Below are 57,671 nucleotides of genomic sequence, written 5' to 3'. Positions count from 1 at the left end.
CGGAACCCGCGTGGTGTAGCCCAGAGCACGCTGGGTGGCGAAGTCGTCGATCTTCACCACGATGCCGTCGATCTCGTGGAGCAGGCTGTGCCGTTTGTCCCCGTATTTTGCGATGAAGTCCAGCACCTCGGCAGGGCTGCCGAGCACCTCGAAGTACGGGCTGACCGGCAGTCCCCACTCCGCCAACAGCCGGTAGGTTTCCGACTGGCTGGCGGCCTCCAGGCCCTCGCGGGCGCCGATCCCGTGGACGAACATCTGCAGGGGGCGCTTGGCGGTTTCGGCCGGGTCCTTCTGGCGCAGCGAGCCGGCCGCGGCATTCCGCGGGTTGGCCAGCGGCGCCTTGCCCGACTCAATCAGCGCCTCGTTGAATTCGGCGAACGCCTTGGACGGAATGAACACCTCGCCGCGGATTTCCACTTCGGCGGGGAAGCCGCTGCCGCTGAGCTGCTGCGGGATCTCCTTGATGGTGAGCACATTGTGCGTGATGTCCTCGCCGGTGGTGCCGTCGCCGCGGGTGGCTGCCCGGACCAGCTTGCCGTCCCGGTACAGCAGGTTCACGGCGAGGCCATCGATTTTCAGCTCAGTCAGCCATGCAGCCTGCGGATTCCCTGACTTGGCGACCCCGGCCTCCGCCTTCGCGATCCAGGCCTGGAGTTCCTCGAGGGAGAACACGTCTTCCAGGCTGTACATCCGCTGGAGGTGTTCGACGGCGGCAAACGCCGCCGACACTTCCCCGCCAACCTCCTGGGTGGGCGAATCATTGGAAACGAGTTCCGGATGCAGCGCCTCGAGTTCCTCCAGCCGGCGAAAGAGAGCATCGAACTCGGCATCGGAAACGAGCGGCTCGTCCTCCTGGTAGTACGCGAACCGGTACTTCCGGACGAGGTCCGCCAGGTTCTCGTACTCATCCCGTACCGGGTCAGAGGGAATGGCTTCCGGCTCAAGCTGGTCAGTTGCGGTGGCTGCGCTGTCTGTGCTGGATATCTGCTCTGTGCTGGATACCTGCTTTGTGGGGCCTGATGGTGTGCTCACAGACCTATCTTGCCTTACAGCCCGGACATTTTGCCGAGGCTGCAGGCCGCCCGTGCCGGGGATGCCTTGGATTCCGGGTGCCCGGTCAGAACCGCCGCCGGCGAAAGCCTTTACCAGTGACCGGGACGGTTCCGGCTCCGCAGGGCGAAGACCAGTCCGCCCAGACCCACCAGGAGGACTCCGCCCATGACGGCGAACAGGCCGAAAATGCCCAGGCCGGACCCCTTGTCCGCGACCACGACGGCGGCGGCCTGGCTGGCGGCGGGGGTGGCGATCGGTTTGGTCCAGCTGGACTCGGCAGAAAACGCGGACGACGACGGGTCCGGACTGGCGGAGGCGGTGGTCACCGGCCGAGTTGCCGCGGGGACCGCGACCACAATCCCGGCGTTCGCTGCCGGGACGACGGCGGGAGCGGGGGCCGGTGCGACGGGTGCGGGAGCCATGCGCGTCGCGGGCGCCACGGGCCGAACCGGCGCCGCTGGGGCCGCCGGTTGCACCGGCTGTGCGGGCGCCTGAGCCGGCGAAGGTGCCGGCGAAGGAGCCGGCGCTTTCGGGGCCGGTGCCGGCGCGGGGGCAGAAGGCGCGACGGGAGCCGCCGTCGTCGTCGGGGCCGGAGCCGGGGAACCGGACGACGGCGGAGCGACAGGCGCAGGCGACTCCGGGCACGGTCCCTCCGGCACACAGGCTGCCTGGGCAGCTCCGGCGGCGCCCGTCACAACCGTGAAGGCCAGCATGGCAGCGGCAATTCCGGGCACTAGCGCCCCGCGCAGAAGAGGAAGACGGATCATGGAGTACCTTTGCAGCCGCGGGACCCTCCCGCGCCGAGTGTTGTCCCGGGTATCTTCCTACAGTCCCGCGCGGCGCACCAAATTAACTAATACTCAACTACTGCCGGTTTTCCGGCGGGAGCGCGATCTGGAGCTTGCGCACCTTGCCCCTCCCGACGATGTAGCCGCGGCCCGGGATGAAGCCGGCGCCGACCCGTCCGAGTGACGTATTGAGAAGGCTGTCGCCGTCGATGTCGCCCGGGTTGATCAGCAGTCCCCTCCTGCCCGACTTGAACGGCTGCGCGAGCGACCAGGCCGATGACCAGGTGGACGTTTCGGATTCCCCCACCACCCACTGGTCGGCCTTGATGGACGCCGCCACGAGCCTTCCTATGCCGGACTCGGCGAGGGTGTCGGTGAACTCCGTGAGTCCCTCGATGAAGATGGCCACCTTGCCCGGATTGGCCGAGGCGTGGTCCGTGAGCGCTTCCACCGCCTCCCCGACGTCGTCGGCCCCCACCAGCGAGCGGTCCCAGACCGGCAGGGACGCCACAGCGGACTTCCTGGCGGCAAGGTAAACCAGCTCGGTGCCGGGGTTGGACCGGCGCAGCGCGTAGGCCATGGTCACCAGGGCCACGGTCCGGCCGGCGCCCGGGGGGCCGGCGAGCAGCAGCGGGCCCTTGGCCATAAGTGTGGCGGGCTGCAGCGTTTCGTCGTCCACGCCGACCACCGGAAGGTCCGGCAGCCCGGCAGGCAGGATGTCCAGGTCGATCTGCTCGGGCAGCCGCTCGATCCCCGGAGCCCGTTCCACACCCTGGCGGAGCATGGCCTCGCTGAGCTTGTGGACTTCGCGCGCCTGCAGCGCCAGGTTCGAGTTGCCGCCCAGGACGGCGAGCTGAACCTCGTGGCCGCCCAGCAGCCCCCGTCCCGGAGGCGAAACCTGGCCCAGAACGTCCTTTGGCACGTCCATGGACAGGTAGTCGTCCTCGGCGTTCAGCCGGAGTACCAGCCTGCGCTGGATGGAGGCAAGCAACGACGCCGGGACGGAGTTGGGGCGGTCACCGGTAACAACGAGGTGGATACCCAGGGGACGGCCGTCGGTCGCCAGCTGCAGGAAGAGGTCCCAGAGGCCGGAGAGCTTGCTGTACTCATAGGCCTCGCGGAAGGCCGACATGCCGTCGACCAGCACGAAGATGCGCTTTTCATCCGGCACGCCGGCGAGCTTGCGGTATTCCCCGATGGTGGAGGCGCGGACCTCCGCGAAACGGGCTGCCCGGTCCTCGGCGAGGTCGCTGAGCCAGCGCAGCAGCCTGCCCACGCGTTCCACGTCGTCGCCGTTGATGATCCCTCCCACGTGCGGCAATTCTTCGAGCATTTTGAGCCCGGCGGAGCCGCAATCGATTCCGTAGACGTGGACGGGGCCGCCGCGGGGGGTGACGGCAGCCGCGATGGCGATGCCCCGCAGGGCCGCGGACTTGCCTGAGCCGCCCGTGCCGTAGATGGCCATGTTGCCGTCTTTGTCCGGTTCGTAGAAGACGGTGGGCTGGTCCTGGCGGGCGGGGTCGTCCGCAACGCCCAGCAGGAGCCGTGCGTCGGTGCGTGGGTTCGGCAGCAGCGAGAAGTCGTAAGTAGTGGCCAGTTCGTTGAGCCAGGGCTTCCGCGGCGGTTCGATGGCCAGCAGGTCCGCCGCGGCGATGACGTTGGCTGTCATCCTTGCGATGTCGTTGGGCCCGGCCGGTTCGTCCTGCACTGCAGTGTCGGGGGCCGGTGCTTCCCAGGCAGGACCGGACCCGAAGGCCATTTCCACGATGTCGATCTGCGGACGCTGCGGGCGTTCGGTGGTCCAGCCGCCGGCGTAACCGGTCTGGAAACCCTGGATGCGGCCAGGACCTGTCTTCGCTGCGCCGCGGCCCGGGATGGAGGGGTCGAAGTACGCCGCGTCCGGCACGCCCAGGATGTCTGTGGCGTCGTCCTCGTCGGCCATCCGCAGCGCCACCCGAAGGTTCGTGTTGGCGCGGAGGCTTTCCTTGATGACGCCGGCGGGGCGCTGGGTGGCGAGGATCAGGTGCAGCCCGAGGGACCGGCCGCGGGCGGCGACGTCGACGACGCCGTCCACGAACTCGGGCACCTCGGTGGCCAGGGCAGCGAATTCGTCCACCACGATCACGAGGTAGGGCGGGGCCTCGGGATCCGCCTCGCGCTGGAGCGAGAGCAGGTCCTTGGCCTTTTTCCTGTTGAGCAGGTGTTCCCGGTAGTGGAGCTCAGCCCGCAGCGAGGTCAGGGCGCGGCGCACGAGGTGCGGCGAGAGGTCGGTGACCAGGCCCACGGTGTGCGGCAGGTGGACGCAGTCAGCAAAAGCGGCGCCGCCCTTGTAGTCCACAAACAGGAAGCTGACCCGGTCCGGGCTGTACGCGGTAGCCATGCCCATCACCCACGACTGCAGGAACTCGGACTTGCCGGCGCCGGTGGTGCCGCCCACCAGCGCGTGTGGCCCCTCGTTCTTGAGGTCCAGGTGGAGTGGCTCCACACCCTTGGAACCCACCAGGGCACGCAGCGAACCGTTGTCCTTGCGGTTGGCGACGGCGGTGGAGCGGACGGAGTTGTTCTCCTGCCAGCGTTCCGCCACGGCCTGCGGATTTTCCAGGAAGTCCTTGCCGATTAGCGTCGCGTAAGAGACGGCGCGGGGCAGGTTCGAGTCGTCCTCCAAGGGTTTACCGGCGTCGACCACTGGCGAGAGCATGCGGGCCAGCTGGCCCGCCAGTTCGGCGTCGAGGCTTTCACAGCTCACGGGGTAGGTGTGGCGTCCCAGCCGGACCTGGCCGATGGTGTTGCCGTGCTCGCCGTCCACTACCAGGAAGTCACGGCAGGCGGCCGGAAGGGATTCGACGCCGGCAGCCACCCACAGGACGTGGACACCGGTATCGGGTCCGCGCTCCACGAGCCGGGTCAGCCGGCCGCGGTCCACCGGCGCGTCGTCCTCGACGATTACCAGCACCGACGGAAGCACCGGCGCCGCAACATCCGCGGATTCCTCGGGGATGCCCGGCCGGTGCGCGGGACCCTGCGCTGGGCCGTGCGAACGCATCGCAGTTTCGCGGAGTTCCACGAGGTCCTCGAGCCGGGACAGCAGGCTGGTGCCGCCTGCCGAGCCGGCAGCAAGGTGGTCGCCGCTGACCGGGCTGTGGCTCGAGCCGACGTGCGGCAGCCACTGCAGCCAGTTCCAGCGTTCCCGGGACCGGGCCGAGGTGATGGCGGCAACGGCTACTTCCGCCGGGGAATGCAGGCCCACGAGCTGGAGCACCACTCCCCGCGCCACGTCATCGACGAGTCCGCGCGGCCCGGCGAGGCCGAACGAGCCGGCGGTCCGCAGCTGTGAAACCACTGGCACGCCCTCGATCTGCCGGAACTGGTCCAGGCAGCCCTCAATCTCGCGCCGGAACTCTGTCCCGGTTTCCGAGGAATTCGGCTCCTCGAACGGAATCCTGGACGGCACTGTGCCGAGCCCGAACCGGAGCGCCAGGAACCCGGAGTGCTCCGGCCTGTGGGTCCAGAGCAGCGGACCCAGTTTGTAAATGGAGTCGACGGTGTCACTGACGGACGGCGCCTCCTGGAGCCGAACGGCCCGCTCCACGCGCTGCAGCTCGGTGGTGTCCTGCCGGAAGGCGGCCATGGCCGCCCGGAACTGCTTCACCTGTTCCTTGCGCTCGCGCTGGCTTTGCAGCTTCTGGTCCACGAAGTGGCCCACAATGAACAGCGGCATCATCAGCATGAACAGTACTGACATCATGTTCTGGGTCACCGCGAACAGCACCGCGCCCATCATCAGCGGGGCGATCAGCATGATGTAGGGGAACGGGTGGTGCTCCTGCCGCTTGGGTCCGGCCGGGGGCACACGCTTGGCCGGGGCGAACCGGGGGATCACCCGCGGGGAGCGGTTGAAGTCGACCAGGGGCGACGTCGGAGCTGCCGCGCCGCTGCGCGCCAGCGGCACCACGGTGAGCTCGGTGTCTCCCAGCGTGACCGTGTCCGAGGAGTTCAACGTGGCACGGGTGACCGGCAGACCGTCCATCTGGAGGCCGTTGGCGGAGTTCGTGTCGACGATCTCGATGCTCTCCCCCACGGTGATGCGTGCGTGCCGCTTCGACGTCAGGGGGTCGGTGAGCCGGACGTCCACGTCCCGGTCCCGTCCGACGTAGCTGGTGCCGGAGGGCAGGGAAAACTCCCGTCCGACGTCGGGCCCGGAGACTATGCGCAGCGTCGCCGCGACGGGGCCGCGGTCTGCGGCCTGGCCGGCGTCGTTCGGGTTCCCGAACTGGTCGCTGACCTGGGTGAGCGAAACGACCGACCCGGGCCGCAGTCCCGACTCGAGGAGGTTGTCCGCCCGGTCCAGGACGATGCCGCGCATGCCGCCGGCCACGAATGCCTCGTCGATGCGGAGCGAAAGGTTCCGCGGAGCGGGCTGCTGCCGCCGGGCTGGGTCGGCCGTCCACAGCTCGGTGGCGATGTCCGCGACGGTGGCTCGGCCGTCAACAGTGACTGCCAGGTCCTTGGCCTCGGCGGGGTCCCGGCGCAGGGTCAGTCGGATCCTCATGCTTTGCTGTCCCCGCGCATCTTTTCAAGGAGGTCAAGGTCGCCCGCGGTGACCAGGTGAGAGGTGACAGCGTGCTCGACGAGGCGTGCCCGCCGGTTGGTGGCCAGCTTCCCGCCGCCTCCCCGGAGGCCCGCTACCCCGGCACGGTCCAGTTTGTCGCACACATTGTCCAGCTTCCGGTTGAACCGTGTGAGGGCCCAGCCCAAGGTCCGGGCCGCCTCCGCCGAGGAGGGAATGGCGCTGAACCCGGTGCCTTCGCGCCGTAACATCGGTTCGGCCAGGGCCACGATAAGGGCCTTCTGGGAATCCGTGAAGACCACGGGGCCGATGGTGGTGTCGCCGCCGCTGGTTTCGCTGCTGGTCTCCTGCCGGAACGACGGCGTCTTCAGGTGAACGGCGAATTCATAGGTGGTGGGACCTGCGGTGAAAATGATGCTGGTGTGGCTGAAGACGAGCGGCAGCCGGGCGCCGGGCGAGAGCCACGCCTGCATGCCGCCGGATCCGTCGGCCACCGTGGCGGACAGCCGGCTGCCCACATTGGTGAGCCACCAGATGCCGTCATACCTGGCGATCTGCAGGAAGCGCCGGTGCAGGTACGGGTTGTCGTCCACTTCCAGGTCGCCCTCACGCCCGATGCTGAAGATGTCCTCGCCGGTGGGCTCGTACCATTCACCACAGAAATCTATTGCTAGATCCCCCATGTTCTGTGCCTCCTCAGTGGGCAGTGTCCTTGTTTCATGAGCCGGCTACTCCTCCAGGCAGGCGATGGAATCCGGGCCGCCCGGCGAGGCGCTCCCGTCGGCCCTGACTGTGATCACTTGGAGGCAAATGGGCGGCTCATTCAGACCGGAAACGGCAGTGGTGCGGGCCCGTGTAGTTTCATAGGGACCGTCCTCCTTGGCCGACTTGGTGCGGTACTTGTAGGTGTCATCCTCCCTGGGCTGCGAATTCGTCCAGGAGAAGATGATGATGTTGCGGTCCTCGGGTTTCCGCTCTGCGTGAAGGCCTTCAACGTCCGGCACCGTCCCGTTATCCAGCGCATCCGCGGGCGGCTTGCTCACCTCCTGGGTTTCGACTGCGCTCGGCTTCTGGGGGGCGGCGTTGGCCACCACCAGTCCCACGACGGCGGCCAGTGCCAGCAGGGTGCCACCGGAGATGCCGAGCCAGAGGTTTCGCTTGGAGTGGTCCTGCGCGGGGACGCCCGCAGGTTCGCCCGCTGCCTCCGGCGGCCGGGCCGCGCGCTGGACGGTCGCGTCGGCGGCACCGGTGTAGCCGGCGTCGGCCGCGTAGAAGGAGGGTCCTGAGTGGCCGGCGCTGCTGCGCGCAGGACGGCGCAGAACCGTCGCCTGCCCCCGTTCCTGCGGCCCGCCGTCGTTCGTTGCCCCTGCATCGGCGCCAGCAGGGGTGCCAACGCCGGCAGGGGTCAGCGGCTTGGTGCGGGCCGGGAAGGTGGGAGCGCTTCCCGTCCTGTCGGGGTCGATGGAGGCGACGTTGCGGACGCGTGTCTCTTCCACGCCGTCGTCCGGGTGCACGTCTTCCTGGCGTTCCTCGAGCACCTCGAACGGCGTGACGGACAGGTTGAGCTCAGCCTGGATCCGCTGCAGCGCCAGGGCGAAGGCGTGGGCCGACGAATAGCGCGAGGCCGGCGACTTGGCCATCGCCGTAGCCAGTGCCAGTTCGAGGGACTCCGGCACGTCGGCGCGGCCCAGCCGCGGGACGGGCATGCTGGTGATGCGCGAAATGAGCTCGCGCTGGGAGTTGTCGGCCCCCGGCAGCACGAAGGGCGACCGTCCGGCGAGCAGGGTGTAAAGCGTAGCGCCGAGTGCCCACACGTCCACCATCACGCCGTCGACGTTGCCATCGCGGAACTGTTCCGGCGGGGACCACGGGATGGACATCCCCGCGTCCTCATCAACGTCGCCGGCCAGCGTGCCGGAGATGCCGAAATCTGTGAGTGCCGGCCGGTTGTAGTCCGTGACCAGGATGTTGGCGGGTTTGATGTCACGGTGGGCAATGCCGGCCCGGTGCGCCGTCTCGACGGCGGACGCCACCTGGATGCCGACGGCCAGGACCTCGTCGACGCTGAAGCGCTGCCGGCGGTACCGGACATCCAGGCTGGGCCGCGAGCAGTACTCCATGGCGAGGTACGAATGCCCGTCCTGGGTCACCTCGGCCTCGAAGATGGTGACGATGAAGGGGTGCGAGGACAGTTGGGCCATCAGGTTGGCCTCGGACTCAAAGCGCCGGCGGGCGCCCTCTGTCTTGAGGTCGGACAGCAGTACCTTCACGGCCACCTTGCGCCGCGGCCGGTCCTGCTCGTACAGGTAGACGTCAGAGAAGCCGCCCGAGCCGAGCAGGCTCACATAGTTGAAACCGGGGATGCGGGGCGGGGGTGCCGCGGGCCGCTTGGAACTCACAGAATCTCCTCAAAGCGCAAGGAAACGTCATCGCCGAGTTCTGCGATGTCGCCATCCAAGACAATAGCCATTTCATTCTGGGCAAGACGCCGCGGCGGCTGGCCCTCGCGGACCAGCACGGTGCCGTTGGTGGCTTTCAGGTCGCACAGCATCACGTGCCAGCCCTCCAGCCGGACCTCCACGTGCGACCTCGAAATGTCGCCACCGGGGCTGGCCACCTGGACCAGCCGGGGCATGGTGCCACCCTGAACCCGCGATACGGACGGCTGCCGCCCGATCACAATCGACTCGTCCAGGTCTATCAGCTCTCCCGTGGACAGCCGCAGCCGGCCCAGCCGGGGGCGCGGCACCTGGACGGCCACGTCCGGCAGCTGTGCCCCGCAGGTAAAGCACTGGCTGCTGGTGGGAGGGTTGGCATGGCCGCCGGGGCACACTCGGGCCAGCACCAGCGGGCCGTTGCCTGCCACAGCGCCCTGGCCGGGTTCTCCGCCGCCCTGACGGCCTTCCGCTTCTTGTCCTGCCTGCCGCGCTCCGGAGGTGGGGAGCTCACTCTTGAGGATGGTCTGACCGTCGTGGTCCCCCTCCGCCGCCCCACGGGAGGGGGGTGTGGAGATGAACGACGGCGGGACCTGGGAGCCGGCGAACGACGCAGGGACGTCGGGCGCTGAGAATGAGGGCGGCACCTGCGGCCCGGCGAACGACGGCGGGACCTCCGGTGCTGAGAACGACGCCGGGACCTCCGGTGCCGGGGTACGATCGCCTCCGGTCGCCCACGGCACCGAGTCGATCAGTCCTGCCTGTGAAGGGGCTCGCGGGGGCGCCGGGGCTGGCGGGGGCGCCGGGGCTGGCGCCTCCTGCTCCCCTGTTTCCTCGTCTGCTGTTTCCTGACCCGCAGTCCCCGCAACTGCCATGTCCGGAACAGCGGTCGCCCCGGCAGGAGTGCCGCCGTCGTCCTCCTCGCCGGTCCGCACGGCGGCGTCCTCGATGCTGCGCACCACGGTCTTGTCCCAAAGATGGTCGTACGAGCTGGTGAATTCGGTGGCTGAAGCGGTGAGTTCGGCGGCGGGCTCGATCGCAGGCACGGCAACCTCCGCTTGCCTTGGTTCCTCCGGTTCTTCTGCCTCGACGGAAGCGTCCTCGGTGAGTCCCACCATGGTCTCAGCCGAGACTTCAGAGTAAGCGGCCTCAGTCTCGGGAGGCGATGCACCCATTGATCCGGCAACACTGACCCGCAGTGACTGAAGGAGGACGGCCCCCTCAACCACAGGCAGCTCTGACTGCCGGGGGGCCGCCCCGGCAGGCGCCGAAACGCTGAACCACTCGGGGGCGCCCAGCCAGCGCTCGGTCCAGGTGGTGACGTTCCTGCCGTCGAGTGTCACAGGACCCGACGGAAGCTGGACAGTCAGATCGATGTCGCCGCGCAGGAATACCCGCAGCGAGTCACTGAACGCGATGATCCCGAACCACGGGCTGGCGGACAGCGGTGCACCGAACCCTCCCGTCACGGCGTGGAGGACCTCGGCTGCGTCCGGGCTTTTCTCCAGCAAATCCCACACCGTACTGACCAGCGCCGCCGGAGTGGCAGGGTCGAGGATCACGGCAGTTCCCGAGCGGATGAGGCCTAGCCATCCGCCGGGGAGATAGCTAGCTGCGGCCATTGACAGCATCCTCGCTTCCGGCACGCGGCAGCGTGTCCTCCTCTTCCGCGTCGGCGGCAGTCCGGGGCGTGGTCGTAGCCACGCCGGCATCATTGAGCACGTTCCTGGCATCGACGACGATCACCGTGATGTTGTCCCGGCCTCCGCGCCGCAATGCTGCCTGGATCAGGGCGTCCACCGCCTCCTGCGGGTCCTCGACAGTGCTGAGGACGTCCAGAATCTGTCCGTCAGTCAGTTCCCCGTTGAGCCCGTCCGAGCACACCATCACCCGGTCGCCTTCCTCTATGGGCAGGAGCCAGTAGTCGGCCTCGGTCTCGTCGCCCGCGCCCAGCGCGCGGGTCACGACGTGCCGGCGGGGATGCACCGCAGCCTCTTCGGCCGTGATCTCGCCGCTCTCGACGAGCTCCTGGACCTCGGAGTGGTCCACGCTGACTTGGCTGAGCCGGCCCTGGCTCAGCCGGTACGTCCGGGAATCCCCGATGTTCATGACCAGCCAGTAGGGAACACCCATCTGTTCCACCACCACCACGCCGCTGAGCGTGGTTCCTGCGCGCGAGCCCGTGGCGGAACGGATCGACTCATCGGCGCTGGCAAGGTACTGCTGCACCACTCCCGCGGTGGCTGTCCGCTCCCCCGTGGCCACCTGTGGCAGCTGTGCCAGTGCCCGCACGCACATGCCGCTGGCCACCTCGCCGGCTTCATGGCCGCCCATGCCGTCCGCGACGGCGAACACAGGATCCGAGGCAATGTAGGAGTCTTCATTGAGCTCGCGGCGAAGGCCACGGTCCGTACCGAAGCCATAGCTCAGCTTAAGGCCGGGCTCGCTGCCGGTCCCTGGGGTTCCGGGCGCCTGCTGTGAATTCATGCCTGTCCTACGTTAAAGGTGCGGTCCCCGAAATGAACTGTGGTTCCGGGGCTGATAAATGCGGGTACGCCCGGCTGCAGCGCCGTGCGCATGCCGTCGGGTGTGGTGACGGCACTGCCGTTGGTCGAGTGGCGGTCCGTTACCCAGACCCCGGTGCCGTCCGTGAGCAAGTGGAGGTGGGTCTTGGAAATGGTCCTGCCGGGGTCCGGAACCGGCAGCAGCTGGGCCTGCGATTCTCCGGCAGCGGGGGCAGGGTTCCGGCCGATCAGGACGCTCCGCTCCAGGCGGAAGTCGCGGCCGTCGTCGAGCCTTATCCTCAGCACCGCCTCGGGGGCCTCCTGGCGCGCCCCGGCACGCACCTGGGTGCGGTCCATGGCGTCATCCGGGTGAACAGTGTCGACCCAATGGTCGGTGGCGCCCGGGGCTGCAGGCGGTGCCGACTCAGCGGTGGTATTGGAAGCAACGGACGTATTGGAAGCAACCGGTGTATTGGAAGCAACCGGGGTGCGGGAGGCAACCGGGGAGGCCACCTGCTGCACCGGGGGCAGGTCAAGGGGTGCGAAACTGTACGGGCGTTCAGTGCCGCCGGTGGCCACGGGGTTGCGGCCACGAACGACGTCGAACACGAGGGTTTTGGCGGCGCGGTCATGCCATCCGCGGAGCCTGCCGTTCCGGTCCCAGGCGCTGGAGAGCACCACCACCACAGCCCAGGCAGTCCCAAGGAGCAGCAACGGGCCCAGGACGATCAGGGCGGCGTCGAACAACCTGAAAACAACCAGCAATACTGCGGCAAGGACGGCCAGCAGCATGCCGGCTCCGGTGACGATGCCCCGCAGGAACACAGCACCGAAGCCAGGCGCGTACCCGTCCTTGTCAGCACTTCGGATGCCCATGAGCTGGTTGCCGATGGTGTTGCCGGAGCGGCCCTCGACACTTGCGACGGCAAACGCATAGGCCAGCACCAGTCCGGCGCCGATGCCCGACAGGATGGCCAGCAGGCTTGTGTCGTAAATGATGAGCCCGGCGCTCCGCGTGCTGGTGACGCCGGCGAACCCGAAGGACATCAGAACGGTGAGGATGGCCACCGGGGCCAGCCAATCGAGGACGGCAGCGCCGAGACGCTTGCCCGGCGCCGCTGGAACCAGCGTGAGCGTGCCTGACATATCCGTTCCTTCCCCCGGCCCTACCGGGATGCTACCGGGAATCGGGGCCGCTTGCCTCCCGCCCAGGCCGGGGGGAAGTCCCGGATTGCGCGTGGCTCCCCGGTCGAGCCCGGGTCCCCGGTTAGGCAGTGGCGTCCCGCACGCGCCACAAAAGCTTGCCCCGGCGCGGAAAGGCTGCCCGCAGCGCGGGCACGGCCCGGTGAGACTGGCAGCAGCCGATCCTCCGGCAGCTGCAGGTCTCCCGCCGGTTGCTGGTGAAGCGTTCACCGGCGGAACCCCCGCGCGGCCAGGGCGGTCCGGGCCTCCGCCAGCAGCGACCGGGGCGAGAACTTCGCACGCTGGCGCCGCCAGAAGCCGACCGTCCCGGTCATCTCCTTGAGCGAGCCATCCACCACGTCCCAGTACTCCCGGACCTCATCCTCACTCGGCTGGCCCGCCCCGAAGATGGAGGCGTCAGCCCGGTGCGCCAGCACGGTGGTGGTGGCGCCGGTGGCGGGGAACGCCTCGGCAACTACCACCGCGGTTTCCCGCCTGGTTGCGCGGCTGTCCACGGCGGCGCCCATGTCCGTCGCCAGGCTGAGGACCTCGTTCCAGCCGCCGCCGACGCGCTGGGCAGGGTCGCCGCCGGTGAAGCGGGCCTTCCGGCGCCGGGACTTCAGCAGGGCGATGAGCAGCAGTGGCAGGGCGAGGATGCCTACGGGAATCATGCCGATGCCGATGGCCGTCAGGACGGGACCCCACAGCAGCCAGGGATTGTTCTTCTTCTCGTCCGCGTCGAGCGCGTCGGGAGAGGAGTCCGGCGGCAGGTCGGCGGGTTCCTGCGGCGGAGGCGGCGGCTGCAGGACCTGGGGCTTCGGCTTCGACTTGCTTTCCGGGTCGGGCGGGATGGGAACGTTGTCCTTGGGCGGTGTGGGGTCGAAGGCCACCCAGCCCACCCGGTCAAAGGCCACCTCCACCCAGGCGTGGACGTCCTTGCCCATGATCGTGATTTCGCCGGCTCCGTTCTCCGGGCTCTTCGGATCGGGGTAGAAGCCCATGACCACGCGCGAGGGAATGCCCAGGTGCCGCAGCATCAGGGACATCGCCACGGCATACTGCTCATCGTCGCCCAGCATCTGCTTGGCGGTCAGCAGGTCACGGATGCGCCCCGCACCGTGCCCGGAGACGCTGGGAAGCTGCCCGTCGGCAATGAGCCCGTTGCTGAAAGCCCCCTTCTTCTGGAAATGGGCCTCGATCTGCCGGACCTGGTCCACAGCGGTCGGGGCGTCCGCTGCCAGATCGTTGGCCTGGGCGCCCACCACCGGCGGCACGTCGCTGGTGTCCGGCAGGCTGATCCTGGCGAAACCGTATTGTGTCAGCTGCCCGTGCTCCAGCTTCACCGGGTCCGAGACCTGGACAGTGTAGGAGTCACCCCTGGACAGGCCCCGGGTGGTCACCGCGGTGTCGGTTCCGGAGTTGAAGTACAGCCCTGAAGCAGCGCCGGACGAGCCCTGGCCGAAGCTGAGTCCGGTGGTCTTCCGCCCGCCAGGAACGAAGTAGCCCTGATAGTCATCAATGCTGATGTCCAGGCTGTAGTCATTCGTCGGGACCGTGTCCGTGGCGTCGGCGAGAGTGTTGATCGATTTCGCGTCACCGACCTTGCTGAAGCTGCCGGAACCGTTCGGATCCATCGCGTAGTTGGTGCCGTTGAAGGAATCGAGCGCCCCGAGCCGGACCCGGGCGTCCTTGGGCAGTCCCTTGACCGTGAACAGGGCGTCATCCTTCTTGTCCTTGACGAAGTTCCGGAAGCTCGCCAGCGGCGTGACGTAGTCCTTGGGATCAAACGGCGGAACGACGACGTTGCGGAGGACGCGCCGCTCGTCACCGGCGGCGAGAAGCGGCGAGACTGCCGCGGTAATTCCCACCGTTGCCGCCAGGACCGCGGCTCCGGCCGCGAGGCGGCGCATGCGTGCCTTCCCGGCGGTGCCGGCGTCGTACTGGGGACGGTTCACCGAAACCTTGCCGGTGTCGCGCCGGCGCAGGGCGTCCCGCCGGAAGGTGGCCCAGGCGATGCACACCACCGTCAGCGCGATGCCCCTTTCCACGGTCAGGAACCCGGCGTTGGTGCTGAAGGCTATGCCGGTGACAAACAGGACGAGGACCGGCAGCAGCGGCCAGTAGGGGCTGCGGATCCGCCAGGTCAGGACACCGGCGGCCACGGCCGTGATGAGGGAGCTCAGGAACGGGACGATCAGCACCCCGCCCGCGGTGCCCACGGGCACTCCGACGGTCAGCATGTCCTTCCACGAGAAGACGACGCCGAGCAACAGCGTCCGCAGGGATTCCAGGCTGGGGAGGAATCCGGCCACCGCGGCATCGGGAACGGCGAGGACTGTCCCCAGCACCAGGTAGGCGCCAAAGGCGGCGGCCGTGGTGAACACCAGCCCCAGCCGGAAATGGGCGTTGCAGGCAGCGATGGCCAGGCCCAGGATGATCCCGCCAAAACCGGCAATCAGGTAATACGGGTCGCCGCCGAAGCTGAGGCTGAACCCGAGGACACCCAGCCCGAGCAGAACGGTGAGGGCACCGCCGTCGAGCACAAAATGCCACAGCGGCCGGCCACCGGCGAAGGCGGACTGGGCGGCCGGCGTGACCAGGCGGCCTGGCCGGGTTGAACGGCGGGGGCGGAGACCTGGGGCCTCACTCATGCTGCAGCCTTTCGCAGGACGGAGGGAAGGTCAGAGAGGTCACCCACGGTGAGGACTGTGAGGTCGCCGATGTTGGCGCGGGCCGGGACGGCGCCCAGGTCGATGAGCACAGCGAGGCTTCGGACGCCGGGCGGCACCGAGGCCGCGGCGGAGCGCAGCTGGGTGGGCGTTACGTGGCTGCCCACCACGAAGAAGACCACTGAGGCGTTGGGCACCGTGTCCGCAAGTGTTCGGGCGAGGTCGACGGCGGTCTTCCGCAGCGGGGTGCCGACCACCCGGGTCATGTCGTCCAGCATGTTGCGGCCGGTCTCGCAGCGCAGCGGACCCGCCTGGGTCAGGACGTCCAACTCGCGCTGCTCGCGGATGGCCTGGCGTCCGATCGACGCGGCTGCCGAGATGGCCAGTTCGAACTCCTCTTCCGAGGCGTATTCGTCGGTGTTGATGGACAGCGAAATGGCCAGGTGGGCACGGCGGGTTTCCTCGAACTGGCGGACCATGAGCTTGTTGGTCCGGGCCGTGGTTTTCCAGTGGATGTGCCGCCGGTCGTCCCCGGGGACGTAGTCGCGCAGCGCGTGGAACGAAACATCCGCGCTGGACAGCTCCGTGGTGGGCATGCCTTCCAGGTCGCGGATGAACCCAGCGGCGGAGCCGGCCAGCGCCACGGTCCGGGGATGCACGTACAGGTCCTGCGGTTCCGTCCAGAGCACCTGCCGGCGGAGCAAGTGCAGCGGATCAGCACGGACGGAACGGACAGGACCCACCATGATGACGGCCCTGCGCGCCGTTGGGATGGTGAACAGATCCTCGTGCACCTGCTGCGGCTTCATCCGCGGGAGGTGGAAGACGGCCGTGGCTCCCCCGACAGGCAGTTCGAGGTCAGCCGGCAGGAGCGGCCGGGCAGACGTGTTGGACACCGCAATGCTTCCCACGGCGCTGTCCCCCACCGCCACCCGGGTCCGCGCGAGGTCAAGCAGGACCCCATAGGAGGACCTGCCCAGGATGAAGCCGCCGGCGATGACAAAGAGCACCAAGGCCGCAATGGCGGCGGCCTTGGCTTCCTGCCAGCCGTAGGCGTTTCCGGCCGCCCACAGGAGAAGTGCAGCGGCCAGCACGAACCAGCCCAAGGCACTGACCACGGACAGGACAGGCTGGACGCGGCGGGCCCACACGCCGTCGGACATCCGCCAGGCGGGCCCGAGCGCGAGCCGCGCCAGGCTGCTGGCCTCGGACCACACCTTGGACGGGCGAATTTGGGGCTGCACCTTGGGCAGCTGCAGCCCGGGCCGCCGCACGCTAGAGCGCCGCATCTGAGGCAGCCGCACCTTAAACCGCTGCACGCTAGACTGCGGCGCGCTGCTGCGGCGCTGCGACATCGGCCAGGACGCGTCCCAGAACGGCTTCAGCCGTTGCGCCGGAGAACTCGGCTTCGGGGTCCATCACGAAACGGTGGGTCCAGACAACGGGGGCGAGGTCCTTGATGTCGTCGGGCAGGACGAAGTTGCGCCCCTGGCCCGCGGCCCAGACCTTGGCCCCCCGGACCATGGCCAGGGCGCCGCGGACGGACACACCCAGGCGGGTCTCGGGAGCATTGCGGGTTTCCTCGCAGAGCCGGGAGATGTACTCCAGCACGGCGGTATCGACGTGCGCGGTGGCGGCGAGGTCCGCCATGTCGGCCACGGCCTGCGTGGTGATGACGGGCTGCAGGTCCCGGGACCGGTCCTTGAGGTTGGACCCGCCCAGGAGCTGGACGGTGGAGGCGTGGTCCGGATAGCCGATGGAGGTCTTGAGCAGGAAGCGGTCCAGCTGGGCCTCGGGGAGCCGGTAGGTGCCCGCCTGCTCGATCGGGTTCTGGGTGGCCAGCACCATGAACGGCCGCCCGGCTTGGTAGGTGGTGCCGTCCACAGTGACGCGGGACTCCTCCATGACTTCCAGCAGAGCCGACTGCGTCTTGGGCGAGGCGCGGTTGATTTCGTCGGCGAGCACGATGTTGCTGAAGATCGGTCCCTTGTGGAATTCGAACTTCTGGGTCTTCTGGTCGTAAATGGTCACGCCAGTGACGTCGGAGGGCAGCAGGTCCGGGGTGAACTGGATGCGGCTGTTGGACCCCCGGACGGTGGCGGCGAGGGCCCGGGCAAGCGAGGTCTTGCCGGTACCGGGTGCATCTTCGAAGAGGACGTGGCCTTCGGCGAGCATCGCGGTGAAGGTCAGGCGGATGACATGCTCCTTGCCCAGAATAGCCTGGCCCACATTGGCGACGAGCTTATCGAACGTCCCTGCAAACCAGTCGGCCTGCTCACTTGTCATCGTCATGGTTGGTTCCTCTTCTGTTTCGTGCAGTCGTAGTTGTGCGTGTAGCGGTTAATGCGCAAGGTCTACCGTTGCGGCATACCTGAGGGCGGGTTTCCGCCGAGCGAGGTAGTGTTCCCACGTGCGAAGTTGCCGGCGGCTGGTCCGGAAGTCAGGTGGTACCAAACGCCGGAGGGGTTCCGGGACGTCTTGCTCCACACCACGTAGTAGTCCGCCCTGGCCGTGATGCCGGTGTCGAACCACCTGCCCGGGCTGATGCATTGGTCAGGGTTGGCATCGCGGTAGCTGTCGGTAAAGCGGCTGGGCTCTGTACAGGTACGGACAGGCGTCGCCTGAATGTTCCAGGACGTCGGCGGTGGCGGAGTCGGATCAGCCCCCGAGGTGGCTACTGCAGAACCCGCCAGTCCGCAGTCCTTGTCCCCGTCAGTGCCGTTGCAAGCACGGACCTGGAGCTTATGACTCTGGTTCCAGCCTCCGGCGTTGCGGCTGTACTGCCGGTCCAGACCCACCGACTTGAAGCCGGTGCCGTCGTAGTCGACCTCGTACCGGTTGATGACTCGGCCGTTGTTGTTGGGCTGGTTCCAGGTCCAGTGAACCTGCAGGTCGCCCGTGCCTGATTTGCCACCGGTAACCACCGGAGTAGCGGGCCGACCGTAGGGCACACCTGAGCCGATTACCTTGCCATCACCTGAAATGTTGTTCTTGGTGGAGTAGGCAATGATGTTTACCGTGACCTTCTCCCCGTTCGGCTGCCCGTAGATGGTACCGCCGGGGGCATTGATGGGACCGGACCCGTACGCCGTGGACCAGCGGTAGCCAATCTCTGATGCCTGGGACCCGTTTCGTTGGGCCTGGGTCAGCGGAGTGAAGGCGACCTTCAGCTGGCCGGTGCTTCCAGTCGGCCAGACGCTCCCGCCATTTACCGTACCGGGCTTTCCCGCAGCCCGGATGGGAGCGGACTGCGCACTGGTTCCGGATGTTCCTGCCTTGTTGGTGGCCGAGACGGTGAACGCGTAGTCGGCCTCGGAGTTGGGCACCGTCACGTTAAGGGATGTCCCTGACGCCACCCGCTGGCTCTTGAGCACTGTTCCGGCGCGCAGGGTGGTGAGTGTGTACGCGGAAACGGCGTCTCCGTTGTTGTTCGGCGCCGTCCAGCTGACCTGCAACTGGCTTTGATCGCCCACCGGTTGGGCACCCGTAACGCTTGGGGCAGCCGGGGTTACGGGAACGCCTGCCGGGACCTCGGCCGCCGAGTACGGGCTCCATTCCGACGGGTCTTTGGCATCGTTGCGGGCCAGGACGCGCACCTTGTAGGCCACGCCGTTGGTGAGGCCCTTCCAGAGGTAATTGGTGGAGGTCAGGGTCTGGATTTGCGGGTTCTGGCCGCTGGGGGCGGGCGAGATTTCAAGGTCGTAGGACGTGATCGGAGAGCCCTTGCTGGCGGGCGCTTTCCAGGCAATCGAGAGTTGCTTGTCGCCAAACTTCAGTGCGGGAGCCAGCGGCATATCCGGCTTGACGTCGGGCCGGACCTCGGCCGACACCGGTGACCGGTCGGATTCGCCGAAGTCATTCGTCGCCGTCACCTGGAAGTGGTACTTCGTGTTGTTCACGAGGTTGCTCAGCGTGCAGGAGTTCGCCGGGCAGTCCTGTTTGTAGCCGCCTTCGCCGTACACCGTGTAGTTGGTGATCGGTGAACCCCGGTCCGCCGGCGCTGTCCAGTTCAGCAGGGCCGAGCGGTCGCCGACGCTTTGCGCCTGGGGCGTCGTGGGCGCGAGCGGCTTGTCCTTCACCGTGAGCCTGATCCGTGCTGTGGCCTGACGGGACGGCTCCCCGGTCTTGTCCACGACCGTATACGCCACAACCATGGTGCCCGAGTATCCCGGTGCGGGAGTGACAACGACGTGCCCGCCTTCGACGGCGACGTCTCCCGTTCCGGTCTCCGCGGTCGCCGCCACAATCTTCAGCGGCGTCTCAGGAAACGGGTTGGCGTCGTTGGACAAAACGTCCATACTGACCGGTTTACCTGCGGCGGCGTTTTCTTCCACGTCGTCATTGGCCACCGGCTTGGCCCGGTTGGTCGCCGTAACGGCGAGCCGGAACGTGGCGGTGGAGTCAAGGCCGCGCGGGTCCTTTGCCTTCACCTGTACGGCTCCCCCGTCGCCGGGCCGCAAGCCGTCCTTCGCCGAAACGTTCAGGGACGCGCCGTCGATGGCCACGTTGAAGCCTTGGGGAACTGCGCCGGCGATCTCGTACTTCATGTTGGCGGCGTCGTCGCCATCCGGATCGGTGGTCAGTTTGGCCAGGTCCGCGGCGGCGGGGTCACCCAACGGAACATCCACCGCGCCGCCGAGCAGTACCGGCGGGTTGTTCCGGTTCGGGTCGGGAAGCACCTTGGTGCGGATGCTCAGCGTGGACTTGAGCCCCGCGGGGTCATCAGGTCCGGTGCCATCGGTCACCTCAAAGGTGATGGACCCGGGGCCCGCGTAGTCCCTGTCCGCCGTGTACCTGACAGCGGTGCCGTTGCCGGCCACGGGGTTGCTGCCGTCCGCACCGATGAGCTTGATCCGGTCGGCCTGGGTCAGCCGGGGCGAGCGGCCGTCCCGCACCTTGACCCACTCGCCGAGGTCTGCGGTTACGGACTGGCCCGCCACGACTTCAAGGACCTCGTCCTTGGCCAGGGTGGGTACCTGCTGGCCGAGGCCAGGCACCCAGATGATAGCGGTGGACTTCTGGCCATCCACGTCCTCAACCGTGTAGGGCACGAGCTGTGCCTGCCCGGTCAGTTCCACGATCACGTTTCCGTCGGTGCCTGGACGCGCGGTCTCGGCGGTACTGCCGATCTTGAGGTTTTCGCCCACCCCGTCCGGGTCCTCGTCGTTCTTGAGGACGGGGACATCGACGGCGGTCTTGCCGAGCGTCTGCGCGGAGGTCACCCGGTCGTCCCGGGCGATCGGTGCCTGGAGCGGAACGTTGCTGTCCACCACCATCCGGATGGCTGCCTGCGCCGAAGCTCCACGTTCGTCGGCCACCGTGTAGCGGACGTTGACGGTGCCTTCGATGGCCGGAGCCTGCAACAGGATGCGGCCGCTTTGCTTGCTGACAGTGGCCTTCAACGCGGCATCGGCTTCGATGCCGCCGCTGACAATTCTTACCAGGTCCCCGTCCGGATCGGTGTCGTTGCCGGCCGCGTCGACGGCGATCTGCCGCCCGGGCCGGACCTTGACCTGATCGTCCACCGGCGTGGGCTTTTGGTTGGTGTCGCTGCGCGGTGCGATGCCGACGGTGACGGTGCCGGTGTTCACGGCGCCCTGCCGGTCGACGGCCTTGTAACGGAACGTATCGGTCCCGGCACCGTTGCCGGCCGCGACGAAGTCGATGAAGCTGCTGCCCGCCGTCGCGGTGCCCATGCCGGGCGTGCTGTCGATGCCCGTCAGTTGGACGGAGTCGCCGTCGGGGTCAATGCCGTCCAGCGGCACCGGGATGCGCACCGTACCGCCAGCCACCACCCGGGCGGTCAGGTTCCTGGGCTGCGGCCGGGAGTTTTCGGCACCCTCCAGCGGCAGGATGTGGATGGTGACGGCGGCGGCGCTCTTCTGGCCCTGCGAATCCACGGCGTTGTAAATGGCGCGCACGGTCCTGGGCTGGCTGCCGGCGATAAAACGGAGTGTGTTCTCGGAGACGAAGCTCTTGCCGTCCTCCGCCGGGACGGCCTGCGGCAGGACGGGGTCAACTGTCAGCTTTTCGCCCTGCGGGTGCGTGTCGTTGTCCAGGACGGGGATGGTCACGACGTCGTTGACGCGGACGTTGACTTCATCGGGCTTGGGCTGCGGCGCCTCCACCACAGCCGGGGCGGGAACAGGCACCACCGAGACGCTTCCCGTGGCTGAGGATTTGCCGTTGGACATCGTGTAGCGGAACAGGAAGGGATCCTTGGTGCCGGCGATGTCGGTGATCCGCAGAACACTGTGGTCGATCACGCTTACCGACGCCGTGGCGTTCTCCGGCACCGCAACGGACTGCAGCACCAGGACGCCCCCGGAGGGGTCCGAGTCGTTGGCCAGCGGGTCCAGCAGGACGCTGCCGCCAACCGGAAGGAGCGCCACGTCGTGGACGGCGACGGGATTTCCTGAGTCCTTGCCGGATTCCACATCAACCCGGATGAGGCCCTGGCTGCTTTGCGGTCCGTTGCTGGCCAGGTATGTCAGGTACACCGGTCCCGGCGTGCGGCTGCGGAAGGTGAAGGTGCCGCCGTCGGTGACCGGGCCCAGTTCTGCGCCTCCGCCGGCTTCCACCTGGGCGAGGCGCAGCGCGCCGCCGTTGGGGTCGACGTCGTTCTTTAGCGGCGCGATGACCAGGTCCTGGCCCACCACCGCGGTGACGTGGTCGGCGTTGACCACGGGAGCGAGTGCGCCCGGCGGCTGGACGTTGACCACCACCTTGCCGGTGGTGGTGGCACGGCCGTCCCAGACGGACACGGTGACGATTTTCTTGCCGGCCGAGGCGCCGGAGTCCTGGAAGGTGAGCAGGCCGTCACGGCGGACCTTGACCTGGTCCTGCTCATTGTCGGCCGTGGCTGACATCAGGACGAGGTCGTCGCCGTCGGGATCGACCCAGTCGGTCAGGATGTTCTGGCTGACGGTCTTGCCCTGCTCCACGAGGAGTGTGGTGGGGTCCCCGCGTTTGAAGGCCGGGGGCCGGTTCTCGTCCGGGCCCACGACGCTCAGGTTGACCTTGCCGCCGGCCGAGAGCCCGCGGCCGTCCGCCGCGGTGTAGTCGAAAGTTTCGGTTCCGGGCGCAGCGTCGGCCGGAACCGTGATCTGGAAGGCGGACCCGCCGTAGATGCTTTCGATGGTGCCGGCGCGCGGCCCTTCTGCGCCGAGCGAGGCGGTCAGGACGTCGCCGTCGGGGTCGGAGTCGTTGTCGAGGACGCTGAGGACAGTGGTGCGGCCGGGCCGGACGCCGACGACGTCGGGTTTCGTTTCGGGGGGACGGTTCGGCTTGGTGCGGTCGGGCAGGACGTTGATGGTGTTGTCGTCTGCCGACTCCGCGTCCGGGTCGTCAGCCTGGTTCTTGGGCGGGACAACGTCGTCCCAGTTGTTGACCAGCTGCATGTTCTGGTTGACCAGCCACACGTTTCCCGAGTTCACGTCGTTAAGGACCACCAGGTCCCGGTTGACCCGGAAAACGTAACTGGGCGAGGCGCTGGCTTTGGGCACGGGCACGTTCTTGTTGTCCGCGTTATTCGCACAGTCCCGGACGTACTTGTTGGCACCGGACCATGCCGCGTGGACGCAGCCGCCCCGCTGCACCGGCGCCGCCGGCACCCCCTGGCCGCCGAACGTCACGGCCTTCGCGGCGGCACCGTTCAGCGGCTGCCTGAGGAGTGCCTTGCCGGTGGCCACGGCCACGGTGTCGGACGCCGGGCCCGGCTGCTGGAGCTTCGCCTCCCGCGCGTCCGCCAGCGGCACCTCGCGTCCGCCGGGCAGGAACAGTTTTCCGGCGGCTGCATCCAGGACCACAGCCTGGTCCCCCACGACCGAGATCTGGAGGTTCCCGGCGCCCTTCAGCCCGTCCCACGTGCTGGACTCGGTGTCTGTGGCTGCCCCCGCGGCGTCCACCGTGGTCACGGTCACCTGCCCCGTCTTCGGATCCGCGGAATAGATCCGGTCATCGGAGCCGACGGCGGACACCAGCCCTTCGGAACCCGCCACAGCGGGCTCACTGGACTCCTCATCGAAGGCGTTGACCGTCGACGGGGACATCGCCCACACCTTCCCGGCGGCAGGGTCGGTGACCGAGATGGTGTCGGCGCCGAAGCTCACCTGCGCCGAGCCGGGAAGCTGTTTATCTCCGCCGAGCCTCATATTGGCAGCGGACACCTGGTTCAGGGTGGAGCCGGATTCGTCGTCGACGAATACCTTCCCGGCGTTCTGCAGGACATCGAACGTGGTGCTGGCCGGGGTCACCGCGCCGTCAAGGACCCGCGAGGGGTAGTTGAGGCGGCCGACGGCGTTCCGGGCCTTGCTGACCACCCAGACGCCGCCGTCGTTAAGGTCAACCTCGGTTGTCTTGAACCCCGGGTAGATCACGGCACCGGCCACCAGCGCTGCAGCAGCAGCGGAAAAGACGGTTCCGGTGACGATCTTGTTGCGGCGGTTCCTCAGCCCCAGCTTGCCGAACAAAGTTGACACAGCGTTATTATTCCCCTGAAAATCACAGCCGCCTGAGCGCGACCTGCTAGCCCCTGATGTTCATCAGCGGCCGGTGAGATTCCGCCACTCCCCCGTAGAGACGCCGGAACAATTCTGAGCCTCGACTATTACATGGGCGCTGGCGGCTTGTCCAAGAACAGCCGCCGAGGCCGTCCGTTACCCGCAAGCCTACCCGCGCCGTCCTGTACCCGCGATGGGGAGGACTGCCCACGCTGCCTCAGTCCAGGACCGGGCCCTTGGCCAGGGATCCTAGTCCAGGACCAGGCCCTTGCCCCGTCCCCGCGCCAGGGTGACCGGCTGGATCTCCCCGAATCCCCGGACGTTCTCCACGTCCTGGGGAATGAGCACGAACCGCTCGTCCTGGTCCAGCGCCGCCGCCGTCATCGAGTCAACCAGCACGGTCCCCGGATCGGCCAGCGTGGTGAGGCGGGCGGCAAGGTTGACCGTGGGCCCGTAAATATCGCCCAGGCGGGAAAGGATCCGCCCCCAGACCATGGCGACCCGCGCCTCGGGCAGGATCTCATCCCGGGTGAATGCTTCGGCCAGGGCAAGCGATATTTCGGCGCCCGCAGCCGGTGTCTCAGCGATGTAGAGGACTTCGTCGCCCACGGTCTTTACCAACCGGCCACCGCCCACAGAGATGATCTCCGCGCATTTGTTCTCGAAACGCTGTACCAGCTTGGCGAGCGTCTTCTCGTTCATGCGCCTTGACAGGCTCGTGTAGGACACCAGGTCGGCGAAGCCAACGGCACGCGCCAACGGAAGCGGCGCATCGTCCTCGTCGCCTTCGCGGCCCTCCTCGCTGGCCTGCAGGCCGGCTTCGGCCCGGACAGCCAGCCGCTGCACACCGGCATTGAGCTGACGCCGCCAAGAGTAGACAAGCATCTCCTCGAGGGGATCCACCAAGGCAGGCAGTTCATGGACCAGCCGCTTGCGGGCCTGGGCGTCGGTAAGCCCCTGTTCGTGGACCATGTCCTCAACCAGGGCCTCGATCTGCCACACCACCATGCGGTCCGTCATCTGCCCGATGGCACGGGTGACCGAGATGGCAGCCTCCTCGGTGAGCTTTCCGTTCCGGACCATGCCCACCGCCGTGGACAGGGCTGCCTGGTCCCGCTCCGTGAATGCGACGTCGTCGTCACCGAAGTTGGGGAAGCCGAGTGCCCGCCACAGTTTGCGCGCCGAGAGCAGCGACAGGCCCACACCGCCCGCCACCTCGCGGCGGCGCAGCTTGCGTTCCCCGCCCAGAAGCCTCGTTTCGAGACTCTTTGCCGCTACGCGCTCCGCGGACACGGTACCGGTGGCCGGATTTTCGACGACGGCGTCCGTCACCTCCCGGTGACCGCTGTCCTGCGCGCCAGACTCGTCTGCGCCAAACCCGTCTGCGCCAGCCTGGTGGGTGCCAAACCCGTCTGTGCCGGCCTCGTGGGTGCCTGTCTGCTGGGCGCCGCGCTGATCCTCATCGTTCATCTCTTCCACCTTCTCTCACATCCCGCGGAAACCGGGCGCCGGGCTCATCCGGCGCCTGACCCAATCCAAATGGTTCGTCGTCCGGAAGCTCATCAAGGGCGTCCAGCAAGAACCTGTGGAAGGTGGCAACTTCCGGCACATCCTTCAGCACGTTGCCGAAATGGTGCCCGGCATCCAAGGATATATTCCCCGAACGCAACATCCGCTGGAGCATCGACTGGCTGATTGTGACATTACGCACCGAGGCCAGGAAAACCTGCCGGTCCCGGCGCCGGAGCATGCCGTAGCGCGCCAGGACCCGCTGGCTGGTCAGGACATACCTGGTCGTCTGCCACCGCAGCAGCCTGGGCAGGCAATACCCCAGAAGGATCCACAGGCCGGCCAGCACACAGCCGGCCACCGCCCAGAACGTCCCTTCCCTGGTGATGGCCGGGGCAAGCGCGGACAGGCCGCCGCGGACGATCCACGCGCTTGCGAATGCGGCAAGGGCGGGCACCACAATGAAAACCACCGCCGGGACGAACAGCACCCTGGGCTGCGGGCGGGTCACCACGATGACCTGCTCACCCGGGAGGAGTTCTTTACGCATAACCGCTTTCGCCGGACCCCTGCTGGTCAGAACTGTGCTCCGCGGAGCTGTGCATGTCAGAGCTGTGCAAGTCAGAGCTGTGCTTCCCCGCGCCGTGCTTGGCAGCCCCATGCTTCTCCGAGCCCTGCGGGGACCACGGCCGCAGGTGGACCACATCCCCGGCAGTCACCACGTGCTCGTGGGAAGAGGCATCCACCACCAGCAGGGAGCCAGAGTCATCAAGCCGGGATGCGTGGCCGATGATTTCGTGGTCGCCGGGAAGTTGGGCGCGGACCTGCTGGCCGAGGGTGACCATCGCCGTTTCAACGCGCTTGTGCAGCGACGGCCCGCCGGCCAGGCCGGCCGTGGCATCGCCGTCGGCATTGCAGAAGCTGTGGTAGAGCGTGCAAAAACGGGAGAGATAGCTCTTGAGGAGCGCCGTGCGGTCCACTGTTCCGGCACCCTGCAGCTGGACAGACGTGGCAGTGGGCACCGGCAGCTCATCCTCGGTGAGCGTGACGTTCAGCCCGGTGCCCAGAATGACAGGCGGCACCGATCCGTCGCCGAGGGGGCCGAGCTGCGCGAGGATGCCGGCGACTTTTCCGCCGCGCACCAGGACATCATTCGGCCATTTCAGCTCAGCCGGGATTCCCGCCGTCTCATCCAGCGCATCGCGCAGAGCGACGGCGGCCAGGAGGGACAGCCACGAGTAAGTCTGGGTGGGCAGGGGGCGGCCGTCAGCATTGACGGGCCGCAGCACCAGTGAGACCAGGACGGAGCTTCGGGCGGGCGCTTCCCACGCCCGGTCCAGCCGGCCACGGGCCGCAGTTTGATGCTCCGCCGTCAGGACTGCCAGATCGGGGCAGGCCTGGGGATCGACGGTCACGGCCCGCAAAAGGTCGGCGTTGGTGGACCCGGTTGTCTCCACAACCGTCAGTTGTGCGATGCCGGTGGAGGCGAGGAAGTTGGCGTCGGACAGGGCTTCCCGGTCCAGGGCCGGCCGCTCGGGCAGGACCCCCGCTCCGGTCAGGTTTTCCTGCTGTCCACGGTTATCGTCAGGGCGTGCGGCATCCATAGTTGAATCCTAGCGACTCGCCGGGCCGCGCGGCCGGGAAGGCCCGTGGTGAGAAGCCGGCTCACAGGAAGATGCCAGTTAACAGCGCGACGTCAGCTCACAGGAAGATGTCGGGGACCAGGTCCGCCTCGGCAGCCCCCAGGCTGTAGGGCGTGAAATCCGTGACGCCGGCGGCGGCCAGGACCTGCTCGTCCGTGTAGAAGTTGCCGCTGTTGATGGTGCCGGCAGTGGCGTTGCCGGTACGCTCAGCAGTTCCGGTGAGCACGGCATGGGCTGCGTCGGCCATGATTTCAGGGCCGCGGGCAGCGCGGACCATTGACTCACCGCCGGCCATGTTCCGGATGGCGGCCGTATCGATCAGGGTCCGCGGCCACAGCGAGTTGACGCAGATGCCGTCGTTCCTGAGCTCCTCGGCAAGACCCAGGGTGGTCAGGCTCATGCCGTATTTGGCAATGGTGTACGCCAGGTGCCGGCCCGCCCACTTCGGGTCGAGGTTCAAGGGCGGCGAGAGCGTGAGGATGTGACCGCCGGAGGATTTGCGCAGTGCGGGAAGCGCCAGCTTGGAGAGCAGGAAAGTGCCGCGGACGTTGATGTCCTGCATGAGGTCGTAGCGCTTCATGTCCACCGTGTCCGTACGCGAAAGGTCGATCGCGGAGGCGTTGTTGATGACGACGTCGATTCCCCCGAATCGGCCGACGGCTGCGTCCACGGCGCGCGCGACGTCGTCGTCCCTCCTGACGTCCCCCACCAGCGGGAGGGCACTGCCGCCGGCGGCCTCCAGTTCTTCTGCGGCGCTGTAGACAGTGCCCTCGAGCTTTGCGTGCGGCTCTCCGGTCTTGGCGAGCAGCACAACGTTGGCGCCGTCGCGCGCCGCCCGCCGGGCGATGGCCAGGCCGATGCCGCGGCTTCCTCCGGACATCAGGATGGTCCGGCCCTGAAGGCTGCCGGTGGCCCGGTAAGGCGTGGCCGGAACAGGGTAGGCGTCGCTGCTCGAAGTCATAGGGACACTCTAGCCGCACTTTGCTACCCGAGAGTAACATCGGAACTTCCGTCGGCGCCACGGACTAAAATTGTAGGAACCCTACAGCGGTCCCGGCAATTTGCGTCACTAGACTAGCCATCAGGGCCTTGGACTTGTACGGATGCTACTTAAACCGGCAGCCAGGGCCCGCGTCACGCTGCCGCAGCAGAACAGCCACAGCACAACAGCTACAGAGCCGGAGACACTTCATGAGCCACGATCTGACCACGACGGCGGGAAAGATTGCCGATTTCCGCGACCGCCAGGCCCGTGCTGAGCAGCCGTCCGGCCCTGAAGCCATCGAGAAGCAGCATGCGCGCGGCAAGAACACTGCCCGCGAGCGCATCGACCTGCTCGTGGACGAAGGCTCCTTCGTGGAGTTCGACGCCCTGGCGGTCCACCGCTCCACCGCCTTCGGCATGGAGAAGAAGAAGCCGCTCGGCGACGGCGTCGTGTCCGGTTACGGAACTGTGGACGGCCGGCTGGTTGCCCTCTACAGCCAGGACTTCAGCGTCTACGGCGGCTCCCTGAGCCAGGTCAACGGCGAAAAGATCGTGAAGGTCCAGGAGTTTGCGCTGCGCAACGGCTGCCCGGTGGTGGGCATCAACGACGGCGGCGGAGCCCGGATCCAGGAGGGTGTTGCCTCGCTGGCCATGTTTGCGGACATTTTCCGCAACAACGTCCACGCTTCCGGCGTGGTGCCCCAGATCTCCCTCATCATGGGCCCGTGCGCCGGCGGCGCAGCCTACTCCCCCGCCCTGACCGACTACGTGGTCATGGTGGACAAGACCTCCCACATGTTCATTACCGGCCCTGATGTCATCAAGACCGTCACCGGCGAGGACGTGGACATGGAGACCCTCGGCGGCGCCCGGCAGCACAACGCCACCACCGGCACCTCCACCTACCTGGCCTCCGACGAGTCCGACGCCATTGAGTTCGTCCGGGAACTGCTGGACTTCCTGCCCTCCAACAACCTTTCCGAGGCGCCGGCGCAGGAGCACCAGCAGGAGCTGGAGCTCGACGACGACGACCTCACCCTGGACACGCTGATCCCGGACTCTGCGAACCAGCCCTATGACATCCGCAAGGTCATCGAACAAATCGTCGATGACGCCCACTTCCTGGAAATGCAGTCGCTCTACGCTCCGAACGTGATCATCGGCTACGGCCGAGTCGAGGGCCATACGGTGGGGATCGTGGCCAACCAGCCGCTGCAGTTCGCCGGCACCCTGGACATCTCGGCCTCCGAAAAGGCGGCCCGCTTCGTCCGCCACTGCGACGCGTTCAACATTCCGATCATCACCCTCGTCGATGTCCCGGGCTTCCTGCCCGGCAAGGACCAGGAGTTCCAGGGCATCATCCGCCGCGGCGCAAAGCTGCTCTACGCTTACGCCGAAGCCACCGTGCCCAAGCTGACTGTGATCACCCGGAAGGCCTACGGCGGCGCGTACATCGTGATGGGCTCCAAGAAGCTCGGCGCTGACCTGAATCTTGCGTGGCCCACCGCCCAGATCGGCGTGATGGGCGCGCAGGGCGCCGTCAATATCCTCTACCGGCGCGATCTCGCCGCCGTTGCCGAGGCCGGGGGCGATGTAGAGGCCAAGCGCGCCGACGTCATCCGGCAGTACGAGGAAGAGCTGCTCAACCCGTACCAGGCCGCAGAGCTGGGCTACGTTGACGCCGTCATCGCGCCCTCGGACACGCGGCTGCAGATCATCAAGGGGCTGCGGGCGCTGCGCGACAAGCGTGCGAGCCTGCCCACGAAGAAGCACGGAAACATCCCGCTGTGAGCGCCCAGAATCCGGCTGTTGACCCGGCCGAAACGGTCGGGCCGGCCGCGGCCCTGTTCTCCGTCACCAAGGGCGAACCGACAGCCGAGGAGCTGGCGGCGCTTACCGCCGTCGTGCTTTCCCTGGGTTCCGCTGCAGCGGCCGGCCCGTCGAAGCCCACCACACGCCACTGGGTGCGGCGGCAGCAACTGCGGCTGGAGCCGACGCCGGGTCCGGGCGCCTGGAAGCGAAGCCGGGGCTAACACCCCACCGCCCTCTAATAAAAGTTCAGTAAGTCTTTCATAACCGGAACCCCGCGGTTAGTCTCGTGGGGTGACTACAGAATCTGCCGCCCCGGCGCGCCCCCAGACCGCCATCGACGCCGTCGCCGACGCTTACACCGACACACTCGTCGCCCTGGATCCGAGCCTGGCCACCACGCTCGGCATCCCGGGGCACGACACCGAGTTCCAGGACTTCTCCCCTACCGGACTCGGAAGGTTCGCCGCAGCGGAGCGAAAGACCCTGGAGGCCCTCGAGGGGCTGGAACCCGTTGACGACGTCGACGCCGTCACCCTCGATGCCCTGCGCGAACGCCTCGGCCTCCAGCTGGAGATCCACGACTCGGGCTGGGACCTCGCCGAACTGAACAACATCGACTCCGCGGCGCAGAACATCCGGTCGATCTTCGACCTCATGCCCACGGACACCGAGGAGCAGTGGGCGAACATCGCCGGCCGCACGCACAGCGTGCCGGCGGCCATCAGCGGCTACATCGAGTCCTTGCGAACTGCGAAGGACAGCGGCAAAGTCTCGGCACGGCGCCAGGTGTCGATCGTGATCGAGCAGACCACCAAATACGCCGCCGAGGACGGCTTTTTCGCGAAGCTCGCCGCCGATGCCAAAACACCGGGCGGCCCCCTGCCGGCGGAACTGCAGGAGAAGCTCGACGCCGGTGCTGCCGCAGCCCGGGCGGCGTACGCCGGACTGGCCGCCTTCCTCAAGGAGGAGCTGCTGCCCGTGGCGCCGGAGAAGGACGCCGTGGGCCGGGAACGCTACGCCCTGGCCTCGCGGGTGTTCCTCGGTGCCGCCGTCGACCTCGAAGAAACCTACGCCTGGGGTGTTGAGGAGCTCGACCGGATTATTGCCGCCCAGGAACAGGTAGCCGGGCAAATCAAGCCGGGCGCCTCCATTGCGGAGGCCAAGGAGATCCTCAACAGCGACTCCGCCCGCCGGCTCAAGGGAACGGATGCCCTGACGGCGTGGATGCAGGAGCTGTCCGACCGTGCCGTCTCCGACCTTGCAGGCATCCACTTCGAGATTCCCGATGTCATGAAGACCCTTGAATGCCGGATCGCCCCCACTGACGAGGGCGGCATCTACTACACAGGACCGTCGGACGACTTCAGCCGGCCGGGGCGCATGTGGTGGTCAGTGCCCGCGGGTGAGGACACGTTCACCACCTGGGCCGAGACCACCACCGTGTTCCACGAGGGTGTGCCCGGACACCACCTGCAAATCGCCACCGCCGTTCACCGGCGCGAACTGCTCAACAGCTGGCGGCGCAACGTCTGCTGGACCTCGGGCCACGGCGAGGGGTGGGCCCTCTATGCCGAGAAGCTGATGGAGGAACTCGGCTACCTCAAGGATCCGGGCGACCACATGGGCATGCTGGACATGCAGCGGATGAGGGCTGCCCGGGTGGTGTTCGACATCGGCGTCCACCTGGAACTCGATGTTCCCGCACGCTGGGGAACGGGCACCTGGACACCGGAGAAGGGCTTCGACTTCCTCAAGGCCAACCTGGACATCAGTGAGGGCAACCTGCAGTTCGAGTTCGCACGCTACCTCGGCTGGCCGGGCCAGGCCCCGTCCTACAAGGTGGGCCAGCGCCTCTGGGAGCAGATCCGAGCGGAGCTCGAAGCCCGGCCGGATTTCGACCTCAAGGCCTTCCACACCAAGGCCCTCAACATCGGCTCCGTTGGCCTCGACACCCTCAAGCGCGCCATGCTCGACGGGCAAGAGCACCGCTGATGAGCCCGTCGAAAGCCCCTGAGGGGGCCGGTGCGGGCGAGATGTTTGCCACATCGTCCGACGGAATAACTTCATAAAAGTCCCGCATGGCGCCGTTTTTACGGGCACCATGCGGCGGGCGGCCAGCCAAGGCGCGTAACATTTCTCAATATCGAGTGGAAGCTGTATTTTATACGCCCTAATTTGTTTCGGGTGAGCAATCAAACCACTTCATCCACGGCCGGGCGTTCCGGCTTCCAGCTGCCGCGGTGGGCAGGCTCCTTCGGGTTCCAGATCATCGCCGCCCTGATCGTCGGGCTGGGCCTCGGCCTGCTGGCCAAGTACACCGGCAGCACCAAGACCAACCCCAACGGGCTGGGCGCCACGCTGCAGACGATCGGCTCCAGCTATGTGTCGCTGCTGCAGACCGCCGTCGTGCCGCTGATCTTCACCGCCGTGGTGAGCTCCATTTCCAACCTGCGTGAGGTCTCCAACGCGGCGCGGCTCGCCTGGAACACGCTGCTGTGGTTCGCGATCACGTCCCTGGTCGCCGTGCTGATCGGCATCGGCCTGGGCGTGCTCCTGCAGCCGGGCGCAAACACGGGCATCGCCGGCGACGCGGAGTACGACGGCAAGCAGGGCGACTGGTGGGCATTCCTCATCGGCCTGTTCCCCAAGAACTTCCTGGGCCTTGGCGCCAGCTCCACTGTCACCGACTCCGGCGCCGTGACCACGTCCGTCAGCTTCAACGTCCTGCAGATCCTGGTGATCGCCATCGCCGTCGGTGTTGCCGCCCTGAAGGTGGGCAAGCAGGCCGAGCCGTTCCTGGCCCTGAACGCCTCTGCGCTGGCCGTCATCCAGAAGGTGCTGTGGTGGATCATCCGCATCGCGCCGCTGGGCACCGTGGGCCTGATCGGCAACGCGGTGGCCGTCTACGGCTGGGACACTATCGGCTCGCTGGGCAAGTTCACCGTTGCCATCTACATCGGCCTCGCCTTGGTGCTGTTCGGCGTCTACCCGGCCCTGGTCCGCTCCCACGGCCTGTCGGTCCGGCAGTACTTCTCCGGCGCATGGCCGGCCATCCAGCTCGCCTTCGTTTCCCGTTCCTCCATCGGTACGCTGCCGCTGACCCAGCGCGTCACCGAGCGCAACCTCGGCGTTCCCCGGGGCTACGCCTCCTTCGCCGTTCCGCTGGGCGCCACCACCAAGATGGACGGCTGCGCGGCAATCTACCCGGCCGTCGCCGCGATCTTCGTGGCCCAGTTCTTCGGAATCCAGCTCGACTTCAGCCAGTACCTGCTGATCGCGCTGGTCTCCGTCCTGGGGTCCGCTGCGACGGCGGGAACCACCGGCGCCGTCGTCATGCTGACGCTGACCCTCTCCACGCTGGGACTGCCGCTGGCCGGCGTCGGACTCCTGCTGGCCATCGACCCCATCCTGGATATGGGCCGCACGGCGGTCAACGTGGCCGGCCAGGCACTCGTGCCCACCATCGTGGCCAAACGCCAGGGCATCCTCGATGAAACCCTCTACAATGCACCTCACACCGGTGAGGCCTTCCGCGAGGAAGAGGCACCCGCCGCCGTCGAGCGTGAGCTGGCTGTGTCCAAGGCCTGACCTTGGCAAGAAGGCGTGTGCCCCGGGGTTCATCCCCGGGGCACACCCATTTAAGACCGGCCGCCCAAATGGGTCCCCGGCGGCAGGCAGCAAGGGTAGGGTACCGGCATGGACATCATTCTGGTTCCCGGTTTCTGGCTCGATGGTTCATCCTGGTCCGGGGTCACTCCCCCGCTGGTGCAGGCGGGCCACCAGATCCATGCTCTGACCCTCCCGGGGCTCGAGGCGAAGGACGCCAACCGGACCGGCATCGGGCTCCGTGACCACATCAACGCCGTGGTGGAGGCCATTGACGGCATTGAGGGCCCGCTGGTCCTCGTCGGCCACTCCGGCGGAGGCGCCATCATCCACGGCGCCGTGGACGAACGGCCGGACCGCGTGGTGCGGGCTGTCTACGTGGACAGCGGACCGCTCGGGGAAGGCGGGGTCATCAACGATGAGCTGCCGGCTGAGGGTGATGAGATCCCGCTGCCCTCCTGGGACGTGTTCGACGACGCCGACCTCACCGATCTCGACGACGGGCTGCGGGAAGCATTCCGCGCGCGGTCCATCCCGCAGCCCAAGGCCGTGGCCTGCGACAAACAGCACCTCCACGACGTACGCCGCTACGAGGTCCCGGCCACGGTGATTGCCTGCGAGTTCCCCACATCCCTGCTGACGGAGTGGATGGACGCCGGGCACCCCTACGTTGAGGAACTGGCCCGCATCCGCGATGTTGAACTCGTGGACCTTCCCACCGGACACTGGCCGCAGTTCACCAAGCCGGCGGAGCTCGGAGCGGCGATCCTCGCCGCCGTCGAGCGGACAAACTGACGGACCATCCCCACCGGCGTGACCGGGCCGCAGCGGCCTCCGGGCCTGCCGATTAGGCCTAGCGGCCGCCGATCACACCCTTCCCGACCGCTTTGGTGACGGCGTCGGCTTCGGCCTGCGTAAGTGTGCCGTCCTTCACCGCCTGATCCAGCCGGCCTTTCAGGGCAGCCGCCCGGTCCGTCTGCGCCTGGATGCGGAGTTCCTCCAGTGCGGCCTTGACATTGGCCTCATCCATCCCCAGCGACTTGGCCAGCGAGGCTGCCAGTGCCGCTTCCTTAGCTGCCTTGTCCGGCTTGGTGCCGTCGGCGCGGCGGCCGGGCGGGTGGTTGGCCTGGCGGTAGGCCCGCAGGGCGTCCGCCAGCTTGGCCTGGTCCACGCCGAGCTTGGCCGCGAGCGCCGCGGCATCCCCCTTGAGGACCCCGTGACCACGTCCATGGCCATGCCCATGCCCGTGCCAGCCGTCGTCGAAACGCAGTTCGTCAGTGGGACCGCTGGATGGGCTGCTGGGCGTGGGGGTAGGCGTGGGAGTGGCTGTTGTGGTGGCTGCCATTCCGGTGACACCGAATCCGGCGCCAAGTGCCAGGGCAGTCGCGCCCAGTCCGAGGGCCACTTTCTTCGAACGCTCCATGGTCTGCTCCTCGATCCACCGGCCTTGAGGCATCATTGCCGCCGTGCCGGCCACGACAACAGGATGCACCCTCCTCCTCAAGAACTGCTTTCGTCCGACTGTGAAGACGCTGTGAATATTGGTGGCTAAGCTGTGAGGCTTCCAAGCACTTGCGCACAGTGCAAAATTGCACGTAGTGTAACCGAGTGCCCACTTCCAGTTCTTCCTCTACGGCGTCGACTTCGTCGTTTGCTCCCGTGCCGACCGACGCCGGCGGACCCGTTTCCCGGCGCGAGCTGAACAAGGCTGCCACCCGGCAGGCCATCACCGGCTCCACGCTTGCCCTCCTGCGGCAGCACGGCCCCGGCAACTTCACGGTCGAGGACATTGCAGAAGCGGCTGGCATCTCACGCCGGACCTTCTTCAATTACTTCAGCAGCACGGAAGCCGCCATCGCGTCGGTGACCCACGGCTTCCTGGACAGCGCCCTTGAGCAGTTCCGCCGGCGTCCCGCTGACGAACCAATCCTCGAATCCGCCCGCGCCGCGTTGGTGGCACTGGCCGATCCCATGACGGTGGCGCCGCTGGCCGAGCTGTTCGGCCTGACCCAGGGCAATCCGCTCATGGCCCGCTCCGAGCTTGAGGCCTGGGACCACTGCACCGAGCAGATTGTTGCTGCCGCCCGGGAGCGTTCCCCGCAGGGCCCCAGGACTGAACAGGGTACCGGGAGTGAACAGGGCACCGGCGCCGACCAGGGCGAGCTCTACGTCCGGGCCCTCGCAGGTTCGGTGGTCTCCTGCGGCAAGGCGGCCATGGACGTGTGGTTCCGCCGCTGCGGCCCGGACCTCTCCCCCGAGTCGCTGGCGATCCTCCGGCAGCTGCTCATCGATTCGATGGGGCTCCTCGGATCGGGTTTCGCCGGGCCGGCATCGGATCCCCCGTCGGATGAATCTTCCGCCAAACCGTCCACCCGCAACGCAGAACGGTCCTGACATGGCACTTCTCCTGTACCGCCTCGGCAAGTTTTCCTACCGTCACCGGTGGCTCGTCGTCTCGCTCTGGCTGGCGGTCCTGCTGGCAGTCGGCGGCGCAGGGGCAGCCTTTTCCGGCGCGCTGTCCAACAACTTCCAGATTCCGGGCACGGAAACCCAGCAGATGGCCGACAAGCTCCAAAAGGAGCTGCCGGCGTCATCCGGCGGCTCGGCCGGGGTTGTCTTCCAGGCAAATGACGCCACGTTCAGCCAGGCGGGCAAGGACGCGGTGTCCGCTGCCCTGACCAAGCTCAAGGCCCTCCCGGACGTCCGGGGAACCGTCGACCCGTTCGCCACGCAGGCCCAGCTGGACAAGGCCGCCGGGGATCTGTCCGCCGGCGAGGCCAAGGCAACCGCGGGCAAGGCCGCACTGGAGAAGGCCGCAGGCGATCTGGCCGCCGGCAAGGAACAGCTGGCCGCGGCCGAGGCGCAGATGACCGCTGCCGGACTGCCGCCGTCGGCCATCGAGGCCCAGCTGGGGCAGCAGAAGGCCGCCCTGGCCGCCGGCCAGGAAAAGCTCGACGCCGGCACCAGGGAAGCGGAGGCCGGCGCGGCCAGGCTGGAGCTGGCCAAGCGCCAGGTCGAGGCTTCGCAGGGTTTGCGTTTCGTCTCTGAGGACGGCAAGGCGGCCATTGCGCAGGTCCAGTTCAAGACCTCCATCAACGGGCTGGATCCCAAAGTGCGCCAGGAAGTCCAGGACATCGTGCAGGAGGTCTCCTCGGCCGGCGTTACCGCGCTGCCCAGCAAGGAAATCAGCGAGGACGTCTCCGAGATCTTTGGCGTGGCTGAGATCATCGGCATCGGCGTGGCGGCACTGGTCCTGATCATGATGCTCGGGACGCTGGTGGCCGCCGGGCTGCCGCTGCTGATGGCAGTGATCGGCGTGGCGGTGGGTGTTGGCGCCACCATGGCACTGAGCGGCCTCATTGACATGAGTTCCATTTCCCCGATGCTAGCGCTCATGCTGGGCCTCGCCGTCGGCATCGACTACTCGCTGTTCATCGTCAACCGCCACCGCGGGCAGCTGCTGGCAGGCATGGACGCGGAGGAGTCGGTGGCCCGTGCCACCGGAACCTCCGGCAATGCCGTGCTCTTTGCCGGCCTGACGGTCATCATCGCCCTCGCGGCCCTGGTGGTCCCGGGGCTTCCGTTCCTGGGGGTCATGGGCGTGTCCGCGGCCGGCACCGTCGCGGTTGCCGTCCTCGTCGCCCTGACGCTGACGCCGGCGATCCTCTCCTTCATGGGCAGGAGACTGATCTCCAGGCGGGCCTGGGCCAAGGCCGAGAAGCACAACGCCGATCCCAACCGTGAGGCTGAGGACCGCGCCAAGGACGAACACCGCAGCAGCCACGGCTGGGGCGGACTGGTCACCAGGCACCCGGTTCTGGCCCTGCTGGCCGGGGTCCTGGCGCTGGGCATTGTGGCGCTGCCCGCTGCCCAGCTGCGGCTCGCCCTGCCCGACGGCGGCTCGGAACCTGCCGATTCCCAGGCCTTCAAGGCGTATGACGCCACCAAGCGCAGCTTCGGCGAAGGCATGACGGGACCGATCATCGTGGTGGGTGATTTCCCGGACGGCCTGAGCGAAAGTGAAGCAACGGCCAAGCAGCTGGACGTTGCGGACATCCTGCGCAAGACGGAAAACGTGACCGCAGTCATTCCGGTGGCACTGAGTGCGGACCGCGGGACGGCGGTGTTCCAGGTCATCCCGAAGGAAGGACCGGCGAGCGCCAGCACCGTCAACGTGGTCTCCGGCATCCGCGCCGAGAAGGCCAACATTGAGGACTCCACCGGAGTCAGCATCGGACTCACGGGCCAGACGGCAGGCAACATTGACGTTTCCACGAAGCTGGGCGACGCCCTGCCGTCGTACCTGGCCATCGTGGTGGGGCTCTCGCTGATCCTGCTGCTGCTGGTGTTCCGCTCGATCGTGGTGCCGTTGCTGGCGACCGGCGGCTTCCTGCTTTCCCTTGCGGCCGCCTTCGGTGCCGTGGTGGCGGTGTACCAGTGGGGCTGGCTGGGTGCGGTGTTCGGCGTCGACAACCCCGGCGCCGTGCTGAGCTTCCTGCCGATCATCCTGATCGGCGTCCTGTTCGGGCTGGCCATGGACTACCAGGTGTTCATCGCCTCGGGCATGCGTGAGTCCTTCATGCACGGCGAGTCCGCGAAGCACGCCGTGCGCTCCGGCTTCAGCCACGCTTCCGCGGTGGTTACCGCCGCCGCCATCATCATGGTCAGCGTCTTCGCGGGCTTCATCTTCTCGCATCTGAACATGGTCCGGCCGCTCGGCTTCGCGATGGCATTCGGCGTGCTGGTTGACGCTTTCGTGGTGCGGATGACGATCGTTCCGGCCGTCATGTACCTCCTCGGCGAGAAGGCGTGGTGGCTGCCGCGCTGGCTGGACCGCATCCTGCCGGACGTCGACGTGGAAGGTGCGAAGCTCGGCAGCCACGCACCAGCCGCCGGGGCGGCCGAGCCCGCGGAGGTCGGCGCGCGCTAGGAGGTTCCCGCCCGCAAAAAAAGGGATGAATTAGGCTGGAGCCGTGACCCGCCTCATCCTTGCCTCCCAGTCCCCCGCCCGCACCAAGCTCCTGACTGAGGCCGGCATCGAACACGAGGTCCTCGTGTCCGACGTCGACGAGGATGCCGTGCAGGCGCGCTACGGCGTCACCGATCCGCACGACACCGCCCTGCTCCTGGCCCGGGCCAAGGCCGAGGCCGTTGCGTCGCTGCCGGAAGCCGAGGGGGCCCTGGTGCTGGGCTGCGATTCCGTCTTCGAGTTCGCCGGTGAGTCGCACGGCAAGCCGTACACCGTGGACGTTGCCCGGCAGCGGATGCTGCGGATGAGCGGCAGCAGCGGGGTCCTGCACACCGGCCACTGGCTGGTGGACTGCCGCGACACGGACGACGACGGCGGCTCCGGCGCCACGCTGGGCAGCGTCGCTTCCGCTGAGGTCCATTTCATGGAGATGGAGATCGCGGAGATCGATGCCTACATCGCCACCGGCGAGCCACTGCACTGCGCCGGCTCCTTCACCATCGACGGCCTGGGCGGCGCCTTCATCCGGAAAGTCGACGGCGACCCGCACGCCGTCGTCGGACTGTCGGTATCCACACTCCGTTCCCTGCTGGCCCAGGCGAACGTGAGCATCACCGAGTTCTGGCAGGACCTGCCGGACTCGGCAATTCCCGGGGAGTTGTAGCTTTCCTACAAAGGCCGGGTCTCTAACCCGCGGATTCCGCCAGTAATATCGGCGGAATCCTCAAAATCAGGCTAGGCTCCCTGAAGGAAAGAAGGAGACGCCTTGTCAGTAAAGCCGGAGCAGTCCGCAGGTCCAGTGCATTCAAAAATCACCAAGGTTCTGATCGCGAACCGCGGTGAAATCGCCGTCCGCGTCATCCGCGCAGCCCGGGACGAGGGCATCGCCTCCGTCGCCGTCTACGCCGATCCTGACCGGAACGCCCTCCACGTCCGGCTCGCCGACGAAGCGTATGCCCTGGGCGGGAACACTGCGGCCGAGTCCTACCTCGTGATGGACAAGCTGATCGAGGTGGCCCGCCAGTCCGGCGCCGACGCCATCCACCCCGGCTACGGCTTCCTGTCCGAGAACGCCCAGTTCGCTGCCAAGGTCATCGACGCCGGCATCACCTGGATCGGCCCCTCGCCGGAATCCATCTCCGCCCTGGGCGACAAGGTCCAGGCCCGCCACATCGCCGAGAAGGTGGGCGCCCCGCAGGTCCCCGGCACCGCGGACCCCGTTGAGTCCGCCGAGGAAATCCTGGAATTCGTGGACAAGTTCGGCCTGCCCGTGGCCATCAAGGCCGCCTTCGGCGGCGGCGGGCGCGGCATCAAGGTGGCCCGCACCCGCGAGGAAATCCCCGAGCTGTTCGATTCCGCCGTCCGCGAGGCCACGGCCGCCTTCGGCCGCGGTGAGTGCTTCATTGAGAGGTTCCTCGACGCCCCCCGCCACGTTGAAACCCAGTGCCTCGCCGACGCCCATGGCAACGTGGTGGTGGTCTCCACCCGCGACTGCTCACTCCAGCGCCGCAACCAGAAGCTCGTGGAGGAGGCCCCGGCCCCCTTCCTGACGGCGGAGCAGAACCTGCGCCTCTACGAATCGTCCAAGGCCATCCTGAAGGAAGCCGGCTACCTCGGCGCCGGAACCTGCGAGTTCCTCGTCGGCCAGGACGGCACCATCTCCTTCCTCGAGGTCAACACCCGCCTGCAGGTGGAGCACTGCGTCTCCGAGGAGGTCACCGGCATCGACCTGGTCCGGGAGCAGTTCCGCCTGGCCTGCGGTGAAGAACTGGGCTACGGCGACCCCGAGGTCCGAGGCCATTCCTTCGAGTTCCGCATCACCGGCGAGGATCCGGGCCGCAACTTCATGCCCGCACCGGGCACCGTGAGCACCCTGAAGAACCCCACCGGCCCCGGCATCCGCATTGACTCGGGCATCGAAGAGGGCGACGTTATCAGCGGCAACTTCGACTCGATGCTGTCGAAGCTGATTGTCACCGGAGCGAACCGTCCGCAGGCCCTGCAGCGCGCCCGCCGAGCCCTTGAGGAAATGGTGGTGGAAGGTATTCCCACCGTCATCCCCTTCGACCTGGCCGTGGTCAGCAACCCGGCGTTCGCGCCGGCCGAGGGTCCGTTCAGCGTCCACACCCGCTGGATTGAAACCGAATTCGTCAATGACCTTCCCGCCTGGACGCCCAACGGCGCCGCACCGGAGGGTGAGGACGCCGCTGAGCGCCGCACCGTGGTGGTGGAAGTGGGCGGCAAGCGCCTCGAGGTGGCACTGCCCGCCGGCCTCGGCTTCGGCGGGGCCGCAGCGGCCGGCGCGAAGCCGGCCAAGTCCAAGAAGCGCAGCCGCACCGGCGGCGCCGCCGCCGCGGCGGGCGGCAACGCCCTGACGTCCCCCATGCAGGGAACGATCGTAAAGGTGGCCGTGGCCGACGGCGACGTCGTCGCCGAAGGTGATCTCGTCGTCGTACTGGAGGCGATGAAGATGGAGCAGCCGCTCACGGCACACCGCGCCGGCACCATCACCGGCCTGTCCGCCGCGGCGGGCCAGACGGTGGCAGCAGGCGCCGTGATCGCGACGATCGAAGACTAAAGCTCTTCAGCACATGAAAATGCCCGGTGTGATCCACCGGGCATTTTCATTGATGCATCTAAAGCTGAAAATCAGGCCACGTTGTTCTCGTAGTCCGTGTTCTTGGTTTCGCGGGTGATCCACAGCGCGATGAACGTCAGCACGGCGGCGGCTGCCATGTAGACGCCGACGAGCCAGGTGCTGCCGCCGGTCGCCTGCCACAGGGCAATGGCAATGAATGACGCCGGAGCGGCGCCGATGACGCTGGAGAGGTTGTACGCGACGGCCGAGCCGGTGTACCGCACGTTGGACGGGAACAGTTCCGGCAGGATCGCCGCCATCGGGCCGAAGGTGAGGCCCATCAGCGTGAAGCCGACGATGAGGCCGACGATTGCCGCTCCTGGGCCGGGGCCGAACATGGTGAACCAGAGCGCGCCGAACACAAAGATGCCTGCGGTGACGCCCATGAGGAACTTGCGGCGGCCCCACTTCTCGGCCAGCGGGCCGGACACGAGGGTAAAGATTCCGAAGAAGACGACGCCGAGGATGAGCATCCAGAGGAAGTCACCGCGGGAAACACCCAGGCCGGGAACGAAGCTGGCAATTTCGGCGGCGGACATCGGCTTGCCGGCCTTCTCCGCGGCGGCCTGGGCGGCCTCAACGGAGGCGGGCTTGGTGCCGTAGGTCAGCGTGAAGGAGGTCATGATGTAGAACAGCACGTAGGTGGCCAGCATGATGAAGGTTCCGGCCAGCACCGGGCGCCAGTGGTTCTTGAAGGTTGCCGCGAACGGAACCTTTGCCACTTTGTCTTCCTTCAGGACCTTCTGGAACGAGACACTTTCCACGAGCTTGAGGCGCACATACAGGCCCACGATCACCAGGACGGCGCTGAGCAGGAACGGAACCCGCCAGCCCCAGGCCGCAAATTCCTCCGGGCTGAGAGCAGCGTTGAACCAGATGAAGAGCAGGTTGGCCAGGATGAAGCCAATGGGGGCACCGAGCTGCGGGAACGTGCCGTAGATGGCGCGCTTGCCTTCGGGGGCGTTCTCCGTGGCCAGCAGTGCCGCGCCTGACCATTCACCGCCGAGCGCAAGCCCCTGGGCAAAGCGCAGCAGCACCAGCATCAGCGGCGCGAGGACGGTCCAGCCCGCCACGGAGGCGGTCGGCAGCAGCCCGATGAAGAACGTGGCCAGGCCCATGGTGAGGAGGGAGGCAACCAGGGTGCCCTTGCGGCCGAACTTGTCGCCGAAGTGTCCGAACAGGACCGAGCCGATGGGCCGGGCGACGAACGCGACGCCGAAAATAGCGAAGGAGCTCAGGAGGGCGTTGACCTCCGTGGCCTGGGGGAAGAACAGCTTGGGGAAGACCAGCACCGACGCGGTTGCGTAGATGTAGAAGTCATAGAACTCGATCGTCGTTCCGATGAGGCTGGCAAAGATCACTTTGCCCTTGGAGTTCACCGGTTTGGCGGTGCCATGTTCCGTTGACGTTGCAGGCGATGACATGTGGGGACGCTTTCATGAGAGCTGGACGGACCTCGCTCGGAAGCCCCTCCAAACATGGGGATAAAACAGAGTTCAATCTTAGTTCCCGCCGTCCACGCAACGGACAAGCGGTCCAGTATTCGGACTTCCAAAGTTGTCTCAGCATGAGGTCGTCCTGCAAGCCTAACGCCGCCCGAAGCGGGCTGATAGGCAAATGTCACAGCACGTTAACAAACGGCGACCGTCTGCGAAACGCGCCATCCCTACCTTGGAAGGACACCATTCCCCAAGGAGGTATACCGTGACTGCTGACCGCACCGCAGACGCCGGAACCCACAATTCCCTCGATCTTGCTGCCGCCACCACCACCGAGGCACCCGCCCTTGAAGAGCGTCCCGGACGCTGGATTGCCAATTGGGACGCCGAGAACAAGCAGCAGTGGGAATCCCAGGGCCGCTCGATCGCGCGCCGCAACCTCAACTGGTCCATCTTCGCCGAGTTCCTGGGCTTCGTCGTCTGGCAGCTGTGGTCCATCGTGGTGGTCCAGCTCCCCGCCGCAGGATTTACGTTCAGCACGTCCGAGATCTTCTGGCTGATCTCCATGCCGAGCCTCGTCGGCGCCACGCTCCGGATCCCCTACACATTCATGGTTCCGCGCTTCGGTGGCCGGAACTGGACCATCGTCTCGGCCCTGCTGCTGCTGATCCCCTCCACCGGGCTCGCACTGTGCGTCTCCAATCCGGAGACACCGTTCGGCGTCATGCTGTTCGTGGCGGCCCTTGCAGGCTTCGGCGGCGGCAACTTCGCCAGCTCCATGGCCAACATCACCTTCTTCTACCCGGCCCGTGAAAAGGGCTGGGCGCTGGGCCTGAACGCCGCCGGCGGCAACCTCGGCGCAGCCGTGGCACAGCTCGCTGTCCCGATCGCCATCACTCTGCTGGCTGCCGGTACCGTCAGCCTTCCCGTCGCCGGCCTCATGTGGGTTCCGCTCATCCTCCTGGCGGCCTTCGGCGCCTACAAGTACATGAACAACCTCACGAGCGCCAAGGGCGACGTGGCCGGATCCCTGGCAGCGATCAAGGAACCCCACCTGTGGGTCATGGCGCTGCTCTACATCGGAACGTTCGGCTCCTTTATCGGCTTCGCCGGTGTCTTCCCCAAGCTCATCAAGGACTACTTCCCGGCCTTCTCCTCCATCTCGGTCGGCGCAGTGGCCCTTTCCCTGGCCTTCCTCGGCCCGCTGGTCGGCTCGCTGGCCCGCCCGTACGGCGGCCGCATGGCTGACCGCATGGGCGGGGCCCGGATGACAGTGTCAGCCTTCGCCGCGATGGCCGTCATCACGCTGACGATGATCTGGACGCTGCCGCTGAAGAACTTCTGGCTCTTCCTGGTGCTGTTCCTGATGCTGTTCACCGCCAGCGGCTTCGGAAACGGCGCCACGTACCGCATGATCCCGGTGATCTTTGCGACGTCCAGCCGTGCGGCCCGCTCCGGAGCCAGCTCGGTGCAGACCCAGCGCCTGGCGTCCTCCGCGCTCGGTCTGATCTCCGCCATCGGGGCCTACGGCGGCTTCGTCATCCCGCAGGTGCTGAACGCCTCCAACACGGCCAGCGGCTCCTACACCCCGGCCTTCTACGGCTTCGTCGGAGCGTACGTCCTGATGCTGGCCGTCTGCTGGTTCTGCTACATCCGCAACGCCAACCGAAACGCGATGGGACACGTCTAACATGACCAAAAGCGCCGACACGCACTGCCCTTACTGCGCCTTGCAGTGCGCCATGACGCTCAAGTCCCCGGCGGCTCCGGCCGCTGCGGGCCTGACCCCGGCTTTGCAGCCGGGGTCAGGCCCCGTGCCGGCTGTGCCGGCCCTTGAAGTGAGCGGCCGCGACTTCCCCACCAACCGCGGCGGTCTCTGCCGCAAGGGGTGGACGTCCGCGTCGCTCCTGCAGCACCCCGGTCGCGTCACCGAGCCCATGTTCAAGGGGCCCGACGGCGTCTTCCGCCCCATCTCCTGGGACGAGGCCCTGGGCCGCGTCACGGCCGCCGTCAAGGACGCCCGCGCCAGGTACGGTGCGGACTCCGTCGGCGTCTTCGGCGGCGGCGGCCTCACCAACGAAAAGGCGTACCAGTTGGGCAAGTTCGCCCGCCTCGCGCTGGGCACCTCCCGGATCGACTACAACGGCCGGTTCTGCATGTCGTCAGCGGCCGCCGCGGGCATGCGGGCCTTCGGCCTGGACCGCGGACTGCCCTTCCCGCTTGAGGCGCTGGACACCGCCAGCACCATCCTGATGCTCGGCTCCAACGTCGCCGAGACCATGCCGCCGTTCGTCCAGCACCTGCAGGGCGTCCGCGACGCCGGCGGTTTCATTGTGGTGGACCCGCGGCGTTCCGCCACGGCCAGATTCACCTCCGACGGCGGCGGCATCCACCTGCAGCCCCTGCCGGGCACCGACCTCACCCTGCTGCTGGGCATCTCCCACGTGGTGATCCACGAAGGCCTCCTCGACGCCGACTACATCCAGGCCCGCACCACCGGCTTCGACGCCGTGGTCCGGTCCGTCAACGCCTACTGGCCCGAGCGGGTCCAGACCATCACCGGCGTACCCGCCGACCTCATCCGCGAGACGGCCCGGCGGCTGGCCGCCGGCGCCCGCCTGGGCGGCAGCTACATCCTGACCGGACGCGGCGTGGAGCAGCACGTCGACGGCACCGACACCGCCACGGCGGCCATCAACCTCAGCCTCCTGCTGGGCCTGCCCGGCAGCGCCCGCAGCGGCTACGGCACCCTCACCGGCCAGGGCAACGGCCAGGGCGGCCGCGAGCACGGCCAGAAGGCCGACCAGCTGCCCGGCTACCGCAAGATCACCGACCCCGCCGCCCGGGCCCACATGGCTTCGGTCTGGGGGGTGGATGAGTCCCTCATCCCCGGCCCCGGCCTGCCGGCCGTACAGCTGCTCAAGTCACTGGGACAGCCCGACGGCGTCCGCTGCCTTTTCGTGCACGCATCCAACATCGCCGTCGCCTCGCCGGACGCCAACGCCGTCATCCGCGGGCTCCGCAGCCTGGATTTCCTGGTGGTCTGCGACTTCTTCATGTCCGAGACCGCAGCCGAGGCGGACCTCGTCCTGCCGGTGCTGCAGTGGGCCGAGGAGGAAGGCACCCTGACCAACCTCGAAGGCCGCGTCCTCCGCCGCCGCCAGGCGATCCAGCCACCCGCCGGTGCCCGCAGCGAGCTATGGATCATGGCCCGGCTGGCCGAGGCACTCGACGCACCGTCCACCTACAGCGACGATCCGGAGACCGTCTTCGAAGAGCTGCGCCTGGCCTCCGCCGGCGGGGCGGCCGACTACTCCGGCATCGACTACGCCATGCTGGACGGCGGCGCGGCCGCATACTGGCCCTACCCCGCCGGCAGCACCGGAACGCCCCGCATGTTCCTGGACGCGTTTGCCCATCCCGACGGAAAGGCGGTCATGACCGCGGTAGCCCCCCGCCGCCGTCGTACTTCCATGGCGCATCCTGACCCGGCCGCCAAGCCGATGACCCTCATCACCGGCCGGCTGCTGGAGCACTACCAGTCGGGCGCCCAGACGCGGCGGGTGGCCGAGCTCCTGGCCGCCCAGCCTGAGGCCAGGATGCAGATCCACCCGGCCGCCGCGGCGGCCATGGGCATCACGGACGGCGCAGAGGTCTCGGTGGCTAACGAGCGCGGCGAGGTGGTCTGCCGGGCCGAGCTCAGCACCGCCATCCGCCCCGAAACCGTCTTCCTGCCGTTCCACTTTCCCGAACTGGAAAGCGCGAACCGGCTGACGGAAGCGGCCACGGATCCCATCTCCGGGATGCCCGAATTCAAGTTCAACAAAGTGTGGGTCCGGCTGGCAGTTGCCGCCCCGAACACCAGTCTTCTTCAGACAGCGGAGGCCTCATGAGCGAGCAGATTGTAATTGTCGGATTCGGTCCGGTGGCCGCACGGCTGGTCGACGAACTGCTGCCGGCACTGCGTGCCGGGCAGGTGGGGCTGACGGTCATCGGCCAGGAAACCCAGGCAGCCTACAACCGGGTGCTGGTGGCCGACCTCGGGGTTGGCCGCACCACCCCCGAGGCGCTGGCCCTCGCCGACGCAGCAGCGCTGGTGGCCGACGGCGTGGACGTCCGGCTGGGCGTGAAGGTCCGGCGCGTGGACCGCGCGCGGCAGTCCGTCATCCTCTCCGACGGCACTTCGGCCCACTACGACCGGCTGGTCTTCGCCACCGGCTCCCGACCAGTGATCCCCAACCTCACGGGACTGAACCCGGACCCTGCCGCGCCCGTGCTTCCGCCGGGTGTGACTGCGCTCCGCGACCTCCGTGACGCCGAGGTACTGCGCCAGGCGGTGGCCGGCCGCAAGCGCGTGGTGGTGCTGGGCGGCGGCGTGCTGGGGCTTGAGACGGCCCTCGCGGCTGCAGAGGAAGGCGCCACGGTCACGGTGGTGCACAACGGCCCCCATCCGCTGGGCCGGAACATCGACCGCGGCGGCGGCGCCGTGCTGGCCGCGGGCCTGCGCAGCTGCGGCGTCCGGGTGGCCGGCAACGCCCGTTCCACGGGCATTGAGCACAACGCGCCCGACGGCGGGTTCTCGGCTCTGCTGCTCGACGACGGGTCGGCGATTGACGGCGACCTGCTGGTCCTGTCCTGCGGCGTCCGCCCGCGCATTGAGCTCGCCGAGGGCTGCGGGCTCTCCACCGGGACGGGCATCCTGGTGGACCACCGGCTGCGCGCCCACCACGAGCCGCACATCTTCGCCATCGGCGACTGCGCCGAGGTCCGCTGCCCTGATCCTGCCTGCACCGAGTGCCGCACAGCGCGCGGACCGTCCGGCCTGGTAGGACCCGGCTGGCGGCAGGCCGAATGGCTCGCCGAATACCTCCTGCTCCTGTCCGAGGGTGCCGCGGAGGACGCCGATTCACTGCCCCCGCTCCCCCAGGAAAAACCCGGTGTGATCGTGCTGAAGGCCCGTGGCATGAACATGGCCGTGGCCGGGGACAACTCGGCCGATCCCTGGGATGAGGAAGTCCTGACGGCCGGCGCCGTCAACGGCAGGCCGCGGCTGCAGATCGCCCAGTGGGCCGACCCCGAGCACGGTCGCTACGTCAAGATGACCACCCGCGGCGGTGTGCTGGAGGGCGTGGTCAGCGTGGGCATGCCGCGCACCGCGGGAGAGCTGGTGCAGCTCTTCGAACGCGGCGCCGAACTGCCCGCGGACAGGTCACTGCTCCTGCGCCTGGACGGGCCCGACCAGCTCGCGTCCGCGGGCGCCTCCAACGACCCCGAGAGCACGGTGTGCCGGTGCGCCGGCGTCAGCGGAGGCAAGATCGCCGACGCCGTGTCCGGCGGCTGCTCCACGGTGGCCGAAGTCTCCGCTTCCACCCGTGCGGGCACCGGCTGCGGCGGCTGCCACGAGGACATCAAGGGGCTGATCGAGAAGCACTTTCAGGGGGCTGCCGCCTAAGGCCGCTGGCGGGTAACCGGGCCCTGATCATGGCCATGGACTCTTGAGGGGACGCGTCACACAAATCGGGCATGCAGCTGCTGGCCGGTACCATCGGGAGCATGAATGCCGACGAAGACGACGACATCACCGAAGAACTGCTGGCCGACTCCGAGAAGCTCACCGGACTGAGCCTCGAACTCCTGGGGCTGGACCCGCATCCCGACGACATGACAGCCGAGCAGCGGCTCCAGTTCGATCCCGAGGACCTGGCGGAGATGGCCTCCGCCGGCTCCGGCGACCGGGAGCGGTCTGCCCGCCAGACGCGGCTGCTGGCGGGCCTGCTATGGAATTCGTCCAGCATCCTCATCGACCAGCTGTTCCGTGACCTCGGCACGCTGCATGGGCTGGAGACGGTCACGCCCGAGGCCATCGCGGGAACGTCCGTGCTGTCCTCGCTGCCCCCGCAGTTCGCTTCCAACTATGACGCGAAGTTCACGCAGCGGTTCATCGTGGTGGCAGCAGACGTCACTGCGTCCTTTGCCCGCGGCTGGGCTGCTCCCGGCTGCCTCGCAGGCGAGCTCGCTGTCCATTGCCTGCTCGACCAGGCAAGGATCACCGAGGACATTTACGAACTGGACCTCCCCGAGGAGTGGCGGGCCCTCGTTGAGGAGGTCCTGCTGGAGGACGCCGACTCAGCAATACTGTACGCGGACGCCGCACTCCACGATGGCGCCAGCGAACAGGATACTGGCAAGCTGGATATTCGGCACTGGTTCGAGCCCTTCACGCCCGGCGACGCTGTTCCTCCCTACGCCTGTTCCTGAGTCGCCGCCAATTACCTGAGTCCGTGCCCGGCTTGGGTGGCCGTGATGTTGAAGGAACCGTCCAGCTTCACCGTCGCCCGCGAGCCGTCAGCCTTCGTGATGTGTGCTTCGTAGACTGCGCCCTCGGCGTCGGTCTCAACCCGGTGGACCGTCGCGCCGGGGTTGGCCGCGAGCACCGCATTCTTCACACGGGTGGCGGTGGTCCCCGTCAGCATCTGCTCGGTAATCCCGTTGGCCTGGTGGCCACCTTTGGCGGAGTCCGTACTGGACTGGCTTCCGGTGCTGCTTGTGGCCGAAGAAAGAACGGGATAGCCCATGGCGAGGTAGGCACCGCCGCCCACGAGGGCCGCGACGAGGGCGGTGTTGATTGCGGCTTTTTGAACAGTGATCATGGCATGCTCCTGGCTTCCGCGGTCCGACCGTCCGGAAGTACTCTCCGCTTGGCTGACCGCTCGTGATCGGTCTGTCGTGGCCCGGTGCCGCCACCCCGGGGATCGACAGTCTGAATTTTACTCAGCTCTGCCGGTGGCGACTAGGAGCAAGCCGCCATTCACAGGATGTGCGGCGCCGCTTAGATGTGCACGTGCAGCCGGCGTGCAGCCTCGGAGATGGAGCCGCTCAGCGACGGGTACACCGTGAAGGTGCTGGCGACGTCGTCGACGTGCAGTTTCTGCTTCACCGCGATGGAGATGGCGAAGATCAGCTCGGACGCGTTGGCGCCGACTACCACGCCGCCGATCACTGTCCCGGACCCCTTGCGTGCGAAGATCTTGACGAAGCCGTCCTTGACGTTGCGCATCTTGGCGCGGGCGTTGCTCTTCAGGGACAGCTTGATGATGTCGCCCTGGTACTTGCCGGACTCGATCTCTGCCTCGGACACACCCACCGACGCGATCTCGGGCGAGGTGAAGATGTTGGACGCCACCTGGTGCAGCTTGATGGGGGTCACCTGGTCGCCCAGGAAGTGCGCGATCGCGATCCGGCCCTGCATGGCCGCGACGGAGGCGAGGGCCAGGACGCCGGTGCAGTCGCCCGCGGCGTAGATGTTCGGGGCGGTGGTGCGGGAGACGCCGTCGACCTTGATGTGGCCGCTTTCGGTCAGTGCGACGCCGGCTTCCTCCAGGCCGATGCCGGCCGTGTTGGGAATGGAGCCCACGCAGACCAGGCAGTGGCTGCCCGTGACCTTGGAGCCGTCCCCGAGGGTGACCACCACGCCGTCGTCGGTCCGTTCCACCGTCTCGGCCCGCGAACGGGACAGCACCTTCACGCCGCGGCGTTCGAAAACCTCTTCCAACACCTCGGCGGCGTCCGTGTCGGAACCCGGAAGCACGCGGTCGCGGCTGGAGATCAGGGTGACCTTCGAGCCCAGGCCATTGTAGGCGGAGGCGAACTCGGCGCCGGTCACGCCGGAACCAACCACGATCAGTTCCTCCGGCAGCTCGTCCAGGTTGTAGATCTGGGCCCAGTTCAGGATCCGTTCGCCGTCCGGCCGTGCCGTGGGCAGTTCCCGCGGGTGCGCCCCGACGGTCAGCAGGATGGCGTCCGCCTCAACGGTTTCGGTTCCGTGGACCGTCAGGACCTCGATGGTGTGGCTGTCCACCAGCTTGCCGGAGCCGTTCAGGATGCGGACGTTCTGGTGCTCCAGGCCGGTCTGGATGTCCACGGACTGCTGGCGGGCGAGGCCGAGCAGGCGGTCGTTAATGTGCTTGAGATCCGCGCGCATGACCGGAACGAAGTCCCCGCCGTCGACGTCAAACTTGACTCCCAGTTCCCCGGCACCGCCGACGCGGGTCATCAGGTCCGCCGTCGCGATCAGCGTCTTGGACGGCACGACGTCGGTCAGCACCGCGGAGCCTCCGAGGCCTGCCCGCTCGATGATGGTGACTTGGGCTCCCAGCGAGGCGGCCACCATGGCGGCTTCGTAGCCGCCCGGACCTCCGCCGAGGATTGCGATTCGGGGGGCGCTGAAATCAGGATGCATAGTCACAAGAAGTCATTCTCCTGCATCCGGCGCCGGACCACCAATCTTCCGGGGCTTGCCGGGCAGCCCGCAAGGGAGGCGTTTCTGCTGCCCGCACCAGCTCCGGCACGGTAGCTTGGACCGGGTGAGCACAACAGAATTCCCGGACACTGATCCCTTCGAGGCAGCGCGGACGGCGGCGGACTACATCGCGTCGGAGACCGGCGTCGCAACGCACGACATCGCCTTGGTCCTGGGCTCGGGCTGGGCCGAGGCCGCCGACCTCATTGGCGAAACCACCGCGACGCTGGCGGCTTCGGAGGTCCCAGGCTTTTCGGCTCCCGCCGTGGAGGGACACGTGGGCACCATTCGGTCGGTGCTGACGCGTGAAGGCAAGCGCGCACTGGTCCTGGGCGCCCGCACCCACTTCTACGAGGGCAAGGGCGTCCGCGCTGTTGCCCACGGCGTCCGCACCGCAGCCGCCGCCGGCTGCCGGACCCTGGTGATCACCAACGGCTGCGGCGGGCTGAACGAAGACTGGGCACCCGGCACCCCCGTGCTCATCAAAGATCACATCAACCTCACCGCGGCCTCCCCGCTCGAGGGCGCCACCTTCGTGGACCTGACCGATCTCTACTCCTCGCGGATCCGGGATTTGGCCCGCGAGGTGGACCCGTCCCTGAACGAAGGTGTCTACGCCCAGTTCACCGGCCCGCACTACGAGACGCCTGCCGAGGTGCAGTACGCCAAGCGGATCGGAGCCGAGCTGGTGGGCATGTCGACGGCGCTGGAGGCTATCGCTGCCCGGCACGCCGGAATGGAGGTCTTCGGCATCTCGCTGGTCACCAACCTCGCGGCCGGCATCAGCCCGACGCCGCTGAGCCATGAGGAAGTGCTTGAAGCCGGACACGCTGCGGGGCCGCGCATCTCCAAGCTCCTGGCGGAGATTATCGGCCGGCTCTAACCGTTGCGCGGGGGGCCCGCGCCCGCCGGGTTCCCTGGCCGTGGAGCCGCCCGGGCGAGGGCACCAGCCCGAGCTTGCGAGGGTAGGGAGCCGGTGCGGACTTGCGAGGGAAAGGGGGCGGGTGGGGACACCTAGCGCCCGTTGCGGCCTTCGGAAGGGGCGCTAAGTGACCCCGCGTCGTTGTTGCCGAGGAGTTGGGCGAGCGAACTGGCCCGAGCCTCGGGGAACCGACGTTCGAGGGACTGTGCCATGCCTGCCACGGTCTGCCGCGCGAGTTCGGTCCGCCAGGCCAGCTCGGCCTGCCGCATGGACTGCGAAATGATGCAGCTGCGGAAGTAGTCCTCGTCATCGTCATCGCCTGGGCAGTGGGCCAGGATGCCGTCGCAGCGGAACGCCAGGTCCCGCCCTTCGATGGCCAGCACTACGTCCAGCACCGAGATCCGGTCAGGCCGCCGTGCCAGCTGGAACCCTCCCCTGGGACCGGACACGGACTGCAGGACGCCCGCCCGCACCAGGCACTGAAGCTGCTTGTTCAGGTACGCCGGCGGCAGCTTATACAGCTCGGCCAGTCGGCCGCTGCTGATCGGTTCCCCGGCTGGCGCCCAAGCCATGTTGACGCAGCAGTGGAGGGCCCACTCCACCCCCTGGTTCAACTTCACAACCAAGACAGTACGTGTCCAGAATCTCCTGTCAAGAATCGCTCCGGCCGCCACGGACCGGCGAAATTGTGACCGGCCAGCAGCCCCGTCCGGCACCGCTCCGCCGCACTTTGACGATAGTTTGGATGCCATGACGCCTTCCGAAGCCGATCTGCAGCTGCTCAACGACGCCCGTGCCTGGGCCGCCCAGGATCCGGATCCCCGTACCGCGGCAACGCTGACCGAGCTCGTGAAGCTCACCGAGGCCGGCACGCCCGCCGCCCGGCAGGACCTTGAAGACAGCTTCCGGGGAACGCTGCAGTTCGGAACGGCCGGCCTGCGTGCCGCCCTGGGCCCGGGACCCAACCGAATGAACCGAGTCGTGGTCCGCCGCGCAGCGGCGGGCTTCGCCAATTTCCTGGTCCGGACGGTGGCGGAGGCTGCGCCCGGAGCACGTCCACGCGCCGTCGTCGGCTACGACGCCCGCTACAACTCCGACATTTTCGCGACCGAGACGGCGGCCGTGTTCACTGCGGCGGGCATCGAGACGTTCCTGATGCCGGCTCCCCTGCCCACGCCGGTGCTGGCGTATGCGGTCCGGGCGCTGGAGTGCGACGGCGGCGTGATGGTCACAGCCAGCCACAACCCTCCGCAGGACAACGGCTACAAGGTGTACCTCGGCCGGCATGCGGTGGAGGAAAGCGGCCGGGGCGCACAGATCGTGGCGCCGTACGACGCCCTGATCGCCATCGAAATCAGCAAGGTTGGCGATCTCGCCTCCATCCCCCTGGCCCGGGACGGCTGGACGGTCCTGGACGACGGGATCGTCCAGTACTACGGGGCCGCCACGGCAGGGCTGGCCGACCGCAGGCTCTTCCCGGCCCGGGACCTGAAAATCGTCCTGACACCGTTGCACGGCGTTGGTGGAGCGACGGCTGTCTCCGTCCTCCGGGCAGCTGGATTCACCGACGTAACGCTGGTCAGCGAACAGGCGGAGCCGGACCCGGACTTCCCCACCGTCAGTTTTCCCAACCCTGAGGAACCGGGCGCCCTGGATCTGGCCCTGGGTGAGGCGATGCAGGCGGACGCGGACATCGTTCTGGCCAACGACCCGGACGCAGACCGTGCCGCCGTGGCCGCGAAGGACCCGGACACGGGTGCGTGGCGGATGCTGCGGGGCGATGAGGTGGGCGCCCTGCTGGGAGCGCACGTCGTGGCGCGCCTGGCCGCCTCCAGAGCGGACGCAACCGGAGCGGACGCTGCCGGCGCGGAGGCGGGCGGCGGCGTGTTCGCCAATTCGGTTGTTTCCTCGCGGCTGCTTTCACGCATCGCCGCCGCAGCCGGGTATGCCCATGAGGAAACGCTGACCGGGTTCAAGTGGATTTCCCGGGTGCCGGGCCTCGTCTACGGCTATGAGGAGGCGCTGGGTTACTGTGTAGCGCCGGACCTGGTCCGGGACAAGGACGGACTGTCCGCCGCGGTGCTGATCGCGGAATTGGCGGCCGCAGCCAAGGCTGAGGGCAAGACGATCTTCGACACCTTGGACGAGCTGTACCTGGTGCACGGGCTCCACGCGAGTGACCAGCTGAGCATCCGCGTGGGTGACCTCGGCCTGCTGGATGCAATGATGAACCGGCTCCGCGTCAACCCGCCCGAATCGTTTGGCGGGTCGGCCGTGGAGTCATTCGTGGATCTGGCCGAAGGCAGCGAACAGCTGCCTCCGACCGACGGGCTGCTCTATGTAACCCGCGACCTCAGCCGCGTGATCATCCGGCCGAGCGGCACGGAGCCGAAACTCAAGTGCTACCTGGAGGTCATCCAAAGCGTCGGCTCAGCCGCTGAACTGCCCGAGGCCCGGCTGGCGGCAAGGGCCGCGCTGGACCACGTGCTCACTGACGTGCGCGAGGCCCTGGGTCTATAACTTGCCTTGTGCCCTTCAAATGGCGGGCCGCTGGAGGTTGAGCCTTAGAGCTCAACCTCGATGAAGCCGTCCACGATGCGCGTGCCGAAGGTCGCCAGGCGCAGGTCCCCGTTGCCGAAGCACTCGCCCGTCTCGAGGTCGTAGACCTCCTTGTGCAGCGGCGAGGCGATGGTGGGGCGCATGCCGCGCGATCCGAGGATGCCGCGCGCCATAACGAAGGCGCCGGTGGCCGGGTCCTCCTGCGCAACGGCGAAAACCTCACCGGGGCCCGTGCGGAACAGGGCCACCTGCCGGCCGTCCACGAGTGCCGCTTCGCCCCAGGCCAATTCCAGGTCCTCCACCGCGCAGACGCGGTGCCAGCCTGTTGCATACCCGGTGGCGAGATCCTCAAGTTCCAGTGTTGCCGTCATGTCCGGCTCCTCTCCCTTTGCGTGCTTTCCGGCGGCGGGCCGGTCCTGCGAGGCGTGTGTTTGCGCCTGCTGTTGCCGCCGCTGCGGCCGTATACCAAAGCTAGGGTGACGGTGTTTCGACGGGGTGCAGTCAATGTGTCAAGAACGTAAAAGACACCTCACATGGCTCGAAACAATCCCGTGATGCAGAAGTTAAGTTCACGAAACAATTGGGAAACTGAAGCGAAACTGCGCCTCCCTAGGCTGGATGCACAAGCTGCAGAGCACCGTCTGCGGCCCAGCGAAAGGCCCACAGTGACCGAACAGACCTCAACCTCATCGACTCCGCGCCGCATTGTGGTCGCCGGCGGCGGCCCTGCAGCCCACCGTTTTGCCGATGCCATGCATGCCCGTGGCCTCGAAGGCTGGCATGTCACTGTCCTCACTGAGGAAGCCCACCTCCCCTATGACCGGGTGGCGCTCTCCAAGGCCCTCACCGATATGGACTACGACCTCACCATGGGTGAGGCAGCCATGTGGGACCACGCTTCCATGGACCTGAAGACCGGCGAGCGCGTGGTCAAGATCAACGCCGAGGCCAAGACGGTGGAAACCGCAGCCGGCAACACGTTCGCATACGACGAACTGGTGGTGGCCACCGGTTCGAATGCCGCGCGCCTGCCGATCCCGGGCGCCGAGCTCACCCACGTGTACCGCACGCTGGAAGACGTCTGGGCCATTAACAAGGCCATCACCGAACTGACGGAAAAGCTCGGCCGCAAGGTCAAAGCGGTCACCATCGGTGGCGGTCTCCTCGGCCTCGAGTCGGCCGCCGGCACGGAGCAGCTGGGCGCCACGCCGATCGTCATCGACGGTTCGCAGTGGCTAATGGCCACGCAGCTCGATGAAGGAGCCGGCCAGGCAATGGGCCGCCTCATCAAGGCCAAGGGCTTTGAAGTCCACGGCGGCGTCTTCCCGTCGGAAGTCCTTTCCGACGGCGAAGGCCAGGTCACCGGTGTGCTCATGGCCGACGGCCGCACCATTGATGCAGACATGGTGATCGTCGCCATCGGCGTCCGGCCCCGCGACGAACTCTTCCGTGCCGCCGAGGGCGAGGAACAGGTGTTCAGCCTGGGCCAGCGCGGCGGTGTGGTCATCAACGACTACTGCGCCACTGAGGTACCGGGCATCTGGGCCATTGGTGAAGTAGCCAACTTCGGCGGCATGTGCCTGGGCCTCGTTGCCCCGGCCAACACCATGGCCGAGATCGTGGCGGACCGCCTGCACGGCGGGGATGCAACCTTCCCCGGCTTCGACACCGCCACCAAGCTGAAGCTCTCCGGCGTGGATGTGGCCAGCTTCGGCGACGCCTTCGCCAAGACCGAGCACGCCCTCGAGATCGTCTACGCCGACCCCGCCCGCGGCGTCTACCAGAAGATTGTCACCACGGATGACGCCAAGACCCTGTTGGGCGGCATCTTCGTGGGTGACGCCTCACCGTACATGAGCCTGCGTCCGCTCCTGGGCCGCGAACTTCCCGCCGAGCCCGGAGCGTTCCTCAGCGCTGCCGGCGGCGGCGACGCCCCCGAAACCGAACTGCCGGACGACGCCACCCTGTGCTCCTGCAACAACGTGACCGCCGGAACCATCCGCGACGCCATCAACGGCTGCGGCGCCTGCGACGGCAACGCCCCGGTCCAGGAACTCGGCGAGCTCAAGGGCTGCACCCGCGCCGGCACCCAGTGCGGTTCCTGCGTGCCCATGCTGAAGAAGCTGCTGGAAACCGAGCTGACCAAGTCCGGCGTCGAGGTCTCCAAGGCCCTCTGCGAGCACATCGAACTGTCCCGCCAGGAACTGTTTGACGCCATCCGCGTCCTGGAACTGACCTCCTTCGAGGAGATCATGGCCAAGTACGGCACCGGTGCAGGCTGCGACATCTGCAAGCCGACCATCGGCAACATCCTCGCCAGCCAGAACAGCGCGTACGTGCTGGACGCCGGCCGCGGCACCCTGCAGGACACCAACGACCGCGCCCTGGCCAACATGCAGAAGGACGGCACTTACTCGGTGGTCCCCCGCATCGCCGGCGGCGAGATCACTCCGAAGAAGCTCGGCGTCATCGCCGCCGTCGCCGAAAAGTACAACCTGTACACCAAGATTACCGGCGGCCAGCGCATCGACATGTTCGGCGCCCGGCTGGAGGAGCTCCCGGAAATCTGGAAGGAACTGGTTGACGCCGGCTTCGAATCCGGCCAGGCCTACGGCAAGAGCCTGCGCACGGTGAAGTCCTGCGTCGGATCCACCTGGTGCCGCTTCGGCGTCCAGGACTCGGTGGCCATGGCCATCCAGCTCGAGCTCCGCTACCGCGGACTCCGCAGCCCGCACAAGCTCAAGATGGGCGTCTCCGGCTGCGCCCGCGAATGCGCCGAGGCCCGCGGCAAGGACGTCGGCGTGATCGCCACCGCGGACGGCTGGAACCTGTACGTCGGCGGCAACGGCGGTGCCACCCCGGCCCACGCCCAGCTGCTGGCCAAGGACCTCGACGACGAAACCCTGATCAAGTACATCGACCGCTACTTCATGTACTACATCCGCACCGCCGACCGCCTGCAGCGCACCGCACGCTGGCAGGAAGAGCTCGACGGCGGCATCAAGCACGTCGAGGACGTGGTGGTCAAGGACACCCTGGGCATCGCCGAGGACCTCGAGGCAGCCATGGCCAAGCACGTCGACACCTACATCGACGAGTGGGCAGACACCCTGAAGGACCCCGAGCGCCTCCGCCGGTTCCGCTCCTTCGTCAACGCCCCTGACCAGAAGGACGATTCCATCACCTTCGTCCCGGACGAGCGCGGCCAGATGCGCCCGGCAACGGCCGAGGAAAAAGGGAAGGTCCTGATCGGCGCTTCCATTCCCATGCGACCCCGCGATGAAAACGAGGTATAGGCATGCAGCTCAGCATTGATCTCACCGGGCGCGATGTCCTGGTCACCGGCTCGGATTTCGCAGCCCGCCAGGCTGTCCGCCGCTATGAGGCAGCCGGCGCGGTCGTCTCCCGCCTCAGCACCCCGCAGGGTGCCGGGCACGACGGTCCCCTGCCCGAGCGCCCGTTCCTCGTCGCGGCGGTCGACGACGGCCAGACCGGCTGGGAGCCGCTGCTGGACCGCTGCCGCGCCGCCGGCATTCCGGTGGCGGCCGAGCCGGCCGCCGGCCAGGCCGGCCACGTCACGCTGGTCGGCGGC

At 67.6% G+C, this 57,671-nt stretch carries 39 protein-coding genes (1 of these 39 running past the window's edge); 17 read left to right on the top strand and 22 right to left on the bottom strand.

Annotation, left to right across the window (positions count from 1 at the left end):
* The 16 genes from ligA to G9E11_RS14320 all read right to left on the bottom strand — a co-directional run.
* Window positions 1–1,032 carry the 5' portion of an NAD-dependent DNA ligase LigA gene (gene ligA, locus G9E11_RS14395; RefSeq protein ID WP_190606816.1) on the bottom strand. Its footprint begins 1,320 nt before the window's first position, so only the first 1,032 of its 2,352 coding nucleotides appear in the window; the start codon lies at window positions 1,030–1,032; its stop codon lies beyond the left edge, outside the window.
* Between the two features lie 110 nt (window positions 1,033–1,142).
* Window positions 1,143–1,475, bottom strand: coding sequence for a hypothetical protein (locus G9E11_RS14390; protein ID WP_190606814.1), 333 nt, complete (start codon window positions 1,473–1,475; stop codon window positions 1,143–1,145).
* 442 nt (window positions 1,476–1,917) lie between these two features.
* The gene (locus tag G9E11_RS14385) at window positions 1,918–6,390 is read right to left on the bottom strand and encodes an FtsK/SpoIIIE domain-containing protein (RefSeq protein WP_190606811.1); all 4,473 of its coding nucleotides are present in this window, start codon (window positions 6,388–6,390) and stop codon (window positions 1,918–1,920) included.
* A complete protein-coding gene (locus tag G9E11_RS14380; protein WP_190606809.1) occupies window positions 6,387–7,091 on the bottom strand; it encodes a hypothetical protein in 705 nt (234 codons plus the stop codon). Before G9E11_RS14380 ends, G9E11_RS14385 begins: the two co-directional genes overlap by 4 nt.
* Window positions 7,092–7,136: 45 nt before the next feature.
* A complete protein-coding gene (locus G9E11_RS14375; protein ID WP_190606807.1) occupies window positions 7,137–8,807 on the bottom strand; it encodes a serine/threonine-protein kinase in 1,671 nt (556 codons plus the stop codon).
* Window positions 8,804–10,465: an FHA domain-containing protein gene (locus G9E11_RS14370; protein ID WP_190606806.1), complete on the bottom strand. Its 1,662-nt coding sequence runs from the start codon at window positions 10,463–10,465 to the stop codon at window positions 8,804–8,806. The genes G9E11_RS14375 and G9E11_RS14370 overlap by 4 nt, the downstream gene beginning before the upstream one ends.
* On the bottom strand, window positions 10,452–11,330 hold the full coding sequence (locus tag G9E11_RS14365; RefSeq protein ID WP_190606804.1) for a PP2C family protein-serine/threonine phosphatase: 879 nt from the start codon (window positions 11,328–11,330) through the stop codon (window positions 10,452–10,454). The genes G9E11_RS14370 and G9E11_RS14365 overlap by 14 nt, the downstream gene beginning before the upstream one ends.
* Window positions 11,327–12,493, bottom strand: a complete 1,167-nt coding sequence (locus tag G9E11_RS14360) for an RDD family protein (RefSeq protein ID WP_190606803.1) — start codon at window positions 12,491–12,493, stop codon at window positions 11,327–11,329. Before G9E11_RS14360 ends, G9E11_RS14365 begins: the two co-directional genes overlap by 4 nt.
* A 263-nt stretch (window positions 12,494–12,756) precedes the next feature.
* A complete protein-coding gene (locus G9E11_RS14355; protein ID WP_190606801.1) occupies window positions 12,757–15,180 on the bottom strand; it encodes a transglutaminase TgpA family protein in 2,424 nt (807 codons plus the stop codon).
* On the bottom strand, window positions 15,177–16,487 hold the full coding sequence (locus tag G9E11_RS14350) for a DUF58 domain-containing protein (RefSeq protein ID WP_246468938.1): 1,311 nt from the start codon (window positions 16,485–16,487) through the stop codon (window positions 15,177–15,179). Before G9E11_RS14350 ends, G9E11_RS14355 begins: the two co-directional genes overlap by 4 nt.
* A gap of 31 nt (window positions 16,488–16,518) precedes the next feature.
* The gene (locus tag G9E11_RS14345) at window positions 16,519–17,490 is read right to left on the bottom strand and encodes an AAA family ATPase (RefSeq protein WP_190606799.1); all 972 of its coding nucleotides are present in this window, start codon (window positions 17,488–17,490) and stop codon (window positions 16,519–16,521) included.
* 62 nt (window positions 17,491–17,552) lie between these two features.
* Window positions 17,553–23,678: an Ig-like domain-containing protein gene (locus tag G9E11_RS14340; protein ID WP_190606797.1), complete on the bottom strand. Its 6,126-nt coding sequence runs from the start codon at window positions 23,676–23,678 to the stop codon at window positions 17,553–17,555.
* A gap of 270 nt (window positions 23,679–23,948) precedes the next feature.
* Complete coding sequence (locus G9E11_RS14335; RefSeq protein ID WP_190606794.1) at window positions 23,949–25,169, bottom strand: adenylate/guanylate cyclase domain-containing protein; 1,221 nt, start codon at window positions 25,167–25,169, stop codon at window positions 23,949–23,951.
* A complete protein-coding gene (locus tag G9E11_RS14330) occupies window positions 25,159–25,758 on the bottom strand; it encodes a PH domain-containing protein (RefSeq protein ID WP_190606792.1) in 600 nt (199 codons plus the stop codon). The genes G9E11_RS14335 and G9E11_RS14330 overlap by 11 nt, the downstream gene beginning before the upstream one ends.
* Window positions 25,751–26,812, bottom strand: a complete 1,062-nt coding sequence (locus G9E11_RS14325) for a biotin--[acetyl-CoA-carboxylase] ligase (RefSeq protein WP_190606791.1) — start codon at window positions 26,810–26,812, stop codon at window positions 25,751–25,753. The genes G9E11_RS14330 and G9E11_RS14325 overlap by 8 nt, the downstream gene beginning before the upstream one ends.
* 97 nt (window positions 26,813–26,909) lie before the next feature.
* Window positions 26,910–27,812: an SDR family oxidoreductase gene (locus G9E11_RS14320; protein ID WP_190606789.1), complete on the bottom strand. Its 903-nt coding sequence runs from the start codon at window positions 27,810–27,812 to the stop codon at window positions 26,910–26,912.
* A 230-nt stretch (window positions 27,813–28,042) separates the two neighbouring features.
* Between G9E11_RS14320 and G9E11_RS14315 the strand changes: the two genes are divergently transcribed.
* The 5 genes from G9E11_RS14315 to G9E11_RS14295 all read left to right on the top strand — a co-directional run bounded on the left by G9E11_RS14315 (window position 28,043) and on the right by G9E11_RS14295 (window position 34,048).
* Window positions 28,043–29,626: an acyl-CoA carboxylase subunit beta gene (locus G9E11_RS14315; protein WP_190606787.1), complete on the top strand. Its 1,584-nt coding sequence runs from the start codon at window positions 28,043–28,045 to the stop codon at window positions 29,624–29,626.
* Entirely contained in the window at window positions 29,623–29,868 is a 246-nt protein-coding gene (locus G9E11_RS14310; protein WP_190606785.1) for an acyl-CoA carboxylase subunit epsilon, read from the top strand. Before G9E11_RS14315 ends, G9E11_RS14310 begins: the two co-directional genes overlap by 4 nt.
* Before the next feature lie 70 nt (window positions 29,869–29,938).
* Window positions 29,939–31,639, top strand: a complete 1,701-nt coding sequence (locus G9E11_RS14305; protein ID WP_190606782.1) for a DUF885 domain-containing protein — start codon at window positions 29,939–29,941, stop codon at window positions 31,637–31,639.
* Window positions 31,640–31,831: 192 nt separating this feature from the next.
* Complete coding sequence (locus tag G9E11_RS14300; protein ID WP_190606780.1) at window positions 31,832–33,235, top strand: dicarboxylate/amino acid:cation symporter; 1,404 nt, start codon at window positions 31,832–31,834, stop codon at window positions 33,233–33,235.
* Window positions 33,236–33,343: 108 nt separating this feature from the next.
* Window positions 33,344–34,048 carry an alpha/beta fold hydrolase gene (locus tag G9E11_RS14295; protein ID WP_190606778.1) on the top strand — a complete coding sequence of 235 codons (705 nt, stop codon included), beginning with the start codon at window positions 33,344–33,346 and terminating at the stop codon, window positions 34,046–34,048.
* Window positions 34,049–34,106: 58 nt separating this feature from the next.
* Here G9E11_RS14295 and G9E11_RS14290 read toward each other — a convergent pair whose 3' ends face one another.
* A complete protein-coding gene (locus tag G9E11_RS14290) occupies window positions 34,107–34,676 on the bottom strand; it encodes a hypothetical protein (protein WP_190607100.1) in 570 nt (189 codons plus the stop codon).
* Window positions 34,677–34,912: 236 nt separating this feature from the next.
* On the opposite strand from G9E11_RS14290, the gene G9E11_RS14285 reads away from it, so the two are divergent.
* From G9E11_RS14285 to G9E11_RS14270, 4 genes are all read left to right on the top strand, one after another.
* Window positions 34,913–35,647, top strand: a complete 735-nt coding sequence (locus G9E11_RS14285; RefSeq protein WP_190607098.1) for a TetR/AcrR family transcriptional regulator — start codon at window positions 34,913–34,915, stop codon at window positions 35,645–35,647.
* 1 nt (window position 35,648) lies between these two features.
* Complete coding sequence (locus G9E11_RS14280; RefSeq protein WP_190606776.1) at window positions 35,649–38,183, top strand: MMPL family transporter; 2,535 nt, start codon at window positions 35,649–35,651, stop codon at window positions 38,181–38,183.
* Window positions 38,184–38,226: 43 nt separating this feature from the next.
* Entirely contained in the window at window positions 38,227–38,886 is a 660-nt protein-coding gene (locus G9E11_RS14275) for a Maf family protein (protein ID WP_190606773.1), read from the top strand.
* Between the two features lie 102 nt (window positions 38,887–38,988).
* The gene (locus tag G9E11_RS14270) at window positions 38,989–40,800 is read left to right on the top strand and encodes an acetyl/propionyl/methylcrotonyl-CoA carboxylase subunit alpha (protein ID WP_190606771.1); all 1,812 of its coding nucleotides are present in this window, start codon (window positions 38,989–38,991) and stop codon (window positions 40,798–40,800) included.
* A gap of 71 nt (window positions 40,801–40,871) precedes the next feature.
* On the opposite strand, the gene G9E11_RS14265 is transcribed toward G9E11_RS14270, so the two are convergent.
* Complete coding sequence (locus G9E11_RS14265) at window positions 40,872–42,284, bottom strand: MFS transporter (RefSeq protein WP_190606769.1); 1,413 nt, start codon at window positions 42,282–42,284, stop codon at window positions 40,872–40,874.
* 280 nt (window positions 42,285–42,564) lie between these two features.
* Between G9E11_RS14265 and G9E11_RS14260 the strand changes: the two genes are divergently transcribed.
* From G9E11_RS14260 to G9E11_RS14245, 4 genes are all read left to right on the top strand, one after another.
* Window positions 42,565–43,989, top strand: a complete 1,425-nt coding sequence (locus G9E11_RS14260; RefSeq protein ID WP_190606767.1) for an MFS transporter — start codon at window positions 42,565–42,567, stop codon at window positions 43,987–43,989.
* A 1-nt stretch (window position 43,990) separates the two neighbouring features.
* Window positions 43,991–46,192 carry a molybdopterin oxidoreductase family protein gene (locus G9E11_RS14255; RefSeq protein ID WP_190606766.1) on the top strand — a complete coding sequence of 734 codons (2,202 nt, stop codon included), beginning with the start codon at window positions 43,991–43,993 and terminating at the stop codon, window positions 46,190–46,192.
* Entirely contained in the window at window positions 46,189–47,751 is a 1,563-nt protein-coding gene (locus G9E11_RS14250) for an FAD-dependent oxidoreductase (protein ID WP_190606764.1), read from the top strand. The genes G9E11_RS14255 and G9E11_RS14250 overlap by 4 nt, the downstream gene beginning before the upstream one ends.
* A gap of 101 nt (window positions 47,752–47,852) precedes the next feature.
* A complete protein-coding gene (locus tag G9E11_RS14245; protein ID WP_190606761.1) occupies window positions 47,853–48,557 on the top strand; it encodes a hypothetical protein in 705 nt (234 codons plus the stop codon).
* Between the two features lie 11 nt (window positions 48,558–48,568).
* Here the strand turns inward: G9E11_RS14245 and G9E11_RS14240 are convergent, their stop codons facing one another.
* Window positions 48,569–48,949 (bottom strand): hypothetical protein, encoded by a 381-nt coding sequence (locus tag G9E11_RS14240; protein ID WP_190606759.1) that lies wholly within the window; start codon window positions 48,947–48,949, stop codon window positions 48,569–48,571.
* A 179-nt stretch (window positions 48,950–49,128) separates the two neighbouring features.
* Entirely contained in the window at window positions 49,129–50,544 is a 1,416-nt protein-coding gene (locus tag G9E11_RS14235) for an NAD(P)H-quinone dehydrogenase (RefSeq protein WP_190606757.1), read from the bottom strand.
* 118 nt (window positions 50,545–50,662) lie between these two features.
* On the opposite strand from G9E11_RS14235, the gene G9E11_RS14230 reads away from it, so the two are divergent.
* Window positions 50,663–51,481: a purine-nucleoside phosphorylase gene (locus tag G9E11_RS14230; RefSeq protein WP_190606755.1), complete on the top strand. Its 819-nt coding sequence runs from the start codon at window positions 50,663–50,665 to the stop codon at window positions 51,479–51,481.
* Window positions 51,482–51,612: 131 nt separating this feature from the next.
* Here G9E11_RS14230 and G9E11_RS14225 read toward each other — a convergent pair whose 3' ends face one another.
* Window positions 51,613–52,140, bottom strand: a complete 528-nt coding sequence (locus tag G9E11_RS14225; RefSeq protein ID WP_190606753.1) for an RrF2 family transcriptional regulator — start codon at window positions 52,138–52,140, stop codon at window positions 51,613–51,615.
* 130 nt (window positions 52,141–52,270) lie between these two features.
* Here G9E11_RS14225 and G9E11_RS14220 point away from each other — a divergent pair, with 130 nt between their 5' ends.
* Complete coding sequence (locus G9E11_RS14220) at window positions 52,271–54,040, top strand: phospho-sugar mutase (RefSeq protein WP_190606751.1); 1,770 nt, start codon at window positions 52,271–52,273, stop codon at window positions 54,038–54,040.
* Between the two features lie 44 nt (window positions 54,041–54,084).
* Here the strand turns inward: G9E11_RS14220 and nirD are convergent, their stop codons facing one another.
* The gene (nirD, locus tag G9E11_RS14215; protein ID WP_190606749.1) at window positions 54,085–54,450 is read right to left on the bottom strand and encodes a nitrite reductase small subunit NirD; all 366 of its coding nucleotides are present in this window, start codon (window positions 54,448–54,450) and stop codon (window positions 54,085–54,087) included.
* A 294-nt stretch (window positions 54,451–54,744) separates the two neighbouring features.
* Here nirD and nirB point away from each other — a divergent pair, with 294 nt between their 5' ends.
* Together nirB and G9E11_RS14205 are read left to right on the top strand one after the other, a co-directional pair.
* Window positions 54,745–57,375, top strand: a complete 2,631-nt coding sequence (gene nirB, locus G9E11_RS14210; protein WP_190606746.1) for a nitrite reductase large subunit NirB — start codon at window positions 54,745–54,747, stop codon at window positions 57,373–57,375.
* Window positions 57,376–57,377: 2 nt separating this feature from the next.
* A partial coding sequence (locus G9E11_RS14205) for a VOC family protein (RefSeq protein WP_479686152.1) occupies window positions 57,378–57,671 on the top strand: 294 nt, incomplete at its 3' end.

Source organism: Arthrobacter ipis, assembly GCF_014694315.1.
GTDB lineage: Bacteria > Actinomycetota > Actinomycetes > Actinomycetales > Micrococcaceae > Arthrobacter > Arthrobacter ipis.
This window is presented reverse-complemented; position numbering and strand designations above follow the sequence as displayed.

Bases quoted from the DNA above. Each gene is read 5' to 3' on its own strand.
- G9E11_RS14390 (WP_190606814.1), bottom strand. From the start codon at position 1,475: ATGGCTCCCGCACCCGTCGCACCGGCCCCCGCTCCCGCCGTCGTCCCG.
- G9E11_RS14385 (WP_190606811.1), bottom strand. From the start codon at position 6,390: ATGAGGATCCGACTGACCCTGCGCCGGGACCCCGCCGAGGCCAAGGAC.
- G9E11_RS14380 (WP_190606809.1), bottom strand. From the start codon at position 7,091: ATGGGGGATCTAGCAATAGATTTCTGTGGTGAATGGTACGAGCCCACC.
- G9E11_RS14370 (WP_190606806.1), bottom strand. From the start codon at position 10,465: ATGGCCGCAGCTAGCTATCTCCCCGGCGGATGGCTAGGCCTCATCCGC.
- G9E11_RS14365 (WP_190606804.1), bottom strand. From the start codon at position 11,330: ATGAATTCACAGCAGGCGCCCGGAACCCCAGGGACCGGCAGCGAGCCC.
- G9E11_RS14360 (WP_190606803.1), bottom strand. From the start codon at position 12,493: ATGTCAGGCACGCTCACGCTGGTTCCAGCGGCGCCGGGCAAGCGTCTC.
- G9E11_RS14355 (WP_190606801.1), bottom strand. From the start codon at position 15,180: ATGAGTGAGGCCCCAGGTCTCCGCCCCCGCCGTTCAACCCGGCCAGGC.
- G9E11_RS14350 (WP_246468938.1), bottom strand. From the start codon at position 16,487: ATGCGGCGCTCTAGCGTGCGGCGGCCCGGGCTGCAGCTGCCCAAGGTG.
- G9E11_RS14345 (WP_190606799.1), bottom strand. From the start codon at position 17,490: ATGACGATGACAAGTGAGCAGGCCGACTGGTTTGCAGGGACGTTCGAT.
- G9E11_RS14335 (WP_190606794.1), bottom strand. From the start codon at position 25,169: ATGAACGATGAGGATCAGCGCGGCGCCCAGCAGACAGGCACCCACGAG.
- G9E11_RS14330 (WP_190606792.1), bottom strand. From the start codon at position 25,758: ATGCGTAAAGAACTCCTCCCGGGTGAGCAGGTCATCGTGGTGACCCGC.
- G9E11_RS14325 (WP_190606791.1), bottom strand. From the start codon at position 26,812: ATGGATGCCGCACGCCCTGACGATAACCGTGGACAGCAGGAAAACCTG.
- G9E11_RS14320 (WP_190606789.1), bottom strand. From the start codon at position 27,812: ATGACTTCGAGCAGCGACGCCTACCCTGTTCCGGCCACGCCTTACCGG.
- G9E11_RS14315 (WP_190606787.1), top strand. From the start codon at position 28,043: ATGAGCCACGATCTGACCACGACGGCGGGAAAGATTGCCGATTTCCGC.
- G9E11_RS14295 (WP_190606778.1), top strand. From the start codon at position 33,344: ATGGACATCATTCTGGTTCCCGGTTTCTGGCTCGATGGTTCATCCTGG.
- G9E11_RS14290 (WP_190607100.1), bottom strand. From the start codon at position 34,676: ATGGAGCGTTCGAAGAAAGTGGCCCTCGGACTGGGCGCGACTGCCCTG.
- G9E11_RS14280 (WP_190606776.1), top strand. From the start codon at position 35,649: ATGGCACTTCTCCTGTACCGCCTCGGCAAGTTTTCCTACCGTCACCGG.
- G9E11_RS14265 (WP_190606769.1), bottom strand. From the start codon at position 42,284: ATGTCATCGCCTGCAACGTCAACGGAACATGGCACCGCCAAACCGGTG.
- G9E11_RS14255 (WP_190606766.1), top strand. From the start codon at position 43,991: ATGACCAAAAGCGCCGACACGCACTGCCCTTACTGCGCCTTGCAGTGC.
- G9E11_RS14250 (WP_190606764.1), top strand. From the start codon at position 46,189: ATGAGCGAGCAGATTGTAATTGTCGGATTCGGTCCGGTGGCCGCACGG.
- G9E11_RS14245 (WP_190606761.1), top strand. From the start codon at position 47,853: ATGAATGCCGACGAAGACGACGACATCACCGAAGAACTGCTGGCCGAC.
- G9E11_RS14240 (WP_190606759.1), bottom strand. From the start codon at position 48,949: ATGATCACTGTTCAAAAAGCCGCAATCAACACCGCCCTCGTCGCGGCC.
- G9E11_RS14220 (WP_190606751.1), top strand. From the start codon at position 52,271: ATGACGCCTTCCGAAGCCGATCTGCAGCTGCTCAACGACGCCCGTGCC.
- nirD (WP_190606749.1), bottom strand. From the start codon at position 54,450: ATGACGGCAACACTGGAACTTGAGGATCTCGCCACCGGGTATGCAACA.